This window comes from Bacillus kalamii (assembly GCF_047238185.1).
In the GTDB taxonomy this organism is placed as follows: domain Bacteria; phylum Bacillota; class Bacilli; order Bacillales; family DSM-1321; genus Bacillus_AD.
The window spans coordinates 1036807-1094477 of record NZ_JBDFMI010000001.1; the positions used below are offsets into that span (position 1 = coordinate 1036807).

Here is a 57671-nt window from a genome sequence, read left to right on the forward strand (position 1 = left end):
GCATAATGGAAACAATCATCATGAATATTATCCTTCATAGCGGCAATGCAAGAAGCTTAGCTATGGAAGCAATTAAAGAAGCTAAGGAAGGGAACTTCGAGTTGGCTGAAAAGCACATTGAAGAAGCCACACAAGCCTTAGGCCAGGCGCACCGTTCACAAACGGATTTGATCCAAGGGGAAGCGCGCGGGGAAAAATCCGAAATCAGCATTTTGTTGATTCATGCTCAAGATCATTTAATGACAGCTATGTCTGTAAAAGATCTTGCTGCAGAAATGGTAGAACTATACAAAAGAGTTGCTTAAATGTAAAATTTAAGAAGGCGAAGGGTTCATTCTTCGCCTTTTTTAAATAGAAATTAAAATAGGAGAGTGTGCCATGAGAAAATTGGGGATTTCCATTTATCCGGAGCATAGTACGAGAGAAAAGGACAAAGCGTATATTTCATTAGCGGCCAAATATGGCTTCAAACGTATTTTTACTTGCTTGTTATCCGTTACAGGAGATAAGGAAGAAATCATTGAAGAGTTCACAGACATTATTTCACACGCCAACAAGGAAGGGATGGAAGTCATTTTTGATGTGGCTCCCCATGTATTTCCGGCAATCGGCGCTTCATATGACGACTTAAGCGTTTTCGCTAAAATGGGAGCGGTAGGAATCCGATTGGATGAAGGTTTTGGCGGACAAAAAGAAGCGCTTATGACCCACAATCCGCATGGCCTAAAAATAGAAATCAATATTTCCAGCGGTACGAAATATGTGGAGCAAATCCTCAGCTATGGCCCGAATACGGACAATCTGATCGGCTGCCACAACTTTTATCCTCAGGAATATACAGGTTTATCTTATGCCCATTTCATCGAGACAACTGAGTTATTCAAAAAACACAATATCCGCACTGCTGCATTCGTTTCTTCCAAGGATGCCACATTCGGCCCTTGGCCGGTGAATGACGGATTATGCACGTTGGAGCAGCACCGTAAGCTGCCGATTGTCACACAAGCCAAGCATCTGTTTGCCACAAATCTGATCGATGACGTTTTGATCGGAAATGCATATGCTTCTGAAGAGGAATTAAAGCAATTGAGTTCCATTAACCCGAATAAATTGGCTTTCCGCGTCAAAACGAACAAAGAAACATCCGATTTAGAAAAAATCATTATTGAAAAAGAAGTCCACTTCAACCGGGGGGATGTATCCGATTATCTGATCCGCTCCACTCAAAGCCGGGTCAAATATAAAGCGGAATCCTTCCCTAACCACGATGCAATCGATATCCAAAAGGGAGATGTATTGGTCGGAAACAATGATTTCGGTCAATACAAAGGGGAACTGCAAATCGCCCGCCTTCCGATGAAAAACGACGGCCGCAAAAATATAGTCGGACAGATCGTTGAGGAAGAAGTGTTCCTATTGGATTACATCAAGCCTTGGGATTATTTTGAAATGAAAATAGAAGAATAAAAAAGTACACGGCTCTACTTATGGGCCGTGTTTTTCCATTTTTGATTTTCTCTAAAGCTTCCCGATTCTCAGCAATAAGCATTTGAATCGGCTTTTCCTCGGCAAAATCTGTTATTTTGATATAAGCAGTTTCATTGTTATGTGTTTAAAGATGTGACATGGCTTATACGGTTGCACCTCATAGTGAGAAAGAGAAAGCTCGAATAGCCTTTCCTCTCTTTCTACGCATACCATCTTTGACCTGCGAATAATAGAATCCCATTCTTGGCGTTCAGGTAATTCTTCCTTCAAGTTTTTCCGGTAGCGGACAGCTAACTTTGTAATATCTTCGCCATCTATTTGCACAATTTTATCTCCTGCTGTGAGGCGATTATCTTGTGGCGATTCCGTGACATATAAGCCATTATGATAACGCCTAACAGAAAAACCTACATATGGGCGATATGAGTTTTTAGAAGTAAACCATAATTGTCTCTTCGAAGGCTTGATCACCCATATCATTAGAGATCACATAACGTTCAGGGTGATTCAAATGCTTATTATCTATGTAACCTGCATAATCTCTTCCCGTCATTTTTGGATATCTTTAAAAATGTGCTCTTTCGTAGCCATCGTTTTTCCTCCCTTTTTAAAAATTCATTTGTATTTTCTCCTTCATTTAAGAACCGTTGGTGAAATAAATCATCCCCATTCTCTATTAGACTGCTCGAAGAAAATAAATGGATCGGCTTATCTTGCTATCATGAAGGTGGTTTATAAAAAAGAGTGGTACTTATTATGAATCTATTTCTGCGAAAAAAACAGAAATCCTTCCTCTTTTGGCAGTGCACGCTATTCTATCGTTTTATCGCCAGATACACCAGCGCTTCTTTTAACCGTATATGTAACGGAAAAAAGAAGGCAGGTTAAAGAATAAGGCTGCCATTTTACATGTCTTTTATTGAGAAAGAGTACATAAAAAATCATCTTGACTGAGAGTTGATTCATAATAAAATTATGGAAAAATATGTTAAAATCAAGACAGTGCATCTCTTAATTACTATAGATTAAAGGAGGAAAAATGAAAGTTCACATTTCTTTCATCTTATTTTTTTCATTATGTATATTTTTGATGATTGGCTGCGTGTCTGAAAAAGAAGTGGAACAGGGGATTGATAAAGATAAAACTAAAGCGATTGCACAAAAGGATTCAAATGATATGCCTAGTTTTGTGAAAGCAGCTGCTTTTGTACATATTGATTGGAATAAAAGCGTTACGAAAATCGGCTCGAATGGTGTTAGCGATATTATGGGCAATCCAAACAAAGTGGGCTATATAGGTCCAGATTTAACGGCAGGGAAAACAAATAAGTGGCTATGGCATTTCTGGGGCAAAACAAAAGGAGAGGTAACCGTTGTAGCTTATCATAAAGAAACGGGTACTAAAACATCCATTTTCAAGAACGCTGACATTTCTAACTGGACCATGTCACTCAGCTTCAGTGAGATTAACGGAGCAGATTCAAGCATGGCTTCTAATGTCATGCTGCCAAAAGCAGGTGTATGGGCGTTGCTTGTGTATGTTGATGAAACGTTATTTGATACGCTAATCATTAAAGTAAAAGAAGAGTAAATCCTTTACTGAATAAGAAAATCAAACGAGCTAGGAGATCGTATCCAAGCTCGTTTTTATTATGGATCGATGGTTAATTAAAAGGAATTAAAAAAGATGCAATCTGCCTTTTTCCTATTTGCGCAAGTAAATGGAACACCTTAAGTGTAGAGCGTTTTATGTTCATTCCGCATGTACAAATTTGTACAGCGGCGCTAGTGTATCCCATATTTTCCGGTCTATATCTTTTTCTGATTCACCAATATCAATAATATCGGTATGTTTCAAAATAAAATCGAGTGGCGCCTGCAAAAATTCAGGAAGCGGATATTGTTTTAAGAAAGAAGCCATTTTATCCGGAAAAACATGTCCGTATATTTCCAATGCAACGGAATAATCGCTAATGGCAATTTCTCTGCCATACTGGCTGTGAAATTTCTTCTTTGTTTGAACGGCAATGTCCATTGCTCCGTCATGTTTAAGAATCGTCCTGACAAGCGGGGCATCATTGATAATATGTATGGCATGTTCCGAAAGGAAATATTGGATTCTCTCTCCTTTAATCCTAATTTCTGCCCATGATTCCATGATTATAACCTCCTTTTTCTTATATATACCCGTTATTTTCCCAAAAGAGCTGTTTTGAATAAATAAATTGGGCTTATCCATAATTGGTATTCTTTGTATAAAAATAAATCTTTTGGAAAAGATACATCTATATAGATAGGAGGGTTTGGCTTGAAAATTAAGCAGATTATAGGGATATTGACCATTTTTCTTTTTGCGGGAGGTTTCGTTGCACAGCCTGGTTATGCAGCTAAGAGTGATGTAAAGCTGGCTGAAGAGGCGAAATCGGCTATCTTAATTGAAAGAGATACAGGCGAAATCCTCTATGGAAAAAATGAACACCAGCGCTTGTCGCCTGCTAGCATGACGAAAATAATGACCATGTTACTCATTATGGAAGCAATCGATAAAGGAAAATTAAGCTGGAACGAAAATATCAGAACAAGTGAATACGCTGCTTCAATGGGTGGATCACAAATTTTCCTTGAGCCTGGGGAAGAGATGACGACGAGTCAGATGCTGAAGGGAATCGCTATCGGATCCGGTAATGATGCTTCAGTGGCTATGGCTGAACGGTTGGCAGGTTCAGAGGAAGCGTTTGTCAAAAAGATGAACCAAAAAGTGAAGCAATTAGGATTGAAAGATACGCATTTTGTAAACGCAACAGGATTGCCTGCCAAGAACCACTACAGCTCGGCATATGATATGGCTATGATGGGCAGGGAGCTTCTTAAATACAGTGAGATTACCAAATACACAGGCACCTACGAAGCTTATTTAAGAGAAAAGACAAAGAAGCAGTTTTGGCTGGTGAACACGAACAGATTGGTTAAGTTCTATCCCGGAGTGGACGGCCTGAAAACCGGCTTCACGAATGAAGCTAAATATTGTCTGACTGCAACTGCCAAAAAAGGCGATATGCGGGTTGTGGCAACTGTATTCGGAGCACAAAATCCAAAGTCGAGAAATGCACAAGTGACACAGATGCTTGATTATGCATTCTCCCAATATCAAACGCATCCTTTGTATAAAAAGGATCAGAAATTGAAAGATATTATGATCTCAAAAGGCACTGAGAAGACGGTTTCAGCCGTAACGAGCGAGCCGATTTCAATCCTGACGAAAAAAGGCGAAGACATTAAGAAATATAAAGTGACAGTCAAAACAAAAGAAAAAGTCCCGTCTCCTGTTAAGAAAGGTGATGTAATCGGGACACTGAATATTGTTAAATCAGGTAAAACCATAGTAACTTCACCTATCGTAGCTGCTGAATCGGTAGACCAGGCAAGCTGGTGGCAATTGTTCAAAAAGTCCATGGGTATGTTCACACATGGCGGGAAATAACTCGAATCGTGAAAAAGTTTTGCGAAATGGCACTAGTTTTGTCATGGTGAAGGACTTCCTATCTGCTGTATAGAATTCTTGCTGTACAGAATGAGGAAGGGAGCTGTATTGATAAGTGAGCCTTACAGTGAATATGGAAACAAGAGGAAATGTGCTTTGTATACGATTAGGGGGAGAATTGGACCATCATTATGCCGAGAGCCTGAAGGAAGAAGCCTCTCGTACAATTGAGAAGAACCATATTACTCATATTGTTCTAAACCTGGCAGATTTGACGTTTATGGACAGCTCTGGGCTTGGAGTCATCCTCGGCCGCTATAAACAAATAAAACAGCATAAAGGAGAAATGATCGTCTGTGCGATTTCACCCGCTGTCAAACGGTTATTTGAAATGTCAGGTTTATTTAAAATCATTCAAGAAGAGGCATCCGAAAATGTAGCTTTAGAAAGATTGGGGGTTGCTTGATGATGAAAAACTCAATGACATTACAATTTTCAGCACAAAGCCAAAATGAATCTTTTGCCCGTGTAACAGTTGCTGCCTTCATCGCCCAGCTGGACCCGACCCTGGATGAGTTGACTGAGATTAAAACTGTCATTTCAGAAGCGGTTACAAACAGTATTATCCATGGATATAACAATGATCCGGATGGCATCGTCACGATTGAAGCTGCCATTGAAGACCAAGTGGTGGAAATTACCATCAAGGATGAAGGCGATGGGATCGATGACATCGAAGAAGCTAGGCAGCCATTGTTTACGACTAAGCCTGAAATGGAACGCTCAGGAATGGGATTCACCATTATGGAAAACTTCATGGATGAGCTTGATATTGTGTCCCATAGAGGCGAAGGAACGATTATCCGTTTAAAAAAACATGTGGCAAAGAGCAAGAGCTTTGTGTGAATAAGGAGACATGCGTATGGACGTAGAGGTCAAACACAATAAGAATAGTGCTCAATTGAAGGATAAGGATGTTAAGGACTTAATTAAGCGCAGCCAAGATGGAGATCAAGAGGCTAGAGATTCTATTGTTAGTGGCAACTTACGGCTTGTATGGTCCGTAGTCCAACGTTTTCTGAACAGGGGATACGAACCCGATGATTTATACCAGATCGGCTGTATTGGACTTTTGAAATCGGTCGACAAGTTCGATCTTTCCTTTGATGTCAAATTTTCCACCTATGCTGTACCGATGATCATTGGTGAAATCCAGCGTTTTTTAAGGGATGACGGGACTGTAAAGGTCAGCAGATCCATTAAAGAGCAAGGAAATAAAATCCGGCGTGCCAAGGAAGAACTGTCCAAGGTATATGGCCGTACCCCTACAGTCAATGAGATTGCGGATTATTTGACATTGACACCAGAGGAAGTCGTTTTTGCACAGGAAGCGAGCAGGCAACCGGCATCCATTCATGAAACAGTCTATGAAAACGATGGAGATCCTATAACTCTCCTCGACCAAATTGCCGACCAAAGCGAAAATCAATGGTTCGATAAGATGGCTTTGAAGGACGCGATAGAAGAATTGGAAGAACGGGAAAAACTCATTGTTTATTTGCGTTATTTCAAAGACCAAACGCAATCCGAGGTAGCTGAAAGGCTCAGTATTTCCCAGGTGCAGGTATCGAGGCTGGAGAAGAAAATCCTCCAGCAAATCAAAGTCCGTATGAATGATTAATTCATATGGGCTTTTTTTCGATACATACAAAGTTCGTCATGCTGGATCAATGGCCATTGTCCCTATTAGGGATATATTGGAATGATAAGAATAAAAAAAGCGTTTCCAAATGAAAATAGGTTATTTTTTTCTATAAAACTGATAATTTCCTCTTGCTATTTAACCTAAAAACGAATAATATAAAAAACGTTCGTTAAAAACATTCGTTATTTCTTCGGCTGGAAGATTTGACGACTACTTCGGAGGGTTACACATTGCTAGACAAATTTTTCAGTATTAAACAACATGGATCAACAGTGAAAACAGAGGTTGTAGCAGGGATTACAACGTTCTTCACAATGGTTTATATAATTTTCGTCAATCCCGCTATCCTTTCTTCGGTGGGCGTTCCATTTGATCAAGTGTTTATGGCAACCATCATTGCTGCTGTAACAGGTACCTTGATTATGGGGCTGCTAGCCAAGTATCCGGTAGCTGTAGCGCCAGGAATGGGGTTGAATGCATACTTTGCTACGGTTGTAGCATCGCAAGGTTTAAGCTATCAAACGGTTTTCGGCGCCATTTTTGTGGCTGGTCTTATCTTTATTCTTATGAGTGTCAGCAACTTACGGCAAATGATTCTGGAAGCTATCCCTTCCACTTTGAAATATGGAATAACATCAGGTATCGGATTATTCATTGCTTTTCTGGGCTTCAAACAATCGGGCATCATTGTCGCGAATGAATCCACGATGATTGCGATCGGCGATTTAACTGCACCAGTAACCATTCTGTCCATCGTAGGCTTGTTTGTTACATTGATATTGATGGTACGCCGTGTACAAGGGGCATTATTCATCGGAATGGCCATTACAGCTATTATCGGAGGATTTTGTGGAATGCTCGAATTCACTGGCTTTGTCAGCCTTCCACCTGCTCCTGTCTTCTTTGACCTTGATATTGCAGGCGTGTTTACCAATGGTTTGTATGCTGTCATTTTCGCGTTCTTATTAGTGACGATCTTTGATACAACCGGTACTTTAGTGGCGGTGACAGAACAAGCAGGATTGATGGAAAACGGCAAGATACCGCGTGCGAAGAAAGCTTTCCTGGGTGATTCCCTTGCGACTACAATCGGCTCCATGTTCGGAACGAGCCCATCTACTGCATATGTAGAGTCGACTACTGGCGTTACAGCGGGCGGACGTACAGGTTTGACTTCTGTGGTTGTAGCCGGGCTGTTTATTGTATCGATGTTCTTCTCGCCAATCATCGCCACGATTTCTAATCTACCTGCGATTACAGCGCCGGTACTGATTATTGTCGGCTGCTTCATGATGGAAGGTCTGTCAAAAATCAACTGGCCATCATTCGATGATGCATTTCCGGCATTCGTGACCATTCTTGCGATGCCTCTGACATCAAGCATCTCGACTGGTATTGCCTTTGGCTTTATCACATATCCTATTTTGAAATTGGCTGGCGGCAAAGGGAAACAAGTACATCCAATCATTTATATTTTCGGAGTGCTTTTCCTGATTCAGTTAGTCTTTTTCCCGGCACATTAATATTGTTGCAACCATCCGGCTACATGCTGGATGGTTTTTTAAATCTTATTTGTGTTTGCAAGGGAAATCTCTTTTATTTTCCCCTAACATCCAACGGGAAAATGGGCATTTTCTCTCGGTAGTAGATTGGATAATAGTATAGTGATTTGGATGGCAAAGGAAAATGGGATACAATGATTGGAGGGTAAAGTGGATATAAATGTATATAAAATGAGGGATGAGGATGGATGAACAGGCACAACGCCTTAAGCAGGCAATCCTTTATAAGGAAATCGCCCAAACGTTGAATAAGGGTATGGAGAAACAGGATATTTTACAAAAGGTCCTAGGTAAAGTTCTGGAGATGACAGGCTTCCATTCTGGTTGGATTTTTTTGCGGAATAGGGAAGGCACACTTTCATTATATGCAGACAGGCAGCTTCCTCCTGCCTTGCTGAGTGGAAAAAAGAAGGCAATGTGTTCTCAGGATTGCTATTGCATCGAACGGTTTCATGATGGAAGGCTAAGTAAGGCATTGAATGTCGTAAATTGTAAAAGGCTTGAGCAATCTATTCAAAATAAGGAAGAAACGAATGGATTGACCCATCACGCGTCTGTTGCTTTACGATCAGAGGATGAGTTATTCGGAATTCTGAATATTGCATCGAAAGGCGAGCGGTACTTTCAAAAAGCTGAATTGGAACAGCTTGAAGCAATCGCTTTGCTTATAGGCAATACGTTAAAGAGAATCCAATTGACAGAGGAATGGCGGGAAAGAGCGATTTTTGAGGAACGTTACCGATTATCGGGCGATTTGCATGATTCGGTCAATCAACTTCTGTTTTCTATCAATCTACTTGCAAAAGCCGGCGGGGGCATGGAACGGAGGGAGGATTTAAGAGCTACGCTGGCTGATATACAGGGAATTGCACAAGTGGCTCAAGAAGAAATGAAAGAATTGGTTTGGCATTTGCGTACTCCTATCCTGGAGAGAGGAGTTTTGCCAGCTCTCAAGCATTATGGAAGAACGATTGGTGTGGATGTCACGGGATTCACTAGCGGTGAAAACCAATTAAACAATGATATCCAGAAGACACTGTTCCGAATAGGGCAAGAAGGGATTAATAATGTAAAGAAGCATTCCGGTACACAATCCGTTGATGTAGGGCTATCCATTAAAAATGGGCAGGCAGTCATGAATCTGAGCGATAATGGATGCGGTTTTGATCCGAAGCTGATTAATTATAAGGAATCGATTGGTATAGAGAACATAAAACATCGGGCCAGCCGGCTCAACGGGAAAGCCGAATTTTTTTCACGAGTAGGAGAAGGGACAACCTTGTCTGTCTGGATACCGATGGAAGGAAGTGAATGTCCATGATCACTATTGTGATAGTAGATGACCATCCTATTGTAAGAAAGGGCTTATCTGTGTTTTTACAGAGTATAAGGGATATGGAGGTTATCGGGGAAGCATCCGGTGGAAGAGAGGCAATCGTGATGGCATCGGAACTGAAGCCTGATGTCATTGTCATGGATGTGACCATGTCTGATTTAGATGGAATTGAAGCGACCAAGCAGATAAAAAGCATGCAACCGCAAGTGAAGGTGTTGATTCTTACTAGCTATGGAGAGAAGGATTTTGTCATACCGGCATTGGAGTCGGGGGCGGACGGTTATTTATTGAAGGAAAATGATCCGTCAGCGATTGCGAATGCAGTGAGAGGATTATCGAATGGCGATCAGATGCTCGATACAAAAGTGACCAACCATGTGTTTTCCCTTATGAAAGGAAAACAGATTCCAATAAAAGGAAATGACAATGAAGCCTTGACGAAGCGCGAAAGGGAAGTGCTTGCTGAAATCGCAAAAGGAAAGAACAATAAAGAAATTGCATCAGCTTTATACATAACAGAAAAAACAGTTAAAACGCATGTTTCAAACATATTGGGAAAATTGAATGTGCAGGATCGGACACAAGCAGCCATATATGCTTTGACGAACAAGAAGGATGCTCTTTAACAGACTCTACGACTATTGGAGTAGAAGAGCTAGCGATTATTCCCTCCTTTAGGCTGTGAAAAATCATAGTGCAGCCTGATTTCGAGTGCTGGCGAGGCTTCTATAATAGTAGTCAGGGAGGGAAGAAATATGGAACATACTATTGAGTTGCATGGTACTTCACTGATAGGGATTTGAATGGATTATGGAAAGACAAGCGATTTCTGTTGTTGGCAGGTGCAAATATCGCATCGGCCATCGGTTCTGGCATTACGATGATCAGTATCCCATGGATGCTGATCTCCGAGAAGCAAGGTAATGAAATATATGGTTATGTGATGCTCGCCATTACTGTAATCAGCTTTTTTGTCACACCGATTGTCGGGAAAGTAGTTGACCTGTTTTCCAGGAAGAAGCTGCTCATGTACGGAGAACTTGCCGGGATACTCATTATTGGCTCTTTTGTTGTCATGGGCTGGTTAGGAATCGAATACACGACTTGGCATTATATAGTGATTATCTTTAGTGGAAGCCTATATAATACCCTTTTTTACCCGGCAATTTTTGCTTTTATACAAGAAACCTTTCATAAAGATATGTATAAGTCCCTGAATGGGGCGATGGAAGTCCAAGGACAGTTTTCGAGCATGGTTGCAGGTGCTGTGGGCAGTGTTTTAATAACAGCCTGGCCTTTGGACGCTATTTTGCTGATGGATGCCATTACCTATGGGGTCGCTTTTTGCCTCTTGATAAGTATTCCCTATCAGAAGCGCATAGTTATGGCAAATAGGGAAAGGGCCTCTTTAAAGGAAGGCTTTACTTTTTTGCACAAAACACCGATTTTATTTTTCTTTTTGTTCGCATCCTACATGCCTTTCATCGGTGTAATGGTGACGAACTATCTTTTTCCGATTTATCTTCAGAAGGTGCTGCATGCTGGGGCATGGGCATACGGAATGGAAGGAATGATTTATAGTGTTGGTGCAGTGGCAGCGGGACTATTCATTCCAATCGCAATTAAAAAGTATAGCGAAGAAAAGATAATGGTCATGGGGGTAAGCTGTTCCTTTTTGGCTCTTGCTGCCATTCTGTTTTCAAATCTACCCATTTATTTGTGTCTCATGTTTTTTATTGCGCTAGGGAATGCAGGAACAAGGGTAGCACGAAATACTTACATGATGAAAAAAGTGCCCAACCATATTATGGGCAGAGTAGACAGTGTTTTCCGTTTATACGGGCTGTTGGTCAGAATGATGTTGATTGCTTTGTTCACAAAGCTAGTATCACTAGGAATCATTGTTCTCTGTACAGTAATATTAAGTTGTATGATGCTGGCGGCCTCGATCAGCATGTTGATGCTTTTCGGAAAAATGGAGAAAGGCATTGAGAAGGAGGATTTGCATGCTGCCGTGGATGCCTCTTCATAAAAAATGGCTGACCGAGTATATCGGGTCAGCCATTTTGGGTACCTAATCAAAATTCCCGTTTTTCCATGATCCTAAAAGAAAAGGCCATTGATGCTAAATAGGCAATCAAGCACAAAGAGATCTCAATCAACAGTAACACTGGTGCTGAAGTTGCCTGAATCAGCGTAAGAACCGGTTGAAATACATTTGATTGCATGTGCAGGAAGAAGCTTAGGACAACTAGTATGATGAAGGCACTGTTCACATAACGGATGTTTTTGTAGCCAAAAAGATAATAAACTGGCAATAAGATAGAAAGCATCAAGATAAGCATAGTTATGCTATACATAATGACAGTGGGTGAAATATGGCTGCTTTGCTTGAAAACGGTATATGAAATGGCTGTAATGAAAGTAGCGACCAGCAATGACAGCAGTAAAAACAAGAGTGCAACTACATACTTTGCCATAACGATATTTTTTCTTTTTACCGGAAGTGAAAGGAGCAACAAATCTGACTGATTCATTTCATCATAACCAATACTTCCGAAAACCATTGAATTGACACCTAATAAACAGCAAACCGTAAATGTTGCTTCGATTGATAGCCCTAAATAGAGATAGAGGCAGCTTATTACAATCATGCTTACCAACGTTTGGATAACGGATCGACTTTGTATTTTGAAGTCCTTAGAGATTAGATGGACCATATCTTAGACACCTCGCTTTATTCTTGATGAAAAAATAGATAAGGATAGAAAGAAACTGCCTATATAGAGAAGAAGGCAAACTGTTACAATCAGGATGGTGGACATAGCCATGCCGATTCGATCGAAGAATTCTGCCATAATTGCGAGCTTATCCTTTTTGATGAAAGCGGGGGCCAGGGTTGAAATGATAATGGCAATCATAGTCAGGTATTGGATGCCCCGTCTGCCGAATACAAAAAATAAAGGAAAAGCAGCAGCTAGAATAATCAAAGTCATGGAACCAGTAATGCCCAATCCAAAAAGAAAAGAACCTCCTGTTAATCCGGTTAGATGTATGCCTATCTTATCGAAAAACCAGATGGAAATGGATATCATGGCCCAGTTCGCCACTGTGATGGCAATCACTTCTATGTATCTAGACAGCAGGTATTGCTGTTTTGTGACGGGCAACGACAATACAAAGGGAACAGAGCGTTCTTCTTGTGAACCTAGCAGTTCACCGAAAATAAACATAAAGAAAAGAACAAGCTGGCTGACAATATAGATGGCAACGGGCGCGGCACTGAAGAGCATGGCGCCCAATGCCCAAACGATATCGATAACGGAGATGATCAATATCGTTTTTCGATAAAGATAAAAATCCATTAAGAATAACATTTTCATAGCAAGTCCTCCTTATGTGTATATTTTCCCCTTGGTTGTATAATACATAATGTCCTCTAACGAAGGAGTTTCAAAAATAACTTCGGAACCGAAATAAAAACGGGCTTCCTCAGCTTGATCGGAAAGGCCAACAAAACCATAGGGGTTCTTTTCCAATCCGACAAACAGATTCCGTGCCTCGGCATCCAGCAATTTGTCATCCCCTTTAACCAGAACATAAGCAGATTCAAGCTTGTGTTTTTCATCACTAAAAAGAATTCGCCCATCCTTTATATAGGTAATATAATCTGCGATATTTTCCAAATCAGTCGTAACATGAGTTGAAAATAGAACGGATACGTCCTCTGTAGATACTACTTCCTGAAGGACATGCAGTACATCTCTTCGTATGATTGGATCCAATCCGGCAGTCGGTTCGTCCATAATGATTAATTTAGCGTGATGGCTAAGAGCTAGAGTAATATTTAATTGCATCTTCATTCCCTTTGAAAATGTTTTGATCTTTTGCTTGGTTGGAAGTTTGAAGCGGTTGATATACATGTTGAATGCTTCTTCATCCCATTCATCATAAAAGGGCGCTATAATTTTTTTCATTGTATCAATGTTTAAATGCTCATAAAAATGGCTCTCATCAAATACAAAACCGATTTTTTGCTTCGTTTCTACCGTTTTCTCCAGCACGGAATCTCCATAAACCAAAATGTCGCCGCTATCAGGCTTGATGAGATTGATGATCATTTTTAAGGTAGTGCTTTTTCCGGCGCCGTTAGCACCGATTAATCCCATAATATATCCTTGCGGCAAGGTGAAGCTAATGTCGGTCAAGGAGAATTCCCCCAGTGTTTTCTGCACGTTTTGTATATTTAGCGCTGATGTCATGTTTATTCCTCCTCATATAAAAGGTCTAGCAACTTAACGATTTCATCTCTCGAAAATCCGATTTCTTCTGCAATCGTAATGCTTTTCAGTAACTGGTCTTGCAGATCCTGCAGTTTTTTTTCTCTCAGGAGCTCGGTGTTTTGCTGTGCGATATAGGACCCTTTGCCTGGGACCGTGTTGATATATCCGTCTCTCTCTAATTCCTCGTATGCGCGTTTTGTCGTAATGACACTAATTTGCAAATCCTTGGCCAAATTCCTGATAGATGGGAGCTGTTCTCCTTCAACAAGTGTGCCGTTCATAATTTGTGTCTTGATCTGTGCGGCGATTTGTTCATAGATGGAAAGCCCGACAGTATTTGAAATAATGATTTTCACATAAACACCTCTGTGTATCTTCTGTATATATATGATATATACAGTATGTACGGAACGGATTATTTTGTCAAGCATCCATATGACCCCTAGTGATGATAGCGCTTTAGAAAGGGTTTATTCTTGGTTGATTCTTTTTAAGAATAGTTCCTTTTATTCTAGTATTTGCTCTTATTACAGCTTTTATGGAGGTTGTTGTCGAAATGATAGGAAATTGAAAAGCGTATGCGTCAAAAGTTTGTTAAAATAGATATATAGGGTATACATTTTAACAAGCGCTTCAAGAAGAATACGCTTGAGTACATAAAGTTATATTTTCAAATAAATATAATAAGGAGACTACTATGACGATCGAGAACCATTTAAGTAAAAAAACATATTATGAATCGCTTTTATCGGAACAACCGATAAAAGAACCTGTCGAAGCATTGGGGAAAATGTTCCAACAAGAAAATTCGAAGGATATGGCGGATTTATCGTATATTCGTTTTGCGCAGGGCGAGGTTTATTTTCTTTATCAGGATTATGAAACAGCCGTTTTTAAATGGGATAATATCTCAAATGAATTGGAGCCTTGGGCACAGAAAAATGTTGGAGATGCCTATTTCGAACTAGGCTTGTTCTCGGATGCGATTGAAAGGTATAAATCGATTAAGACAGACCAATTGATTCTGCAAACGGAAATCGCTTTGAAACTGTTTGAAATCTATATAGAAGAAAAAAATCAGGATAAGGCAGTTTACTATATAAAAGAAGCTGTTTCCATCAACCCCGATTATCAGCAAATCACGGAAGTGGCACGTGCCTTTTTTGAACAAAAGAAAGATTGGCCAAATGCCATTGAACTTGCTGTCAATGAAGCGGTGCGGACAGAATCGGCCGCTTGGTTCGATACGTTGCACACATATATAAAAGAAGGATATACCCAAGAAATGTCGCCGGATTATTTCTCCTACGCCTTGCAAGTGCTTTATGGCATTGATGGTAAACGATTCGAGGAAATGGCTGTATCGCTTTGGAACACATATCATGACGGTCCTTTCTATTTACAATGGATTATCAGCTTTGACCAGCTTTTACGCGGGCTGGATGTCAAACAATCAAAGCATTGGAAGCAATTATCTGAGTTATACCAGTCAGCATTCATGGAGTTGGCAGACGGCCGTTTTGAGCTGAAGGACATTCAGGATGTCATCCCTGAGCTGCTGATGAATTGGGCTGCCATTACGAATGAGGCAAAGGCGTTGGCGTCCTATTCAGCACTGCTCGCTTGGAATGAATTCTTCCCGGGCAGTATCCAAACAAGCGATGCTCAGAAAGCAGAAACGAATATATGGGATTGTGAGCAAAACCCCAGCCTTTTGGAAGACAGCTTGAATCTGTTCGATTCACTTGTGCGCTGGGCCAGCAAGAACGATGTGGAAGTAAGTGCTAAACTGCGCTGGTTTGTGGAAGAAATACTCGATTTGGATAAACAGAATATTCTTGTTGCCGGTGTGAATGAAACCGGAAAATCTTCATTTATCAATACGATATTGAAGACGCCTCTTTTTGAGGGTGCAACAAAAAATACGGTTCGCATCAAGGCGGGTATTACTCCGCAAGTGACGTTTGTCTCCGATAAAGATCTGCATTCTGAAATCGACACGCCCGATGTGCTGAATGTTTTGAATCCGGAAGAGGGCACGAAACCTAAATCATTGACAGATGTGGCCATCCCGTCCGATATTTTGGCGGAGAACCATATTGCTCTAATAGACACTCCAGGATTTAGAGGACGAAAAGATGAACAGGAAGTGATTGAATTCTTGCCGCTTGCCGATTGTCTGTTATTTGTGTTGGATGCGGAGGATCCATTTACGGATCAGGAACGCGATATTCTGTTAAAGATGACAGAACAATCGCCGCATCTCCCAGTTGCATTTGTCATCACAAAACTCGATGCCATCTACAATAAAAAAGAAGCTAAGCGCATCGTCGATGAAACATATGCGCGCATTGTGGAATACGTCCCGAATACAGAAGTGATAGCATTTTCTTCCAAATATGATATTGAAGGACAGGATGAAGCGATCCAATCATTATTCCGCAAGGTTTCGTCAACTGACAGCAGGCTGGAAAAGAGAGCAGGCAAAATGCTGCAGGTCATCCGTAAAACGATCACCTTCTTATTGGAAAGCCGTGTAGAGAAGAAAAACAAATATAAGCAGGGTATTGCCTGGAATCAGGATATGGTCAAAAAACTAAATGCATCGATTGCAGAAATCCATGAAATGCAAAGTGATAAAAGTGATAAAATATCTCGGGATTATCATTCGATCAAAGAAGATATGAAGGCAACCATGATAAGGGATATACCAAGAATGCTTAAAGGCTGCTCTTCCTTATTAAGCGAAGACAGTGACTTCAGGAAAGTCCACATTCAGCTGAATAATGAAATGAACATTAAAATCCAGACATATATCGAACAGGATATTTTACCGAAGTTCCACCGTTCATTGGAAGAATGGATTCAGCACTCAAATGCTGAACTCATTTCGGCCAAGCAAAATCTGGATGATATGGCTCAAAGTTTGAATGCTTTGTATGGGGAAAAGAAGGTTTCGTTCCAGTATGATTTCCGCATCCTTGATGACTGGCAGCGCGATATGCACCGGATGACAAGCGGTGTCAGATTAGAGAATGAAAATATTCTACTGCGCCATACTCCGCAGCAATTCATTTTGAAAAGCGCAGGAAAGCTATTCAATGTATTGGCGCAAAATAAAACAATGCTGTATAACCAATACAAGAAATTTATTGAAAGTGAGAGTTATGTTGAAACGACCAATAATATCGTGTCCAAATTCATGCTTGCTTTCGATGTGTTTGAACAAGCCATTGAAAGGGATTTACACCTGTTCTTCCACCCGCCAGTGGAAGCCTTGGAAGACCGTGTGGAAGAAGCCCATGAACAAATCAGTGAAAAAGAAGAATTGTTGGCGATCATGAAAGAAAATCCGGAAGTATACCATGATGCAGTCCGATTATTTGAAGTTCGATTGCGCCAATATGAATGGATGATGAGCGCAGTGGGTAAAATCGCATATACAGCCTGAAATAGCGCTGGAAGAAAGGACTGGAGCTAAAGCTTCCAGTCCTTTTTGCAACAGTAAGCTATTTATTTTACTGGAAATTGTAAAATAACGGCGGGGTACATTCACTATTCGATTCGCATCGTATGCTTCCTATACGTACTTGTGAAAAAACCTATTTTCCAGGAAGTTTTCTGCTATTCTGCTTAAAATCCAAATCCATTAGAATAAGCGATATGCTTAGACTGATGACCGATAAAATCAATGAAATAAGAACATACATAAATTGGGCAATGAGAAAGTATGAAAGAATCATAACCAGCATGGCCCATAATCCTATGATATAATGCTTCTTCGCTTTTCCTGATAGAAATAAATTATTGCAACGAAATCAGGTTTGGCATTAAGATGATCAGTAAAGCGATAAGCCCGTCGAGCGAAAAAAAATCCCTGCTTGCAAAAAGGGAGACCAATGCGACTGGGAACGCTGCCATGTTCAAGGCAATCAGGGCCATAGCCCAAATGATATATTGTATTGGCTTCGACATCAAGCATACTCCTCAATGGTTGTTATTAGTATCATACCGTAAAACGGAGAGGGAAAGATTGATTTTGCTATTATAATATAGAAAGGGTAGGTGCCGATATGAGCGATGAACATATATTATTCGAGAGAGATGGACTAATGGTCAGACATTTGGAAAAAGAGGATATTCCCTATATGGCTAAATGGCTTTCCGATCCTGAACTACTGGAGTTCTATGAAGGAAGAGACAATCCATTTAATGAAGAAAGAATTTTGAAAGTCTTTTATGAAGAAGTAAAAGGGCGAAAAGACAGCTGTCTTATTCTATACGATGGGTTACCTGTCGGTTATTTCCAGTGTTACCCAATAAATAGAGAAGAAAGAGCGGCATATGGATACAGTGGAAGCGATGGCATAATCTATGGGATGGATCAATTCATTGGAGAAGGAGATTACCGGGATCGCGGTATCGGCCAAATGCTTGTAAAGGCCGCCATCGACTTTTTGAAAGAAAAAAAGGGAGCGGTGAAAGTAGTGCTGGATCCACAAATCCGTAACCAAAGAGCTGTCGCCTGTTATTATAAATGCGGGTTTCGGATCGTGAAAGAGCTTCACGGGCATGAATGGCACGAGGGGAAATATGAGGATTGCTATGTAATGGAAGTATAATAGGAAGAGAGCGATGTCATCGCTCTCTTTTTATAGTCTATACTGTTCGATAAACGTCATAAAATCTGTCTGGATCCGATGCTTATGCTTCATATGCGCATAAAAATGTGCCTGTGGCAAATGAATGGCAGTATCAGGTACCTCTAACAACCTGCCTTCTAGCAACTCGCGGCGGACGGTCGAAATGGGCAAAAAGGAGACCCCTAGCCCTTCAGCAATAAAGCGTTTTGTAATATGTATCTGGGAAACCGTCATAAAACGGACACCGGGATAGCGGCTTTTCACATTCCGTTTGATAATCTCCCAATAAACGGGATGGTTGTCCGTAATTAAAATGGAGTTCATCAAAATTTCTTCTTCATCCAAAGGAGGGGCACTTTCTTCATCGAAGCCGTCATGGGGGATAATTAGCCTAATATCGCTGCTGAACAATAATTCGCTATAGAGGCCGGCATGGCCGCTATGTATACAAGATAGCCCCATATCTATTCTGTCATTGAGGACGGCGTCTTCCATTTCCTTCGATTCCAGTACCTGAACAGATACCTCGATATAAGGGTGCGTTGCCATAAACTGTTTTAAAACAAATGGCAGTATGGTATCGGCAAAGACAGGCGATATGGCCAGAGAAAAGGCTGATGTATAGCCCTGGCTGAAAGAATGCAAATCGGTCAATCCTTGCCGATACACATCCAATAATTGCTCAGCATGCGTTATATATCGTTTTCCTTCTTCCGTTAAAGTAACTTTTCTTCCCTCTCTTTTGAACAGGGGGGTGCCTAGTTCTTTCTCCAGGTTATGAATGTGGACAGTAACGGAAGGTTGAGAGATAAATAATAATTCAGCCGTCTTTCGGAAATTTCCGCATTTGGCGGCTGTTAAAAAGGTATGAAGCCAACTAAACTCCATTTATGTTCCCTCCAATAGAACCTACTCATAATGGCAATCCGACATAATAGAATAGTATATTTATAATTGACCGAATTGTCCATTATTTAATCAAAGGAAATGATGTTTGGCTTTCCTGAACAAAATTGGATTTTTAAGGATTTTGTCAAAAAGAACTGTTTTCTTCAATAACTCTTTGAACGTTCATTTTTAATGGCGGAAAAGTAATGCGGTCACCGTTTTTTGTCTGGAATTCCATTTGGAAAAAAAGATGATCATGCATATTTTTCCTATCTTTTGCCCAGAGCAGTTTTTTTCCTGCGATGGTAGGGTTTGTTCCGTTCAACATGGATGCAAGTTGTTTTTTATTGGAACTGTCCACCTCATTCAACATATGGCTTTCGTTCCAAAAGCTGTTATTCTTTTTATTTGGAAATGAGATATAAAGCTTAGTATTTGCCCTTTCCAGTTCTTTTACTGCTTCCCCTTTGTATTGGAAATTCCCTCCGTAGATGATTTGCTTATAAGGTGTAATGGCAATGATGCCATCTTGCACGGACATTAGGCTATTGCTGCCACTGAATGAATAGATTTGCAGCCCATCATCCAATTTGATTTGGTGGAATGTAATGTAAAGGATTAAAAATAGGTTGCCAATGGCTAAAAGGCTAACGATTATATACCACTTTTTCATGAGATCCCTCCTTTACGATCAGGGCATTCAGGTTTGTACATTCTGAATGCCCGTATATCATTATAGTAGAAGAAAATGAATTATATGTAAATAAATGGAGGCAATGATCATATCCCTTTTTAAAAGTTTATATTAATTGATTAATATTATTAAATGATTAGTTGAAATATATTTAATTTTATTAATTTTAAATATTTTGTAAACTGAACAATAAGAAGAAAAGGGGTGTTGAACATGTTTCATCGCGGTTTGAAAGGGATTGTAGCTGCTGAAACGGCCATAAGCTTTATCGATGGAAAAAAAGGGGAACTGATTTATAGGGGATATGACATGCTTACATTGGCTGAGGGTAAGTCGTTTGAAGAAGTAGCTTACTTATTATGGACTTCCCATTTTCCCAACAATCATGAGCTGGCATGGCTAAAAAAAGAATTAATCAATAGTAGGAATCTGCCGGATTATATGGTGAATATGCTTAAAGAGCTTCCAATGGATATGGATGAAATGAGTGTTCTTCGAACTGTCATATCAGCTTCCGGAACCAGTTGGTACGCTTGGAAGCCGAACATTGAGCAAGCGGTCAAGCTAACGGCAATGATACCGGCCATTATTGCTTTCCGCAGCCGTATCTTGGATGGGGTAGAACCTGTTTTGCCAAATGAAGAGTTTGGCCATGTAGAAAACTATTTATTCATGCTTACGGGAAAGGCACCTGATGCCGTACAGGTCAGAGCGTTGGAAATGTATATGATCCTTACAATGGAGCATGGGATGAATGCTTCAACATTTGCAGCAAGGGTGACGGCTTCCACCGAATCAGATTTGGTGTCGGCCATCACATCAGCAATTGGCACCATGAAGGGGCCGTTGCATGGAGGGGCGCCATCCGGAGTCATTGATTTATTGAATGAGATATATGAAAGTGGATCTGCAGAAGCTATTATTTCCGGGAAGCTGGAAAGAGGGGAACGGATCATGGGATTCGGCCACCGTGTTTATAAAACGGTTGACCCAAGGGCCAGAGCCTTAAAGCGGGTACTTACCTCTTACAGCGGTGAGGATGAATGGCTGGATCTTGCAATGGAAACTGAAGAAAAGGCCATAGAGATACTGAAAGAAGCTAAGCCGGGCAGAGAATTATATACAAATGTCGAATTTTATGCGGCAGCCATAATGAAAACACTCTCCATGAAAAGCACCTTATTTACACCTACCTTTTCTGCTGCTCGAATTGTCGGATGGACTGCACACGTATTGGAGCAGTCAGAAGATAATGCCCTCTTCCGGCCGGAAGCAACTTATGTCGGAAAAAAGGTTAAATAAACCTCTGCTTGTCATAAAAGGTAGGTGTCCTACGATTAAGAGCATATATACTGCTCACACAAAAATTATTGAAATAACAGGGCGAATACATTTACTTCCTAATAAAAGTATTACTCGCATTGATAGTACATTTTTAGACGGGGGCCCATCGTACGTTCAGCACAAAGGGAGCTACCTGAAGTTGTTTCCTGCCGCTAGAATCAGTAGGCCTGCATATACACAGCTTCAAGTTCTTGAAACGCTCGGCCAAACCTATTTTTTGGAAAACCCCACAGTTAAACTTCACAACTGTGGGGTTTGTATTGGCTTAGCAAGTAGATCAATTTGGACTCCACCAATTACCGGAGACAATAATCATACATAATATACGTATACTGTTATCGAAATAGGCATTTTCAGAAGTCGGCGATTGGACAGTATAATCCCATAAAGCATTCAGCCACGATTGATTTCCGGATTGGAGCATCGCACTTACTGCAAATGGGGCGGTGAATGCAATGCTGTTATAGTTTTCCAGTGGTTGCCCATTTAGCTCATAGCCGGCCATGATTTTGCTTGGATTGTTGCTGGCTTTCTGTTTGATCCATGTATTGAGTTTATTTAATTGATTATTGGCGGAAGTATTTCCATTTATAATAAAATCCATCGAGATTCTCCAAGGTACTCTTGAGGAGTTCCAGCTATATTTGCCGTCGTTTTCTGATTCAAGGTAATAAGGGGCTGCAGGCTGGTATTTTCCATTCTTTTTGATATTGAAATCTGGCAATAAACCAGTATTCGGACTGTAGGCCTGGTATACGGAGTTGATGATATTGGATGTTTTATCTTTGACTTTTTGCCAATTGGAATCTCCTGATACATTTCGGAACACATTTAAATGTTCAAGCATGAAGTCAGATGAACGAGTTCCTGTTCCATATTTAGTATCAGTGTCGCTTGCCCAATCACCCAGCTTCAATATCCATTCAGAGTGGTGCACTTCTTTTGACATAATGGCTTTCATCACTTTTTTAGCTTCATTCAAATAATGGATGCCAGTACTGCTGCCCCATTGTTTATCCGCCAGGAGTAAGGCATAGGCAATATCCATGTCACCGTCTGTTGCCGCATCATCTCCTCCGTCAGGATTGGTAATGATATTTCCGGAAGAGTTCTTTACTTGCTGCCAAGCCATCAAAGACGGATCGATAGAGCTGGGATGATCTTTATAGAAGCGATATAATCCATCAAAATAGGTCTTTGCATCTGAATCATAGCCAGCCATTAATGCTGTTGTTAGCATACCGTAGCCATGCCCTTCAGAACTGGAAACGGCGTTGGCTGGTTCTGAATAATTTTCGAGGTTGTAATATACATAGTAACGGTCAGGCTTATTAGGGTCTTTTTTTAAATAGCGGTTTTTCCATTCTCCATATAAACGTTTCACTTCTTGATCCATTTTGGATTGGGTCACATGGTTTGGTTTAATTGTACCTGCAAAGTATTTGGTATGCTGAGGGAAAGGCTTATTGGCGGCAGTAGCCTGTGGAGAAATGGTTTCATTTGTTCCTTCTGCGTTGCTAGTTGTGATTTGCATTGCTTCACTGCTTTCAAAAGGAATTAAACTGACTAAAAGCAGTGAAAACAGTAAGGATAATACAGTCTTTCTTTTCTTCATCGACATTTCATCACTCCGATTCATTTGATAGCAATCATGTAAGGATGTTTGTGCACAAACAAAAAGAACAGCCTAATTCAAAAGGAGTCCTTAATAAAATACATGTAAGCGAAGTCTGTTTTATGACAATAATTATCAATTATTGTTGTGCTTGCCATTCAAATAAAAAAAGGCTCCTGATCGCTGAAGTGTTTGCTTCGCTTGCGATTGTAGGAGCCTTTTCCTTTTCGGTTTTTTACGATTCTGGTTGAAGCATCGAATGACCATGTCCTTCTGCTGTTTGTCATTTCTCCAATTGTTTTTGCTTTTTTCTTTTTCATCGGTGATTACCTACCTTCATAAAAGTTTTACACATATAGTATACGTGAAAGTAGAACAAATCCATACAGCTATTTTATTTTTATTTACTTAATTTTACAAATTTTGTGTTAGTATGGAGAATATACCGTATCAGAGGAGTTTAGATATATAAATACATATAAAAAGGTGGAAAATGATATGGAACGGATCGATTATTCACCGATTGACCTCATTATTCAAAAAAGGCTCCATTATTTAAAATTCATCCTTTTGTTTATCTTTTTCCTTTTATTTATCGGACTATGCTTAGCTTTTATGTAAATACGAAGTCAAATGGTGATGTGAATGAAGCAATTGAAAAGTAATTTTGATTCCTATTTATTGTTTTTTATCCTGTTAATTATGATCTTTAGCTGTTTTAGTCTATACAGCGCACAAAAATATTCGCAATTCCCAATACCGTATATGGAAAAGCAGCTTCAATGGTTTGCGATTGGTTTTATGATTATGGCGATCATTTTTTATTTCGATATGAAAGCTATCCAGAACCTTTCCCCCTACCTTTATGCATTTGGCATCGTTTTGTTGCTGTTCGTGTTATTTGGACCTGCCAAGCTGACACCGGAAATCAATGGGGCAAAATCATGGATTTCCTTGCCGGGCATCTCCATTCAGCCTTCTGAATTCATGAAGATATTCCTAATTCTAATGCTGTCCAATAGTGTATATAAACATCGGAAGAAATATGACATTGGAGACGTCAAAAAAGATGTGCTGTTAATATGGAAAATAGGGTTGATCTCCTTTTTACCGTTGATACTGACATTACTGCAAAATGATTTTGGCACCACTTTGGTTATGTTTGTAATTGTCATGGCAATCCTGTTTGTCTCGGGTATCCACAAGATGCTCATATGGGGTGTAATCGGATTCCTTTTGCTAGTCATTGCTGGTTTAGTGGTGACATATATCATCAATCCGGTATTATTGCTCCACCTTTTGGATGATTATCAGTTAAACAGGATCTATTCTTGGCTGGATCCCTTCCAATTCAGCCAAGGAATCGGATATCAGCTGTCGCAGTCCATAATGGCGATTGGATCCGGTTTATCATCTGGAAAGGGATTCAATCAAACGAGTGTGTTTATCCCGGAAGCCCATACGGATTTTATTTTTGCGATTGTCGGGGAAGAATATGGGTTTATCGGGGGAACGGTTCTCATCCTAGTGTATTTCCTGATCATTTATCGTATCGTCAGAATCGGGATGATGTCCACATCCTTTGAGTCCTATATTTGTGCAGGTATTTCTGCATATATTACCTTCCACATTTTCCAAAACATCGGGATGGTAAGCGGACTTTTGCCTATTACGGGAATTCCGCTTCCTCTCATGAGCTATGGAGGAAGTTCAGTCATGAGTACGATGCTTGGCCTTAGTATCGTGTTGAATATTTCGCTGAAAAGGAAAAAATATATGTTCTCTGATTAAAGTAAGAGCATCGGAATCGATGTTCTTTTTTTATGTGTGCCTTCAATGTACCTCTACGACAAACGTATAGGAGACTTCACCATTGGCCCATTTGGCGATGGCCTCATAAATATAATGTCCTTTATCCAGTGGAACGGTTATTTGGTGATAATCCTCCAATAGTAAATGATTTTGCGTAGAATTCCATAAATACACCTCGATTTCAGGGTCTTGTTCAATCGTAATCTCCAATGTATGGCCAGGCTCCATTAAAATTGGTGTGCTGGTTTTTGCTAGTTGGATCGGTGAGGCAGCATCGGTTGTTATGGTTTTATTTTGTGTAGTCCATGTATAATTTCCTCTTGCCATTTCATACTGATTGTTGCCTGCAGTAACAATCGCTGATATAGAGGGAGGAATATCGTTTTGATGAAAAATAAAATGGGGCAAGGATGATGGAGTTTTTTCATAATTATTCTTCATTTTTTCATGGGAACAGCCCGACAACAAACAGAATAAAAGCATAATGGCAAATGACTTCATAAGTCCTTTCAAAGGCACTCCTCCTTTATGGGATTTGACGTGAAAGACGTTGAAGAAGTTTCAAAATGCCGAAGTGAAGAAGAATTTGGTTGGTAAATGATGGTGTTGGCCTAATCCCGGTATGTACTTGAAATCCATAAACATACTAGAAAGAGAGGGTTATTTTAGGAACGGGGTGATGAGATGAATAGCATCCTCTATATCCGAATGAGACAGCGAGTCCAGGTAGCAGGGAAGAGAAAGATTTATATCCGCGATATCGCAAAATGCATCGGTCCCGAAAAGCTCGTCAATCAAATGAATGAGCTGCTCATCTACGAAATATCCAAACAGGACCGCAATATCATTGTCATTGATCTGATCATGCTGATCGATACGGTCCTTCAGTCCATTGGACATGTTGAACTGCAGGCAGTAGGCCCGAATCAGACTATTATTGAAGTGAAGCCAAAGCAGAAAAAAGGGCAACCCCTTATTTTTCTCTTGGTCTGGTCCCTATTATTCGTAGGAGCTGGAATGACGATTATGAATTTCCATGAAGATGTCAGTATGAGGCCAGTCCATCAAAAAATCTATACGATAATGACAGGCAAGGAGTCGGCCAAACCATTGATTCTTCAGATTCCTTACAGTGTAGGATTGGGTCTTGGCATGGTGCTATTCTTTAATCATTTTTTCAAAAAGCGCTTCAATGAAGAGCCAAGCCCATTGGAAGTCGAGATGTTCAATTACCAGCAGGATCTGGACCATTATGTCATGGTGAATGAAAACAAAGAAAGCATGGTCGATTTAGATGATCGTGCAGACGATTAGCCTTATTTTTATCGGTTTTGCCGGAGGGCTGGCGGTAGGAGCCGGCTTTGTCGCATTTTTAACTGTGCTTGGGGTGATTCCTAGAATCACCCAGCTGACAAAAACTGAACGGAATATCCATCATTATGAAGCTGCAGCGATAGTGGGAGTCGTAATCGGCGGCTGGCTAAGCCTGAATGATTACCAATTTCATACGCCTGTTATAGTCCTTTCAATCATTGGCCTTTTGAGCGGAATATTTAATGGTATGCTGGCTGCAGCTCTGACAGAGGTTTTGAATGTACTTCCGTTACTTGCCAAGCGCATTGGCATACAAGAACAGATTATCTATTTATTAATGGCAATTGTAATTGGGAAAATATGTGGATCGTTATTCCAATGGATTTATTTTGTCGATCAGTAAAACAGGAAAGGATCAGCGCCCATGGATCTAAAGCGTAAAGTGATATTGGTGACAGATGGAGATGAATATGCGGCAAGGTCTGTCCAATTGGCTGCCAAGGCTGTGGGCGGACGCTGTATATCGGTGTCACAGGGCAATCCGTCTGTCATTACAGGGCCTAAATTGGTCAGGTTAATCAAAAAAGCTGCTTCCGATCCCGTCTTGGTTATGGTGGATGACAGCGGATTTGTCGGAAAGGGTTCTGGAGAAAAAGTCATGATGTTTGTAGCGACACATCCTGATATCGATATATTGGGCATCATTGCCGTTGCCTCCAAAACAAGGCATCGCGAATGGACGAAGGTGGATGTCTGTATTGACCGTGACGGTCAATTGACTCCCTATGGCGTCGATAAATTCGGAGTGCCTGAGATGGATATCGGTCTCATAACTGGGGACACTGTATACAGTATCGATTCCCTGAATGTGCCAATTGTCGTCGGTATCGGTGATATCGGAAAAATGGCCATGAAGGATCATTACAGTATAGGCTCGCCGATTACCAAGCTTGCCGTTGAACTCATTCTCGAAAGGAGTGGATTTTATGACGACCAAAAGTGAAGAAAAAGTCCCGATTCCAAAAAAGCTGAAACAGACTGAAGCATTCATGAAGGAAAAAGTCGGTCTTGGCGTCAGTTTTGACTTGGGCGTCAGGAAATTCCAAGTCTTAAAGAAAGATTTAAATCTTTATTATATCAATGGACTGTGCGATACAGAATTTGTCATAGAGCTATTGAAGGAACTAGTGGAGCTGAATGAGCATCAAAAATTGAATACCCACATTTTTGAACTGATCGAAAACCGGTTGGTTAACCAATCTGTAACGGTCATCAAGACGTTGGATGAATTGGTAGACCAAGTTCTTACTGGTTTAGTTGTATTTGTGATGGAAGGGGAGGACCATGCACTAGTCGTCGATGTCAGAAACTATCCTGGCAGGACACCGAGTGAACCAGATACGGAAAAAGTAGTCAGGGGTTCCCGTGATGGGTATGTGGAGAATATCATCATCAATACAGCCTTGACCAGAAGGCGCATACATGATGAACGTCTCAGGTTTGAAATCATCAAAGTAGGAGAGCGATCAAAAACGGATGTAGCAATCGGATATTTAAAAGATGTGGCAAATCCGAATTTGATTGAGACTGTCCGAAAAAAAATACAGGATATTAAAATCGATGGATTGACGATGGCTGATAAAACAGTAGAAGAATTTATGGTGCGGCAAGGATATAATCCTTACCCTCTTGTCCGGTATACAGAAAGGGCAGACGTCGGAGCCACACATCTCCTGGAGGGACATGTTCTTGTATACGTGGATACGTCGCCGAGTGTCATTATTACACCTACTACGTATTTCCACCATGTGCAGCATGCTGAAGAATTCAGGCAATCACCTGCAGTAGGCACATTTGTCAGATGGATCCGGTTTATTGGCATTTTTATATCCATCTTTCTTTTGCCGCTCTGGTATTTATTCATTTTGGAACCATCTATGCTGCCGGAACGAATTGCCTTTATCGGCCCTAATGAACAAACGAATATGCCGATCCTTGTGCAAATCTTGATTGCCGATATTGGGGTGGAAATATTGAGGCTTGCTGCTATACATACGCCTACCCCGCTTTCGACAGCAATGGGTTTGGTAGCTGCTGTCATTATCGGCCAAATTGCGATTGATGTCGGCATGTTTGTTGGGGAGGTCATTCTATATGTAGCAGCAGCAACAATGGGAACATTCGCTACACCTAGTCTGGAGTTAAGTGTCGCCAATAAATTAGCCCGGCTGTTCTTGCTGGGATGCGTCGCCATTTTCAAGGCGCCGGGCTTTGTGGTAGGCACAACCATTTATATCTTATTTTTAGTAGGCATCCGTGCTTTTCGGACACCGTATTTATGGCCGCTCATCCCGTTTAATTTTGCGGCATTCCTACAGATTTTAGTAAGAAAATCCATACCGGGATCAAAAATCCGCCCGAGTATAGTCCATCCGAGAAATCGCTACAAACAACCAAAAAATTCTTGATCTTCACTTGAAGTTCAAGGTGTATTGTGATAATTTAAAAATGATTCAGACTTTGTCGGACTGCAGTGTGAATACAGTGGAATTTCACGGTTCATTTCTATGGGTACATAGTCGAAATAGAGGTTGATGAGATTCCGGGCATTTGGATGAATGTCCGGAATCTCTGCATTAAGACCAAGTATGTCATTATAGGAGAAGGGATGAGGGCAATGCATTTGTACGGAACCAGCACAGTGAACAATCAGGGCCATCTTGAAATTGGCGGGAAAGATACGGTTGAACTCGCTCAAACATATGGAACGCCATTATATGTGTATGATGTTGCGTTAATCAGAGAGAGAGCAAAAGGGTTTAAAGATACATTTGCCCATTTAGGCGTTTCAGCGCAAGTTGCATATGCCAGTAAAGCATTCTCATCAATCGCAATGATCCAATTGGCCGAAGAGGAAGGGTTATCTTTGGACGTAGTATCAGCCGGTGAGCTGTACACGGCCATAATGGCCGGATTCCCAAAAGAAAAAATCCATTTCCATGGAAATAATAAGAGCAAAGATGAATTGGAAATGGCAGTAACCGAGGAAATCGGCTGTGTAGTGGTGGACAATGAGTATGAGTTAGAGCTCCTTGAATCAATATGTCTCAAGCATGGCAAAAAAATGCCGATTCTTTTACGTGTGGCTCCAGGAGTAGAAGCGCATACCCATGATTATATTGTAACAGGGCAGGAAGATTCGAAATTCGGATTCCATTTACATAGCGGCCAGGCCGAGAAAGCGATGCGATTCGCTGAAAAGAGTGAATATTTGGATATTTTAGGCTTGCATTGCCATATCGGTTCGCAAATTTTTGAAACAGCCGGATTTTTGCTTGCCGCAGACAAATTATTGGAGGTATTGAAAACCTGGTATCAAACATATGGTTTTCACGCTAAAGTACTTAATCTGGGGGGAGGCTTTGGCATACGTTATACAGAGGAGGACAAACCTTTGCCTCCGGCTCAATATGTAGAAAAAATTGTGGTTGAAGTGAAAAAGCTATCGAATGAGTTCGGTTTGGAAGTACCGGAAATATGGATCGAACCTGGCCGTTCGCTGGTCGGCGATGCAGGGACCACTCTTTATTCAATTGGTTCAACTAAAGAAATCCCGAACATCCGCAAATACGTAGCGGTTGATGGAGGCATGTGCGATAATATCCGCCCAGCACTTTACCATGCCAAATATGATGCTGTTTTAGCGAATAGAGCCAATGACGCCAATGAAGAAACCGTATCAATTGCAGGAAAATGCTGTGAGAGCGGAGATATGCTCATCTGGGATATTCCTCTCCCGAAGGTTATGAACGATGATGTATTGGCCGTCTTCTGTACGGGGGCTTATGGGTATTCTATGGCGAATAATTATAACCGCATTGCTCGGCCGCCTGTCGTTTTTGTGGAGAATGGAGAAGACCAGCTTGTTGTAAAAAGGGAAACCATCCATGACATTGTCAGACTGGATGTGCCTTTGCGTGAACCTGCCATTAAGTAAAATGTTTATCAAAAAGAAAAGCCCCCGGAAACATTTCCGGGGGCTTTATCGGTTAACTGAAGAAAGACTTAATCGCATCGATCAAGCTTGAAAAGAAATCCTTTAATTTATCAAGGAAGCTTTGACCTTCATCGGAGCTTAAGTAATTTTTCAATTTATCTTTTGCATTATTCAATTGATCGCCGACTTTATCCCAGTTGATATTCAAGTCTTTCAATTTATTGAATAAATCTACTAAACTTTGCAACTGTTTATCTGTTAAATCGACACCGACATCTTTAGCGGACTGTTGAATGACATCTTTCGTTTCCTCTTCATTTTGGGGAGGATTTTTTGAGATGTTCTCTTTGATCTTTGTCATCAAGGCAGATGCTTCATCTTTACCGATCTGGTCGCCCAATTTTGCTGTTGTCACCATTTCCTGGTTTGCTGCCTGTTTGACATCCTCAGGGATTTTTTTATCTGAAGAGATTTCATAGGCCTTCATGATCCCTGTCAAAGCGGCTGTGCCCGAAACATCGAATGGGGCCGTTACATAAATCTCGGCGTCCTTTACTCCTGCAGTCGCCAAGGCGTTGATGTACATTTCATCTGAAACCCAGTTGATGTGGTTGGTTTTCACCACAAGCCCTGAATTTTTATTTCCCATTGTAATCTTACTTGAAGAAATGGCGCGTGTGCCTATTAATCGTTTCGAGATATAGCTTCCTAAGTATTCATGTTCCTCTGCATTTGATACTGTAACGGTATCGACATCAGAGCTTACGCCCATTTCATTTAATAGTTGTTGTTTTTGTTGGGGTGTCAAATTTTCTCCTAGTGTTACAATGACATCTCCGGCCTGCGTATCGGCAAAAGCTTGTAAAGGCATGATCATTAAGCTGCATGCAATCAATGCAAGCATAATTTTTCTACTGATGTGTTTCATATTTTAACCTCCTTAAGGTTATTGACGTAATACGTAAGAAAAAGGATTCAATTTTTCTCGAAATATGACAAAAATATAGGCATTCTGGGAATAAGCACTTATATAGCATAAAGAAACCAATCTTAGAAATCAATATGGCTCAAGTCGTATTCGTTTCACTCAATGGAAGGTGAAACCGGTGCAAGCAACTGGATCCCCCTATATGAATAAATAGCAGTGCTGTGGTTATATTTGGTAAAATGGGTTATATCTTATTTTTTATAGGAGGATCTATGAAAAGAAAAAACGGTTACTTATTTCTGCTGCTGGCTCTATTCTGTATAATATGGGGATGCATCTATTGGGTCTTCATAGCCTGATTTTGATACAAAGGAACTAATTATAGGATGTCAGCTTTTTAAGTTTTGCTAGGGCAAATGTGTCATTCTTACTGGATGCGAATGTTAGTTCGATTAGAGAAGTTGATAGAACGATCGATTTCTTGTAAAATAGGATGTATATTATATGGTTGGTTTAAATAAAAATGTTCTTCAATACAAAGAGGTAAGAATATGCTAATACGTTATAAAAAGAATGTCGAAAAGATTGCGATGGGTTTATTATCTTTTATGCCCGGCGAAAAAGACGTTAAGACTTTGCAGGCGGCCATCAAGCAATATGAAACTCAGGATAACTGGAATTTGCTTCTGTGGAAGGAAGAAGAAGATATTGTCGGTTTAATCGGCCTTGTCATCGATGATGATGGCACAGCTACGATCCAGCATTTAACCGTAAACCCTTCTTTCAGATATCAAGGAATCGGCCGAAAGATGTACGAGGAAGTCAAATCTTTATATGCCGATAAGAGCGTTCAGGCTAATAGTGTTATTGCACCGTTCCTGGATAAATGCCGTAAAGCTGATGACAAGCAATAAGTAGAATGCCATTGAATTACATTTCATTCGAATACAAAGAAAAGGACAAGCCCTTTCATTCGCTTGTCCTTTTCTTTGTATATGCGCCCTTTTTGCCATGCCGATAGAGATGTTTATTCATAATTTGCTCGGAAACCGGGCAGTTATTATCCCATTCGATCCCTTGCTGCCCGCAGAGTTGCCGGCACTCATCCAAAAGAGCTGTATCAACAATGGGAAGATTGTATGGCCTGTATGGAAGGCCATCGTTTAGACGGCTTTGTTCAGATAATATCCTTTTTTCCAACAAGGCGAAATCCAATCCGATGGAATGGACTATATTCCCATCAACACTATGCAAATTGGAAAATGCCTTATCCAGCATCTTAGAAGCACCGAGGAGATTACCCCGGCGGAAGTGGTAGGAGGCGACAGCCAATTGGATCAGAACGACCCATATGGATTCCCGTTTGCCGCCCGGCTCCTGTTCTTTCCAATAATCCTCTAAAAGCTCGTGGCATTCGAAGTAATCCCTTTTTGCATGGAATTCAATTAAAAATAGGACGTACGGCTCCGGATAGTTCATGTAATCACTCCCTACCCAATTGTAGCAATTCAGGAGGTAATCCGCCATAATGGGAAGCTCTATGTAAAAAAACCCGGGCTAAAGCCGGGCACCTTTTCTAGCAGCAGTAAGCCGCACCAACAATCACTAACAAAATGAATAGTGTTACAATCAATGCAAACCCATTATTGTAACCACCGCCGCAACTACTTTCACCCATTGCAATGACCTCCTTAAAGGTTTACTTCAATGTCAGCATATGACACAATAATGGAATGGGTATAGGCTTGCGCCTAAAACATGCAAGTTTAATTGCTTCTAATATGCCGCCTGCTTGTCCAAAATGGGAAATGTTAAATATTACGCAGCCGGCGGAAACGAAAATATATAGGATTACCTTCGGTTTTCCTCTATAATATGGGTAAAGCTGTAATTATAAAATGATGGTGAACATACATGATATATAACGTAAAGATAGATGCTTTCGAAGGTCCTTTGGACTTGTTGCTGCATTTGATACATACATTGGAAATAGATATATATGATATTCCTGTCGCGGAGATCACGGAGCAATACTTAATGTACATCCATACGATGAAGGAATTGGAATTGGACGTTGCCTCTGAATATTTAGTGATGGCTGCGACACTTTTGGCTATTAAGAGTAAGATGCTCCTGCCAAAATATGAAGATGATATGGAAGAAGAAACGGATTTTGAATATGAGGAAGACCCTCGGGATGAACTGGTGGAAAGGCTGCTCGAGTACAAAAAGTACAAACAAGCGGCGGAAGAATTGCATACTCTTGAACAAGAAAGAAGCCTTATGTTTTCAAAGCCGCCTACAGATCTAACGCATTTAATGAAGGAATTGGGCCCTCAGAAGATAGATCTGAATATTACCTTATATGATATGCTGGGTGCATACCATAAGCTTCTCAGAAGGAAAAAACTGCAAAAGCCACTTCATACGAAAGTGACCAGACAAGAAATTTCGATTGAAAAAAGGATGGACGAGATCCGCAGGGAAATTAAATCGCTGTCTGGAAGAGTAAGCTTCAATTCGCTGTTTCCCTTCTATAATAAAGAGCATATTGTCATTACATTCCTGGCGATATTGGAATTGCTTAAACGGAATGAAATATATGCCGAGCAGGAGAACAACTTTGCCGATTTATTTATAGCTAACAAGGAAGGTGCATGAAGCAGTGAATATCAATAAAATGCAAGGCATACTGGAGGCGCTTCTGTTCGCGGCAGGCGACGAAGGAATCAGCCTGCAGCAAATGACAGAGGTACTAGAAACTACCGCTTTGCAAGCGACAGAACTACTGGAGAATCTTAGGGATGACTATAAAAAGCGGGCCAGAGGATTAACGATCATCGAAGTTGGCGGTGTATTCCAAATGGTTACCAAAAAAGAGCATGCGGACCATCTTAAAAAGTTAGTCGAATCGTCGAATAATGCATCCCTTTCTCAGGCGGCACTGGAAACGTTGGCAATTGTAGCCTATAAACAGCCGATTACGCGCGTGGAAATCGAACAAATTAGAGGAGTGAAGACAGACCGCTCCCTACAGACATTGACCGCCAAGGCACTGATTAAGGAGACTGGCCGCGCAGAAGGGCCTGGACGGCCAATTTTATATGGGACGACCAAAGAATTCCTTGATTGTTTTGGTTTGAAAACCTTGAAGGAACTGCCTCCTTTGGAAGAGGTTTCGGAAGACAGCCTTGAACAGGATGAAGCGGATTTGTTTTTCGGCTTGCCGAATTGAATGGATATGGAAAGAACGAATAATTGATATGACAGTACATTCTGAATTGTGTTACTATTAGAATGAATTACCAGTGATTGTCATATGCGTTTATTCGTTTTTTTTATAAGGACGAATACGACAGGTCAAAGCGTATGACATGTCCGTTTCCTTGCCAGGAATTATTCTTCCTCTGGAACTGGGCGGATGGATAGGTTGTTTTGCTGTTCAAAGAGTATGATAGTGATGGGGGAATGCATGTGTGGATTAAGCAATGCAGGGGATATGAGTTAGTCAAAGCCAAGCAAACATCCCCTGAAGAATTCTTTAATGCGTCTGAGGTCGTTTTTCAAACCGGCAGCAAAGAAAGAACCTTGCATGTAACATATCTTCGCTACTTTGAAGAGAATTTTGGCCAATTTGTCCCCTATTCAAGCAACCCGTTGTTTCGAATCGGAAAGAGGGATATATTTTTCAGGGATATTGTTGCACTGCTTTGCTTGCTGAAAAATAGTGAACGCCAAACTAGAAAAAGGATGTATATCTTTTCGGAAGCAGAATTGATGGAATATTGCGCCAAAGTGGATTACGAGGAAATCGAGCATATGATGCGCTGCATTGAGACAGAACGGACCTACCAACTGGGAGTTTACTAGATCCAGGAGGAAAGGAAACAAATTTAGGAGGATGACCAAACGTGGGAAATAGTATGGTACAGTTACAGCTTGAAGAAGTGAAGAGTTTTTTGGGGGAAAGCGTGGAAAGGATCGGCAGCTATTTAAATAATACGACCATTCATATGCTTCTTGAGGAACAAAGCGGCGATGAAGCCTATTATACGAGTTTACTGGCTACGGTAAGAAGGCTAGCCGTTTATTGTGAAGAAGGGTTTGACGCGTGCAAAATTGTTTTAAGCAACAGTCCCTTCCACAAAGGAGCCGCTGAGAAAACACTGTATAAAGTATTCCATCAGTGTATTGAAGAATTCTTCTCTCCAAAAAATGATGCATGGTTTGAAGACAGCCGTTCTGCATACACAGGAAAAAATTCCATTAAGTATCATCATCCAGTACCAGCTTCCTTTTCTTCACTCATTAAGGATTTAGAAGGCAGTTTCCAGAATATCCGCGAGGAACTGGAGTATTATGAGACGGACTACCGTACCAAAATGCTCCAATCAAAATAATGCAGCTTACTAGAATTTTTAGGGGCAGTGGACCTGATCGGATGGTCCGCTGCTTTTTGTGTTGATGGGTTTGCCAACCAATATGTCCAGTGACTCTGCTATCGCTCCCTGTAACTGCTTCAATACGCTCGTTTCCATAAGCTGCATGGCTTACCCAGATGTATAAAGAAATGAAACCATCTATTTGAAACTTTGAACAATTATGGCACTTCTTAATGTTGGTCAATAGCAGAGGGATGCGTTCTTTTTATCAGTGGCGGTTTGATTTCTAAAAATCAATGAATAAGCAGGACGCTAGGAAATCAAGGCTGCATGGGAGTTAGGGGAATGAGACAGGTACCTTTTACATAGTAGTGAAGAGGGAGGCGATGAAATGGCAGTATTCACTGATTATGTCAAACAGGTACAGACGTGGCTGCAGGATGTCAAAAGGTATTTAACAGAGCGGAGCATAGCGGGCGGTATTGTTGAAGGGCAGTTGGCATCCATTGAAAAGGCATTAGAGAAAGAGTTTACGACCGAAGAAGAAATAGTCGGGCTTCAAAATGAGGTAAAGAGGATAGAAGAGCTGATCAGGGAAGAAATAGATGACTATGAATCGAGGCAGTTAAGCGTTCCAATCGGCCAGCATACAGTGCCGCCGTTGCCATATCCATATAACGCATTGGAACCCTATATATCCGAAGAAATTATGAGGCTTCACCATGATAAGCATCATCAGGCATATGTCGATGGCTTAAACAAGGCTGAAAATATGATGAGAAAAGCAAGAGAGAGCGGCGATTTTTCTTTGCTGAAGCATTGGGAATCTGAAGCAGCTTTCAATGGGTCAGGACATTATTTACATTGTATTTTTTGGGAAAATATGAGCCCTAATGGCGGCGGAGAACCTCATGGGCCATTGCTCCATCAGCTTGTAAAGGATTTCGGCAGCTATAGTGCCTTTAAAAAACAGTTTTCAGAAGCTGCTAAACAAGTGACGGGAGTCGGATGGGCCATCCTCGTCTGGTCACCGAGATCGCGCCGGCTTGAAATTTTGCAGACACAGCTGCATATGATTTTGACTCAATGGGACACCATTCCATTATTGGTGCTTGATGTATGGGAACATGCTTATTACCTGCAATACAAGAATAAGAAAGGAGATTATGTAGACCGGTTCTGGAATATTGTCAATTGGCCGGGAGTGGCTGACAGGTTCCAAAAGGCGCAAAAGCTCCAATGGCCTCCTTTTTAATAAAAGACTGCTAGTACATTTCATGATTTTTCAGTAAAGAGGGATTCCGGTTCGAACGGTTATCCCTTTTTTGTTGGCTGTATGATTCCGTCTTGGCCTTGTTATTTGTCATAACACTTGTCCAGCCGCATACACTTGTACAAAACGAAAAAAAGGATGAGGTACTTCATGGCTGTGAAGAAATGGGTCTTTATTTTATTTGCTGTTTTGCTGCTTTCCTCGATGCTGGTTCCCCTGAGCCATGCTAGTGCAGCCAAATCCAAGCCAACCGCCGTCTCTGTGTCTGCAGTGAACGCGGTCTTGATGGAGCAAAAAAGCGGAAGGGTCTTATTTGAAAAGAAAGCGCATGAAAGAAAACGAATTGCCAGTATAACAAAAATCATGACTGCTATCCTCGCCATCGAATCTGGCAAAATGAATGATTCGGTGAAGGTAAGTGAGGCTGCTTCGAGAGCGGAAGGTTCATCCCTTTATTTGAAGCCCGGCCAAAAAATGAAGCTTGAAGATTTAGTGTACGGGCTCATGCTGCGATCCGGAAATGATGCAGCGACTGCCATTGCGGAATATATCGGTGGCAGCATAGAAGGCTTCGCTGTTTTGATGAATCAAAAAGCGGAGGAGCTGGGTATGGAGGACTCTTCTTTCTCCAATCCGCACGGGCTTGATAATACGGAGAAGCATTATTCTTCTGCGTACGACATGGCATTATTGACAAGGTATGCGATGGCGAACCCTTCCTATGCCAAGATTGCTTCAACCAAAAACCACCGTGCACCCAATCCGAACGAGGCATGGGACTATTCCTGGAAAAATAAGAACAAGCTGCTGACTATGTACAGGTATTCCACCGGGGGGAAAACAGGCTTCACTAAGCTTGCCAGAAGAACCTTAGTCTCAACGGCGAATAAGGATGGGATGGATCTCATTGCTGTGACATTGAATGACGGAGATGATTGGAAGGACCATATGAATTTATTTGATTATGGTTTTAAGCATTATACACTGACCAGGATGGTGTCAAAAGGCTATATTAAAGGGATCTCTTCCGCGTATTATAAAAAAAAGGTCGTTTATAAGCAGCCATTTTATTATCCATTAACGGCAGACGAGCAAGAAAGGACCTCCATTGACATTAAATTGCTGAAGCCAAGGAAGGATTGGTCAAAGGAAGGGCAAATGCCTTCGATAGTTGGAAAAGCAACATTGGAATTAAATGGAGAGCCGATCGGTACAAGGAATATTTTTTACCGGGGGTTGGAGCGCCACAAGAAAACAAGTTTTCTTGAAGAATGGGGCAAAACATTTCTGATGATTTTGGACTTGAAGCGGAATGGTTAATTATATTTGGGGAGCCATGTTCATCATCGGCTATGTTTTTGCTTTGATTAACGGAAAAATGGAAGATGTCAATACGGCATTATTCAAAGCGGCGGGAGATGCTGTCACGATTTCACTGGGGTTGATGAGTGTTCTGGTTTTTTGGCTGGGTTTAATGAAAATTGCGGAGGATTCAGGGTTATTGAATAAACTTGCCTCTTTCTTTAAGCCGATTATCTGCAAATTATTTCCGGATGTTCCGCCGGATCACCCAGCGCTTGGCTATATTTTATCAAATATGATGGCGAATACGTTCGGTCTCGGCAATGCGGCAACACCGCTTGGCATTAAGGCAATGGAGCAGCTTAAGGCACTTAATGGAGGGAAAGATGAAGCAAGCCGTTCGATGATTACGTTCCTGGCGATCAATACATCTAGCATAACCCTTATACCGACTACCGTTATTGCACTGCGTATGACCCACCATAGCTCCAATCCGACCGATATAGTCATTACGACCTTGCTCGCCACTACTGTGAGTATGATAGGCGGGATATTGATCGACCGTTATTTTTATATTAGAAGAAGCAGGAAAGGGAGGAGGAAATAAAGATGGATTCTTTAATGCTGCTTTCCACATTTATCCTTCCATTGTTGATTGGCGGAATCCTTCTCTATGGTACGTATAAAAAAGTGCCGACCTATGAAAGTTTCGTAGAGGGCGGGAAAGAAGGGATCACTATCTCTTTTTCAATTATTCCTTATTTGGTTGGGATGCTGGCCGCCATATCTGTTTTTAGGGCTTCAGGGGCAATGGATGCGCTGGTTGGTTTGTTTAAGCCCTTGTTCTCAATAATAGGGATTCCTTCAGAAATTGTGCCGCTTGCCTTAATCAGGCCCATATCAGGCAACGCTGCCTTGGGGCTGACTAGCGACTTGATGGCAGCTTTCGGCCCTGACTCTTTAATCGGTAGATTAGCTTCAACCATACAAGGCAGTACAGATACAACCTTTTATGTGCTGACCGTCTATTTCGGAGCAGTCGGCATCAGGAAAATGGGTGATGCAGTCAAAGTAGGCCTGTTAGCTGATTTAGTCGGATTAATCGCAGCAATAACGGCGGTTATTTTTATATTTGGATATTAATAGAAAAGGTTGGGCGGGATTTCTGACAAGAGCTCCTGTCCCATCTTTTTTTTATGCTTGTATAGTAACACTATCCTATGTTAGCTTGATAAAAGCAGTAATTGTCTATATTTGCGAAAAGCTGAAAGATTGTTTTTGCTTTTCGGCAGGAATATGACATAATTGTATATCGCTTGTTTATTTGTGAAACAAGCAGTAATATGTAAGAGGTGAGAAATTATGGAAAGATTGCAAAAAATTATAGCACACTCCGGCGTCGCGTCACGTCGTAAAGCCGAAGAGTTGATTTTAGATGGGAAAGTGAAAGTTAACGGACAAGTGGTCACCACTTTGGGAACAAAGGTCGGCCCCAATGATAAAGTGGAGGTTAATGGTGTGCCTCTTGAAAGCGAAGTCCCTGTCTATTTCATTCTGAATAAGCCGCGTGGGGTTATTTCAGCTGTGCAGGATGATAAGAAGAGAAAAGTAGTGACTGATTTCTTCCCGCTGATCGAGGAACGGATTTATCCTGTCGGACGCCTTGATTACGATACATCAGGCCTGCTTATTATGACAAACGACGGTGAATTCGCCAATTTACTGATGCACCCCAAAAACGAAGTGGACAAAGTATATGTAGCAAAAGTGAAAGGCATCCCAATGAGGGAACAACTGAAGAAGTTGATTTATGGGGTTAAATTGGAGGATGGGATGACAGCGCCCGCTAAGGTCAAAGTCATTTCAACAGACAAAAAGAAAAATACGTCCATCATCCAGATTACCATCCATGAAGGCCGTAATCGCCAGGTCCGCAGAATGTTTGATGCAATCGGGCATCCGGTTATGAAATTGAAAAGGGAGCAATATGGATTCCTGACTCTGAAAGGGCTTCGTCCGGGAGATGCCAGGGAGCTTACACCTCATGAAGTCAAGCAATTGAGAGTGATGGCTACCTCCAATGGAAAATAATAGATAAATTTCACACAACTTTCATTTTTGTAAACATTATACAGATGTTGTTAAATGCTATAATGGCGGTAAAGTGCATGCTGGGGGAGATAAACATGGATAAGAAAAAACGGCGTCTTGCGGTCAGGACAGTTATACTTGCCGTTTTATTGATTGCACTTGCTTACACACTATATGCGAATTTCAACAAAGATAAAGCTGGAGAGGTAAGCAAAGGGGATATGGCTCCAAACTTTGTATTAAAGGATTTGGAAGGTAAATCGTATAAATTGTCAGATTTCAAAGGCCAAGGCGTTTTTTTGAATTTCTGGGCAACTTGGTGCAAGCCTTGCGAAGAGGAAATGCCGGCCATGAATGTGTTGAATGCCCAGTACAAAGAGCAGGGGGTGCAGGTACTCACCGTAAATGTGGGGGAGTCTGATGTATCGGTCAAAAACTTCAGAGACCGATTCGGGCTGCAATTCCCTATATTAAAGGATCAGGATGATGCGGTCCAGCAAATTTACGGTGTATATAATTTGCCTGCCACCTATCTGATCAATAAAGATGGAAAGGTTGTCGATGTGAAGACGGGAGGCATCCTTCCTGATCATATGAAGGAGCTTTTTGAGAAGATAAAGCCATAACATTGGGGTGTTTTAGACATGAATGATGTGAAATGTGAATGCGGTCATGTGAATCCACATGGTACGATCCTTTGTGAATCCTGCGGGAGAGTCCTGGACGAGAAACAAAAAGAAACAGAAGTTGTGGATATGCGCTACGAGGGCACAGCGAGGAGATCCCAAACATATAAAAAAACAATCGTCGATAAGATATGGAACTTTTTTTCCTCGGTGAAGGTAGGTGTTTGGCTCATCGTGGTCACCTTGATCGCTTCGGCATTGGGAACTGTTTTTCCTCAAAAAATGTACATACCGCCGAATACGGATCCGAGTGTTTTTTATAAAGAAGAATATGGGTTCCTAGGGAATCTTTATTACAAGCTCGGTTTTCATGAACTGTATGGTTCCTGGTGGTACCTTATCCTGATTGCATCGATTGGCATTTCACTTGTCATATGCAGTCTGGATCGATTCATTCCTTTACATAGAGCATTAAAAACACAGCGGACCGACCGGAATGAAGGTTTCCTTAAAAGGCAGAGGCTTTTTTCTTCCACTGAATTGGAAGGGGAGGAGGCTGATTTCAAGGCAGTTACCGATCGTCTGAAGCAAGCGAAATATAAAGTGAAAGAGGTCAATGGCAGCATCCTTGCTGAAAAAAACCGTTTTTCACGCTGGGGCCCATATGTAAACCATATCGGCTTAATCATCTTTCTGGTGGGGGGGATGCTCAGGTTTGTCCCGGGCATGTATCTCGATAAATCGATATGGCTGAGGGAAGGGGAAACAAAGCAAATCCCCGGCACAAAAGGGCAATACTTCCTCGAAAATAAAAAATTCATCATGGAAATCTACGATAAAAACAAAGAAAAAGAGGTTTTCTCGAAAGCAATCGACCGTGGAGGAATGGTTGCGAAAAACTTTCAGACCGATGCTATTCTATATGAAAGGCAACCGGGTGAAATCGTCGGAGAAGCTCCGAAACTGAAACAAGTCAAAGAGAAAAACATCAGGGTCAATGAACCTCTGAAGATAGGCAATCTGGCTATCTATCAAGTGAATTATAAACTGAATGAGTTGAACAAGATGTACTTGGATTTGACTAAAAAATCGGACAATGCCTCATACGGGCAGATTCAGGTCGATCTGAATAATCCAAAAGAGAAGTACGATTTAGGCAAGGGCTATTCCGTAGAGTTGATTGAATATTTCCCTGATTTCATCATGGGGGATGACGGAAAGCCAACTACACAATCAAGAGTGCCAAACAACCCTGCTTTTGTCTTCAAAATGTACACCCCAGATAAACCGAAGGGCGAAGTGAGCTTCGTCGCCATCAAGAAAACCATCGAAGGATCTGCCGATAATGAATACAAAATGGCTTTTGCAGGCGTCGATACCAAAAATGTAACCGCTTTGACGGTCCGGAAGGATTTGACGATTCCGTTCCTCATCATCGGTGGATTTATTTTTATGGTAGGTGTCATCCAAGGAGCCTATTGGCATCACCGAAGAATATGGATACAGAAAAAAGATGGCAAATTGTTGATTGCAGCGCATACGAACAAAAATTGGCATGGCTTGAAAAGGGATATATCCAAAACAATCGATGGTTTCGGATGGAATGAGCCGGAAGATCGCCTTCAAAAGAGTGAATCTTCAAAATAGGGGGAATACAGAATGGCGGAACTGAGCGGTAATCTTTTATTTATTGCATTTTTATTATATTTGGTCGCGACCTTATTTTTCGGGGGAGCCATTAAGGATAAACGCAAGCAAGTCTCCGACAAAATGAATAATTGGTCGAAGATCGGAATTCTATTGACAATCCTTGGCTTTTTATCGCAGCTTGGGTATTTCGTCACCCGTTGGATCGTTTCCGGGCATGCACCGGTCAGCAATCTGTTTGAATTTACTACGTTCTTCGGTATGATGCTGGTTGGGGCTTTTATCATCATCTTTTTTATTTACCGGGTAAACGCACTGGGCTTAATCACGCTGCCTATCGCTATATTGATCATCGCATATGCAGCCATGTTCCCAAGGGACATAACACCGCTTGTGCCATCACTGCAGAGCTATTGGCTACAAGTACATGTATCGACCGCAGCTGCAGGGCAGGCGATCCTTGCTATTTCTTTCGCCGCCGGTTTATTGTATTTGATTAAACATATTGACCAATCCAGAAAAAGCAAAAAAACATTTTGGCTTGAGGCAGTTGTCTTTTCATTAGTCATTGCAGTAGGGTTTATCATCATTTCGTCTGTTTTTGCTATCGATGGTTATAAGGCGGACTTCAATTATGTCGATAAGAAGGGTGAGGATGCGGTTGCCCATTATACGTTGCCCCCGCTTGTTTCTCCACATGAAGGGGTTTTGACGACCAAAGATGTGATGGAGCCGTGGATTGAGCTGCCATCCATCTTGAACGCTAAGAAGGTCAATACAGTGTTGTGGTCATTCGGAGTAGGCATAGTGCTTTATATTTTGTTAAGGCTTATCTTCCGCAAACGGATCGGAGCTGTACTCCAGCCTTTGGTACGCAATATTAATCTTGATTTGGTGGATGAGGTCGGCTACCGTTCCGTCCTGATCGGCTTTCCCGTTTTTACATTAGGTGCGTTGATCTTTGCAATGATTTGGGCACAGATTGCCTGGACACGTTTCTGGGGCTGGGATCCGAAAGAGGTGTGGGCGCTCATCACATGGCTTTTCTATGCTGCGTTCCTGCATCTTCGTTTATCCAAAGGATGGCATGGAGAGAAATCCGCATGGCTTGCAGTAATCGGGTTTGCTATCATCATGTTTAATTTGATTTTCGTCAATTTGGTCATTGCCGGATTGCATTCTTATGCTTAATGGAAAAACCAGGTCCTGATTAAAGGAACCTGGTTTTTCTATTGTTACTTTACGATTTTTTTATACCCTGCATAGGTGGCCAGGAAGTAGCCGCCGTATACGAGGATAAGTACAGCTGCTGTAATGAGTGAAGGGACTAACACACTTATTTTTCCAAAGAGCATCACTGCTGCATTGACAACTTTAATGCCGAAAAATGAATGTACGATCGCTAACGAAAGCGGCATCAGAAAGTAGATGGCAATTTGCTTGAAGATAGATCGGTTAATCGTTCTATCCGGTACTCCAATCTTCTTCAACATCAAATATCGTTCTGCATTATCGCTTGCCTCAGATAATTGCTGGAGGGCAAGGACAGCTGCACATGCAATTAGGAAAATGGTCCCTAAATAGATGCCAAGAAAGACAAAGATGGTTGAATTTCCTACAGCGCTGTCGTATGCCGCGGTTTTAGTAATCCCATAAATCGGATATCCCCTTTTTTGCATGTCAGGTCCCCAGCTCAACCCATCGAATGTACCCATAATCTTTTTATCATGCTCTTCTATGCGCTGGTCATAGTTTACATTCCAAATGGATTGATAGGCAGTCATGCCAGCTACTGCGTCATCAGGCAATACAATAGCAAGCGAATCGGTCGGTGTATAATTATTGGTATATGAAAATGTGTCGGCCTGTTTGTTGATGATGTTGAATGGCTTACCATTGATGGTCAGGCTTTTTTGTTCATCGACAAGTTTGTCGACTGTTTTATGGAAATTCTCCATATTATAAAACAGCCATACTGAGTCATTTGGAATATTGACTGGTTTTTTGCCCTGCAGTTTTGCCAGTTGCTAATAATCGGATTGCTTAATGGCGATTAAAGGCATGGATGTTACGCCTTTCGTCAATTGGCCGGCCAGTTTATCCTGGTACTTTTCCAATAATGGAATTTGGTTAATACCTGTATTATACGTATTGAAACTGTATTGTTTGCCATACGCTGCAGTATCTACCTTGTACTGCGTCAATATTTCCTTAATGTCTTTTGCGGCTGCCTCTTCTGTTGGAGAAATCGTAAAGACAGATGCCGAATACGGGGTAGAGACATCAAGCCCCTTTTCCATCGAAGTCTTAATGCTGAATCCTGTCGATAAGACACCGATTGTGAAAAAGAGCATGATGCAAATGACGGACATAGATAAAAAGGTAGTGTTCACCTTTGAGTTTATCTGGCGCAGTATGAACATATTGATATTACTGTAATACATTTTTTTGTTGCGTTTAATCAGATTTAAAGCAAATCCGGATAATGACATAAAAAACAGGAATGTCCCCGCCACACCAAGCAGGACACAAACTAAAACCGTATTTCCTCCTGAAAACAGTCCATTCTTCATAATTTGCTGGTAAGAAGTAGCCAAAAGAGCGAGCGATAGAATGAATAATAAGACAGATACCCATGTTTTCCGTACCTTCAAGCTCTCATTTTTTCTTGAAGCGGTCAAAAGGTCTATTAGCTTATATCTTGTGATCGTTATGGTATTGAACAGCATGACCATTACATAAATAATGCCGAAGTAGAGAATGGTTTTCCCGAGTGCTTCTTTTGAAATAGCGAATTGATACTTTGTCACATCAACTTCAAACATCTTAGCGGTCAGAAAGGATAATCCTTGTGAAGCAATTATTCCTGCGCCAAGGCCGGCAGCTAATGACAGAATGCCCACAAATACTGTTTCGCTTACCAGGATGCGGGAAATTTTATATTTTCCCATCCCCAGTGTCATATAAAGCCCTAATTCTTTTTTTCTCCGTTTTACCAAGAAATTATTTGCATATAAAATGAGAAATCCGAGGACGACTGACACAAATACGGATACATACGATAAAAGCAGCATTAAGCTGTCCACTGTTTGGGTCTTATTTTCCGAGAGATCTGCCATGGCCTTTTGGGCAGAGATGGAATTGAAACTGTAGAAAATACAGACTGCAAATGTCAATGTCAAAAAATAGATCAAGTAGTCAGAGATGCTTCTTTTTACATTTCGGAATGCCAGTTTAAAATACATGATTGGATTCACCTCCAAGTTCGCTGACGGCTTGAATGATCATTTGAAAGAATTCTTTTCTTGTTCTGTTTCCGCGCACTAATTCCGTGTAGATCGTGCCGTCTTTAATGAAAAGGATCCTATGTGCATAACTTGCCGTGAACGCATCGTGAGTGACCATTAGGATGGTTGCGTTCAATTCTTTATTCAGCTTCTCGAAGGAATCAAGCAATAGAGTGGATGATTTGCTATCCAGAGCTCCTGTAGGCTCATCCGCTAATATGATGGAGGGATCCGTCACTATTGCACGGACAGAGGCTACTCTTTGTTTTTGCCCTCCTGACATTTCATAAGGGAACTTATGAAGCACTTCGGATATTCCTAAAGTCTCTGCTGTTTTTTTTACCAATTGGTCAATTTCTTCTGATTTTCTGCCTTGTATGGTTAAAGCAATCGCGATATTTTCATAAGCTGTCAATGTGTCGAGAAGGTTGAAATCCTGGAAGATGAAACCCAATTCATCCCTGCGGAATTTCTCAAGTTTCCCTGCTTTCAGCCTGGTGATATCCTGGCCCTTTATGAGGATGCTTCCTGCTGTGACCGTATCGATCGTAGAAATACAATTCAGCAGCGTTGTCTTTCCGCTTCCCGATGGTCCCATGATCCCGACAAATTCTCCTTCCTCCACAGTGAAGCTAATGTTGTCAATCGCCTTGGAAACCATTCCTATTTTGCCGTATCTTTTCTCGATATGGTCCACCGTTAAGACTGTACCCATCACAATCAATCTCCTTTGAATTTGATAATTGAATTGTACGTCTATTCGGCGAAATCAAATATCGATTGATGTTTCAATTGCCTTACAAGGTTGTAAGGATTTAGCTATAATCCAAAAAAGTATGTGTGAATTATGTGTAAATTTCAAAAATAATAGTAATAGTAACTGAATTATTAAAAAAAACATTTAAGTTCTATTATATTGGGTAGGTAAAAAGTATTGGTTCTTAGGGACGCGTTTGAAAATTGTTTGTAAGCTTTTATATGCTTCCCATTCGATTAATGAAAGAGAGGGGGTCAAAAATAGGTATGTTTATAAAGAAAAGGAATAATGCGAAAGGTTCTTCTCGGACATCAATTAAAAAGGTATTGAATATCACATGTATTTTTTTTGTACTATTTATATTGGCTGGCTGTAGCATGTTACAAAAAAATAGTGAGTCTTCTGAGAATAAAGAGATTAAAAAGAAACCTGAGCAATCTATTGGAACCTATAAAGGAAATAAAAGTAAAGCTGTTTCAATGGTGTATACGACTAAGCCAGTATTATCCCTTACATTTAATGGTATGGGAGATTCGGATACGATGGAACAAGTACTTGACTTATTGGATCAGAGTGGACTTAAGGCCACCTTCTTTTTACCAGGGATGCGTGTTGCCGAGGAGCCGGAAATTGCTCTTGAAATAAAGAAAAGGGGACATGAAATCGAGAACAATACTCTAAATGGTCAGGATATGAGTAAGTATAGTTATGAAGATATATACAAAGAGATTCACTTAGCGAATAAAGTCATAGAAGAAAAAGTAGGAGTCAAACCAAAATATGTCCGGACTGTTGAAGGTGATTATAATGAGAAGATTCAGCTGGCAACTGCTCATAATGGCCAAAAAGCAGTTATAGGGAATAGCTTATTTCTTCATAACTGGCGAGATGAAACTGTTCTAGAAAAACAACACTTCATAAGGAAATATATGAATAGAGGCGGCATTATTACACTTGATACAGAAGAGAATAAAGATTTGTTGGCTAGTTTATCTTTGATTATTAAAGCGGCGAAGGATGTAGGTTACGAATTTATACCTGTGGATAATTTAATGGCGATTGGAAATGAAAGAAAGCCATTGCAGCAAATTCCAGGTTATGATGCCGCTAAGGTCAATTTGAATTACAAAAATGTTCAATACACTTTAAATACTCATATGAATACTAGTCAAAAAGTAGTAGCTCTATCTTTTGATGACTGGGGAACAGATTATACAATAACGAAGATCTTAAATATATTAGAGAAGTATAATGTGAAAGCTTCATTTTTTCTCAGAGCTGATGGAGTTGAAAAAAATCCTAATTTGGCCAGAGCTATTTATGAGGGTGGTCATGATGTAGGAAACCATACATATAGCCATCCTATATTTACTAAAAGCACACCTCTTCAGATTCAAGAAGATATTGTAAAAGCACACCGTGTGATTACAGAAGCAATTCAGGCAAAACCAACAATGCTTCTTAGACCGCCTACCGGGGCTGTTACGGATAAGGAAGCAAAGATCATCGCAGCAACAGGGTATACATCCATTTCAAACTATGATGTTACACCTACAGATTTTGATAGAAAGAAAAGCGCTGTTCAAATTGTCAATTCTATAATGGAACAGACAAGAAACGGAAGCGTAATCCTTCTTCATACTCTTGATGATACAAATACGATTGAAGCATTGCCGATGGCAATCGAACAGTTGCGTCAAAACGGTTATCGGTTTGTTAAAATGACTGATGTTATTAAGGTGCCATAACAGATAAGGAGTCGATCAGAATGACAAAAGAGATTTATCAACAGATTTTAGACCAGAACATACCTCTGGCGGTCATCGGCCTAGGATATGTCGGTTTACCTATTGCAGTGAGTTTTTCTAAGAAAGTAAAGGTAATAGGGTTTGATATTGATAGAAATAAAATTGAAGACTTGAGAAATGGCATTGATATTTCGGGAGAGGTCAATGATGAAGAAATACAAAATTGCTCAGTTGTATTCACATCGGATCCCAATGATTTGAAAGAAGCTAAATTCTATGTAATAGCTGTTCCGACACCTGTAATGGAAGGCAATGTACCAGATCTTACATATGTCGTAAAAGCAAGCGAGTTGGTAGCTAAACAAATGCCGCATGGTTCGACAATCGTTTATGAATCAACCGTTTATCCCGGTGTGACTGAAGAAGTGTGTGTACCAATCCTTGAAAAATATTCAGGATTACAATCTGATAAGGATTTTTACTACGGATATTCTCCTGAACGAATTAATCCTGGTGATCAAGTAAATACGTTAGAGAATATTGTTAAGGTTGTTTCTGGTAATAATGAAGAAGCGCTTGATTTGATTGCAAACGTTTATTCACTTGTCATTAGGGCGGGAGTTTTTAAAGCGCAAAGTATTCAAGTAGCAGAAGCTGCAAAGGTTGTAGAAAATGCACAAAGGGATATTAATATCGCATTTTTAAATGAAGTTTCAATGATGTTTCACCAAATGGGAATCGATACCCAAGAAGTGTTAAATGCAGCAGGAACAAAATGGAATTTCATTCCTTTTAAACCAGGTTTAGTTGGAGGGCACTGCATCGGGATTGATCCATACTATTTGACCTATAGGGCTGAAGAGAATGGATATAGTTCTAAAATCATTATGGCCGGCCGTCAAATAAACAATGGAATGGGTGCTTATATTTCACAACATATCATTAAACAGATGGTTCGGCTAAAAATGGACAGTACAAATTTGAAAGTAGGGATTCTGGGAATAACATTTAAAGAAGATTGCCCTGATATTCGAAATACGAAAGTAAAAGATATCATTGATGAATTAAAAGCATATAATATACATCCATTGGTAATGGATCCATTAGCTGATCAAGAATATGTACAAAAAGAATATGATATAGATTTATGCGAAATGGAAGATATGAAGAATATGAATATTATAGTAATTGCTGTTCCGCATCAGCTATTCAGAGAAATGGATATAGCTGACTTTGAAAGAATGTTTGATAGAACGCAGCCAAAACTATTGATTGATATAAAAGGGGCATACAATAAAGAAGAGTTTCAAGAGAATGGTTATTATTACTGGCGACTTTAATCAAGGGATTGGAGGAAGCTCACGGTGATAAAAAAGAAGGAAAATAAGGAAAATAAGAAAAAGAAGAAAAATAAAGAAATACTTAGCAATCCACGTCCAGATAGAAGAATTTTATCGAGTGTTCCCGACCCGGAACACGTAAGGAACCTCAAGGATCGAAGAGGAATTAAGTATCAATCAGCAAATGACTTTCATAATGGGACAGACCCAAATGATGCGTATCAAGTGCGAATGAATAGTATGCGTTACGAAGTCGATTTTCCAGTAAAACTTACGATAGGCACTAAACGAAAAAAAAGTCTGCAAGGCAGGGCAGTTGATATTTCATCTACTGGAGTGTTAATTGAATTTAGCCAAAATAGTAATGAAATTGATATTGGTGATAAGGTTAAATTAGAATTTGACATACCTTCTGGCAGTATGCCTGAAGGATTCGATTCAAAAGTAAAAACAGGGGCTTTTACAATAAGAGTGTATACGGAACGAGATGGAAACAATGAAAAGTATATGCTGGCATTCGAGTTTGTGAAACCTTTAACAGAGTATTTTCAAAAGAAACGTTGGGGTTATTCCGTTTATACTGCCAGCGCGTTCTTATTCATTGTCGTTTTGTTGGTTATGTTGATGAGGGCAGAAAGTATTATCTATTTTAAATACAATTGGTTACTGTATCTGTATAGCTTAATCGCAGCTGCCTTTTTATTAACGCGTTATATGTTTGGTGCTTTGTTCAGAGATGTACCAATCAATCCTGATTATACTCCAGGGGTAAGTATCATTATTCCTTGTTTCAACGAAAAAGAATGGATCAGCAGAACGATTATAAGTTGCTTAAATCAAGATTATCCAGTTGATAAATTAGAAGTGATTATTGTTGATGACTGTTCTACGGACGGTTCTCAGGAAGAGATTAAAAAAACGGTTGATTTAATCCATAAAGAGGCTGGTAGATATTTAACGAAAGAACGGTTAAAGATGATTCTCTTGCCAGAAAATGGAGGGAAACGTATTGCTCTGGTGGAAGGGGTCAAAATGGCTAAATTTGATTTAGTCACCTTCGTGGATAGCGATAGCTTTTTGGATTCAATGGCTATCAAAAATTTGGTTCAACCTTTTCAGGATCCCAAGATGGGTGGAGTGGCTGGTAGAACTGATGTGGAAAACAAGTATACCAATGCATTGACAAAACTTCAAACGGTTCGGTATTATATCGCGTTTCGAATTATGAAAGCGGCCGAATCGTACTTTGATAGCGTTACTTGTCTTTCAGGGCCATTATCATGCTATCGGAAAAATTTAATTATTGAAAATGAAGAAGCTTGGCTAAATCAAACGTTTCTTGGACATTCAGCAACGTTTGGGGATGACAGAAGTATGACTAATTATATTTTGAAAGAGCATAGGACTGGCTATCAGGACACGGCAATTTGTTCAACGATTGTACCATCCGATACACATGTTTTTCTCAAACAACAAATGAGATGGAAACGTTCATGGTTAAGGGAATCATTGAGGGCAGGAAGTTTTATTTGGAGAAAAGAACCTTTTATGGCCCTGTTTTTCTATATAGGACTCATCGTCCCAATCGCTGCCCCTGTTATTGTTTTATATAATTTAGTTTATGTGCCTATTTTTTATCACGTATTTCCGAAAACCTTCTTGATGGGTTTACTATTAATGGCACTATTAATGAGTTTGGCTCACTTATTCTTTAAGAAAAGCAAATTGTGGGTATTTGGATTTGTTTTCTGTATTTTTTACGAATTTGTGCTTCTATGGCAGATGCCTGTCGCTTGGGTTACGTTTTGGAAGTCAACATGGGGTACAAGGGAAACGCCTCAGGATATTGAAGCGAAAAATAAAAAAGCTGATAAAAATGCAAAAAATAAAAAAGGATTGTCGATTTAACGTAACATCTTTGATTTCTTATAGAGAGGAAGCTATATAATGGCAAGACAACATATAGATGATGCTCTCGATTATCGCCGGAAGGATAGGATGAAAAAAACGAAGGTGATACTGCAGATAATCATTTTGATTATTATTGGGTATCTATTATTCCAAGCTTTGTTTCATCCTAATAAGTATAAGGAACCAAATAAAAATAATTGGCATAACGAGAATGGCTTCATTGCTTTATCTTATTTTGGAGTAGATCGTACGGGTTCACCGAAGTTAATCGCTAAGAAACAGCTTGAGAAACAGTTGGAAGCCTTACATGATCAAGGATATCAGACTATTTCTCAATCGGATATTCTTGATTTTTATCATAAGGGGAAGCCTTTGCCTGCTAAAGCGCTGTTCTTATCTTTTGAGGATGGACGCAATGATTCAAGTCTCTACGCTTACCCTTTGCTTGAAAAGTTCAATTATAAAGCCACCTTTCTCTCCTATGCCAACAAAATGGGAGTAAAGGACAATAAATTTGTACAAGCAAAAGAAATGCTTAGGATGAAGAAGACAGGCTATTGGGAATTGGGGACTAATGGCTACCGTCTATCATATATAAATGTGTTCGATAAGGATGGCTATTTTTTAGGTGAAAAGACAGAGGAGGAAATATCCAATAAAACTAAAATTGGTCACTATAATCATTATTTAATGGATTTTATCCGAGATGAGAATATGATTCCAACTGAAAATAGAAAAGAAATGGAACATAGAATTCGTAAAGATTATTCAGCAATGAGAAACGTTTATAAAGATTCTTTAGGTTCCGTACCGGGACTTTATATGATTATGCATGCAAACGCTTTGAATAACGGCATGAACCGTTTAGTTGAAGATGTCAATAATGAAGAAATTAAGTCTACATTTAATATGAATTTCAATCGGGAAGGGAATATGTTGAATGACAGAAAAGGGGTTTTATACGATTTAACGAGAGTACAGCCTCAACCTTATTGGTATACAAATCATCTGTTGATGAAGATAAAAAAAGACACTAAGCAAAGAGTCCAGTTTATTAATGGCGATCCCAATAAAGCGAAGAAGTGGGATGAATTAAAAGGAGCTGCCGAGTTTGAAAATAGCAAAATTGCTTTGACGTCAACTCCTGGAAGTGAAGGACTCCTTTTACTGAAAAAGAAGGAAGACCTCAAAAATTTTCAACTGAACGTCGATTTAATAGGCAATGTTGTTGGAAAACAGTCTATTTATATGCGCTATGATAGAAAAAAGAATTCATTCCTTCGTGTAACGCTAAATAATAATGTCATTGAAATTGATCAAAAAATGCAAGGCAAGAAGGTGGAACGTTTATATACTAATAAATTACCCGTAATTAAATGGGAGGATAAGGACCTTGCCCTAGAAAAAGCAACCACGTATACTCGCGAACAATCAGTAGCTGGAGTACGGAGGGAGGAAGAGGATTATCCTCTAAATATACAAAAAAAGAGAAATCTGAAGATTGATATCGAAAATCAAAAAGTAACCATAAAAGTTGATGGCGATACACTTTCCAAAACAGTGAAATTGGATTCCTCCTTATCAAAGGGTGGAGTGGCTCTTGGATCTGAAGCCCATGAAAAAAGTGAAGAAGATAATATATATGACGGGGTTTTTGATAATTTAATCATTCAGGCACATAAAAACGGAAACGAGTATGAAGTATTCAACAGTAAGCCATCGGGAGTGGAAAAATTCATTAGTAAGATAACAGAATGGTATAATCGTTCCATTGATTGGGCAATTGATACGTTCTAACCTGCTATAAAGGGGAAGAGAGCCAATAGTCATGAATAAATCGAAAAAGCGCAATAGCTATATCATTGCAATCACCATCCTGCTCGTTCTGGTCATATTTTTTGTATTCTGGCTTATTATGCAAAAAGATGTTAGTAGAGGTAAAGGAAACACTGAAATTTCTGCATGGTTGGTCGACTGGCAATGGAAAGCAGGACTTAAAGATTTTCTTGAAGTTCCTAATACCTTTACGAGTATTCAACTATTTGCAGGGTATTTCGATGAATCGGATCGCCTCATGTTCACAAGGGAGTTTGATGAGGCAATGCCAGAAATCATCCAAAGTACCGTTGATTCAAAGCTGCAAGCAGTCTATATGACGGTGGTAAATGATCGTTTTGAGAATGATGGGGCAGTTATACAGAAAGATCCCCATTTAATTAGCCGATTAGTAGCATCTAAAGACACAAGGAAACAGCATATTGACGAAATTGTTTCAGCTGCTGAAGAATATGGATTCGACGGAGTGGAAATTGATTATGAAAATATAGAAAAAGCCGACTGGAACAATGTTTGCCTTTTTTATCATGAACTATATGATGTCTTGAAGGAACAGGGAAAGATGTTGAGAATTGTCTTAGAATCCAAGGCGCCTATTGAAACATTATCACTTCCGGAAGGTCCCACTTATTCAATGATGGCGTATAATCTTTATGGAGCCCACAGCGGTCCAGGTCCAAAGGCGGATAAAGATTTCTTAATCAAATTGGCAAATAAAATGAATCAGCTCCCAGGAAAGCCAATTATCGCCTTATCGGTTGGAGGGTTTGACTGGAATAAGGATGATGAATCAGTGAGCGCTGTTACCGAAAAAGAAGCTATTGAAAGGGCAAAAAACAGCACTGCAAAGCCAAAAAGGGATCCGGATAGCGGAAGCTTATATTTTGATTATAAGGATAATCGAGGTTCTTCCCATACAATTTGGTATGCCGATCACAAAACGGTAAGCAAGTGGATAAAGATTGTAGAACAAGAGGGGATTGAAGGTATCACTATTTGGAGGCTTGGCGGCATAAGTAAAGGAACATTGCATTCTCTAGACAAGCATTAAAGACAATCTAGAGCATTTATCGTTACCCTTTTTTTCCCTAACATAAGTACATTTAATCCGTCCATACTATACAAGAGGCCGCACTCAAACATCTTATGGAGGTATCTAAATGTCCAATCATAAAAAAACAAAAAATGATAATGGGAACAAACAAAAAGGGAAATCCCAACCGAAGCATAAAACGTCCAGCTCGGCAAATGGGCAAAACGGATACCATTAAGGCTGAAAACCCCTCTGCAATTTGTGCAGAGGGGTTTAAGTATATGCCGTTATAGGAAATCCTTAAATTCATCCGTCTTTTTTGTCAATATTTTTGCGGCTTCATCAATTTCTTTAAATTCCATGATCGCCTTATCACTCAGCGCTTTTGCACCTACGACACCTTCTTTGGAAATGCGGGTGGAACTACTTACATGATCGACTTCTGTTGTAATGTGGTCCACCAACGATTTTATTTCCTGGATGGCATTCTGCACCCGGTCTGATAATTTACGGATTTCATCGGCCACCACATTGAAACCTCTTCCATGGACACCTGCCCTAGCCGCCTCGATTGCTGCATTGATGGCGAGGATATTCGTTTGCTTGGAAATATCCGTTATCGATTTTACGAATGCATGAATATCATGTGCCTGTTTATTCAAGTGCTCCAATCCAGACAGGTTTTTCTCTGATTGCCCGACCAATTGATCAGCAGCTTGGCTAATCGCCTGTAAGCTATCCATGCCTTCTGCTGCACGGCTTTGAAGTTGGGAAGACATGTCAAGCAATTGATTAGTGACATCTGACAGGTGCTGCTCCCGTGCAGTGATATCGGTCGCCACCTTCACAACTCCCAGCATGTTTCCTGCTTTGTCCAATACGGGAGTATAGGTCGCTTCCAGCCACACGGTGCCACCATGTTTATTGATGCGGTCCACCTTCTGTTGAATCGGCTTGCCGTTCAAGAGTGTTCTCCAGAATTCTTTATAGTCCGGACTATTGTAAAAATCGGGTCTGCAAAATTGTTTGTGCTGCATGTTCGGCAGTTCTTCGACACGGTAGTGCATGGTACGGGCAAAGTTTTCATTCGCCCAGAGTACATTTCCTTCCGTATCAAATTCAATCATGGCCAATGTACGGTTAATGGCGGCCAGTACTTCATCTTTATGTATGTACTGCTTGGTTTCTTCCGGTGCTGTCATTTTTTTCTTCCCTCATTTTTCTCTTGAATTGGCGAGTTCCCGCCGATATAGAATGGTCGAACGTGACACTGCTGATTGATAAAATTATAATATATAAACTACTTTTATTAAAATAATAATTCCGACAATATGCGGATATTTTGAATAATTTTTAAATCATAGTTGACAACTAGGAATACTGGATAATATAGTAATGTATAAGTTTGAAATATCTGGCTGATCGGTAAACCGAAGGCTCCAGATCAGGGATGAAGCAGTGTGCTTAAGCTGCTGTACCCTTGGTCCGGAGCCTTTTCTTTTTTACCTCACAGCTTATAACCAATTAATCAGAAGATAGGGGGAAGAAAATGAAGAAATGGAGATTGGCATGTGTGCTCGTTCTTTTGGCGGGTGGGTTATCAGCCTGCGGTACATCGGGTAGCGTGGGCGGGAAACAATCCACAGAGGATCATTCTTCCAATAAATCGGTTAGGCTGCTGAATGTTTCATATGATCCGACACGTGAGTTGTATCAGGAATACAATGAAGCATTCGCGAAGCACTGGAAAAAAGAAAAAGGGCAAGAGGTAGAGGTGCAGCAGTCACACGGCGGTTCGGGCAAACAGGGGCGTGCAGTAATAGATGGCTTGCAGGCAGATCTTGTCACATTGGCGCTGGCATATGATATCGATGAAATAGCTGATAAAGGCCTGCTTGATAAAAACTGGGAAGAAAAGCTGCCGGACCATTCAACCCCTTACACATCAACCATCGTTTTTTTGGTTAAGAAAGGAAACCCTAAGCATATTAAGGATTGGGATGATCTAATCAGAAAAGATGTATCGGTTGTTACTCCCAATCCGAAAACATCGGGAGGCGCCCGTTGGAATTATCTGGCTGCCTGGTCATATGCAGAGAATCAATATGGAGATGATAAATCGAAGATACAAACATTTATGAAGAAGCTTTATGGAAATGTAGCCGTCCTTGATTCCGGTGCCAGGGGAGCTACAACAACTTTTGTGGAAAGGGGAATTGGAGATGTTCTGATCGCCTGGGAAAATGAGGCCTTCTTGTCCATCAATGAGCTTGGCAAGGACCAATTTCAAATCATTGCACCTTCGATCAGCATTTTGGCAGAGCCCCCTGTTGCTGTGGTCGATCAAGTGGCCCGTAAGAAAGGAACAGAAAAAGTGGCGGAAGCTTATTTGGATTATTTATACAGTGATGATGGACAGGAGATTGCAGCCAAACATTATTACCGCCCCCGTAACAAAGACATTTTGAAGAAATATAAAGACATCTTTCCAGAAATAAAGCTTGTGACAATCAATGATCCATTCGGAGGCTGGTCAAAGGCTCAAAAAACACATTTTGATGATGGCGGCACGTTCGATCAAATTTATAAGAAATAAGGAAACCACTGCCGTTCCAAACGTGGGGACCGCTTGGAAAGTAGGAATGCCAGTATGAAAAATGTATGGAAAACAAGCCGGAGGCGTTCTGTATTGCCGGGCTTTGGTTTGACTATGGGATTCACCGTCCTTTATACCGCCGTCATTGTATTAATCCCCTTATCCATGGTATTCATTCAGTCCACATCTCTTGGCTGGCATGGATTTTGGGAAACCATCAGCGGCCAACGTGCTGTAGCTTCTTATGGGTTAAGCTTTTGCACAGCATTCGCTGCTGCTTTTGTAAATGGGGTATTTGGCGTGTTGATCGCTTGGGTGTTGACGAGATATGATTTTCCGGGGAAACGGGTGATGGATGCCCTTGTTGATTTGCCTTTTGCACTGCCGACTGCAGTAGCAGGAATTGTCTTGGCCACCTTGTATGCAGAAAATGGTTGGATCGGTCAATTCTTTTCCTTCAGAATCGCTTTCACACCGCTTGGCATAATAGTCGCGCTCATCTTTATCGGACTGCCGTTTGTTGTCCGCACTGTGCAGCCTGTACTTGAAAATATCGATAAGGAAGTGGAAGAGGTGTCTGCACTGCTGGGTGCGACGCGTTTACGGACTTTCTATAAAGTGATGTTGCCTGAGTTGCTTCCAGCTGTAATGACTGGTTTTGCTTTATCATTTGCACGTTCTTTGGGGGAATATGGATCTGTTGTTTTCATTTCCGGCAATATGCCATTTAAGACAGAAATCACACCTTTGAT

The 57671-nt window shown here is 40.6% G+C and carries 60 protein-coding genes (1 of these 60 running past the window's edge); 41 read left to right on the top strand and 19 right to left on the bottom strand.

Annotation, left to right across the window (positions count from 1 at the left end; all coding sequences use genetic code 11):
* Positions 1–5 precede the first annotated feature (5 nt).
* Both ABC357_RS05235 and ABC357_RS05240 read left to right on the top strand, forming a co-directional pair.
* The gene (locus ABC357_RS05235; RefSeq protein ID WP_412886489.1) at positions 6–305 is read left to right on the top strand and encodes a PTS lactose/cellobiose transporter subunit IIA; all 300 of its coding nucleotides are present in this window, start codon (positions 6–8) and stop codon (positions 303–305) included.
* A 73-nt stretch (positions 306–378) separates the two neighbouring features.
* Positions 379–1467, top strand: a complete 1089-nt coding sequence (locus tag ABC357_RS05240) for a DUF871 domain-containing protein (protein ID WP_412886490.1) — start codon at positions 379–381, stop codon at positions 1465–1467.
* A 111-nt stretch (positions 1468–1578) separates the two neighbouring features.
* On the opposite strand, the gene ABC357_RS05245 is transcribed toward ABC357_RS05240, so the two are convergent.
* Positions 1579–1968: a PDZ domain-containing protein gene (locus ABC357_RS05245; RefSeq protein WP_412886491.1), complete on the bottom strand. Its 390-nt coding sequence runs from the start codon at positions 1966–1968 to the stop codon at positions 1579–1581.
* Positions 1969–2527: 559 nt separating this feature from the next.
* On the opposite strand from ABC357_RS05245, the gene ABC357_RS05250 reads away from it, so the two are divergent.
* Positions 2528–3079 carry a DUF4871 domain-containing protein gene (locus ABC357_RS05250; protein WP_412886492.1) on the top strand — a complete coding sequence of 184 codons (552 nt, stop codon included), beginning with the start codon at positions 2528–2530 and terminating at the stop codon, positions 3077–3079.
* A gap of 162 nt (positions 3080–3241) precedes the next feature.
* Here ABC357_RS05250 and ABC357_RS05255 read toward each other — a convergent pair whose 3' ends face one another.
* Positions 3242–3646: a hypothetical protein gene (locus ABC357_RS05255; protein ID WP_412886493.1), complete on the bottom strand. Its 405-nt coding sequence runs from the start codon at positions 3644–3646 to the stop codon at positions 3242–3244.
* A gap of 156 nt (positions 3647–3802) precedes the next feature.
* On the opposite strand from ABC357_RS05255, the gene ABC357_RS05260 reads away from it, so the two are divergent.
* From ABC357_RS05260 to ABC357_RS05295, 8 genes are all read left to right on the top strand, one after another.
* Positions 3803–4969, top strand: a complete 1167-nt coding sequence (locus ABC357_RS05260; protein ID WP_412888581.1) for a D-alanyl-D-alanine carboxypeptidase family protein — start codon at positions 3803–3805, stop codon at positions 4967–4969.
* 115 nt (positions 4970–5084) lie between these two features.
* Entirely contained in the window at positions 5085–5435 is a 351-nt protein-coding gene (gene spoIIAA / locus ABC357_RS05265) for an anti-sigma F factor antagonist (RefSeq protein ID WP_412886494.1), read from the top strand.
* Positions 5436–5437: 2 nt separating this feature from the next.
* The gene (gene spoIIAB / locus ABC357_RS05270) at positions 5438–5875 is read left to right on the top strand and encodes an anti-sigma F factor (RefSeq protein ID WP_412888582.1); all 438 of its coding nucleotides are present in this window, start codon (positions 5438–5440) and stop codon (positions 5873–5875) included.
* Positions 5876–5891: 16 nt separating this feature from the next.
* The gene (sigF, locus tag ABC357_RS05275) at positions 5892–6650 is read left to right on the top strand and encodes an RNA polymerase sporulation sigma factor SigF (protein WP_412886495.1); all 759 of its coding nucleotides are present in this window, start codon (positions 5892–5894) and stop codon (positions 6648–6650) included.
* A gap of 254 nt (positions 6651–6904) precedes the next feature.
* The gene (locus ABC357_RS05280) at positions 6905–8197 is read left to right on the top strand and encodes an NCS2 family permease (protein ID WP_412886496.1); all 1293 of its coding nucleotides are present in this window, start codon (positions 6905–6907) and stop codon (positions 8195–8197) included.
* A gap of 223 nt (positions 8198–8420) precedes the next feature.
* Entirely contained in the window at positions 8421–9557 is a 1137-nt protein-coding gene (locus ABC357_RS05285; RefSeq protein WP_412886497.1) for a GAF domain-containing sensor histidine kinase, read from the top strand.
* Complete coding sequence (locus ABC357_RS05290) at positions 9554–10198, top strand: response regulator (RefSeq protein WP_412888583.1); 645 nt, start codon at positions 9554–9556, stop codon at positions 10196–10198. The genes ABC357_RS05285 and ABC357_RS05290 overlap by 4 nt, the downstream gene beginning before the upstream one ends.
* 173 nt (positions 10199–10371) lie before the next feature.
* Positions 10372–11604: an MFS transporter gene (locus tag ABC357_RS05295; RefSeq protein ID WP_412886498.1), complete on the top strand. Its 1233-nt coding sequence runs from the start codon at positions 10372–10374 to the stop codon at positions 11602–11604.
* 46 nt (positions 11605–11650) lie between these two features.
* Here ABC357_RS05295 and ABC357_RS05300 read toward each other — a convergent pair whose 3' ends face one another.
* Genes ABC357_RS05300 through ABC357_RS05315 form a run of 4 tightly spaced genes read right to left on the bottom strand, consistent with a single transcriptional unit; the run spans position 11651 to position 14211 of the window.
* Entirely contained in the window at positions 11651–12292 is a 642-nt protein-coding gene (locus tag ABC357_RS05300; RefSeq protein ID WP_412886499.1) for an ABC-2 transporter permease, read from the bottom strand.
* A 3-nt stretch (positions 12293–12295) separates the two neighbouring features.
* On the bottom strand, positions 12296–12955 hold the full coding sequence (locus tag ABC357_RS05305; protein ID WP_412886500.1) for an ABC-2 transporter permease: 660 nt from the start codon (positions 12953–12955) through the stop codon (positions 12296–12298).
* Positions 12956–12967: 12 nt separating this feature from the next.
* The gene (locus ABC357_RS05310; RefSeq protein ID WP_412886501.1) at positions 12968–13834 is read right to left on the bottom strand and encodes an ATP-binding cassette domain-containing protein; all 867 of its coding nucleotides are present in this window, start codon (positions 13832–13834) and stop codon (positions 12968–12970) included.
* A 2-nt stretch (positions 13835–13836) separates the two neighbouring features.
* Positions 13837–14211: a GntR family transcriptional regulator gene (locus ABC357_RS05315; RefSeq protein WP_412888584.1), complete on the bottom strand. Its 375-nt coding sequence runs from the start codon at positions 14209–14211 to the stop codon at positions 13837–13839.
* Positions 14212–14552: 341 nt separating this feature from the next.
* Between ABC357_RS05315 and ABC357_RS05320 the strand changes: the two genes are divergently transcribed.
* The gene (locus ABC357_RS05320) at positions 14553–17306 is read left to right on the top strand and encodes a dynamin family protein (protein WP_412886502.1); all 2754 of its coding nucleotides are present in this window, start codon (positions 14553–14555) and stop codon (positions 17304–17306) included.
* A gap of 353 nt (positions 17307–17659) precedes the next feature.
* Here the strand turns inward: ABC357_RS05320 and ABC357_RS05325 are convergent, their stop codons facing one another.
* Positions 17660–17830, bottom strand: coding sequence for a hypothetical protein (locus tag ABC357_RS05325; RefSeq protein WP_412886503.1), 171 nt, complete (start codon positions 17828–17830; stop codon positions 17660–17662).
* A 98-nt stretch (positions 17831–17928) separates the two neighbouring features.
* On the opposite strand from ABC357_RS05325, the gene ABC357_RS05330 reads away from it, so the two are divergent.
* Positions 17929–18477, top strand: a complete 549-nt coding sequence (locus ABC357_RS05330; protein WP_412886504.1) for a GNAT family N-acetyltransferase — start codon at positions 17929–17931, stop codon at positions 18475–18477.
* A gap of 30 nt (positions 18478–18507) precedes the next feature.
* On the opposite strand, the gene ABC357_RS05335 is transcribed toward ABC357_RS05330, so the two are convergent.
* The gene (locus ABC357_RS05335; protein WP_412886505.1) at positions 18508–19386 is read right to left on the bottom strand and encodes a LysR family transcriptional regulator; all 879 of its coding nucleotides are present in this window, start codon (positions 19384–19386) and stop codon (positions 18508–18510) included.
* 145 nt (positions 19387–19531) lie between these two features.
* Entirely contained in the window at positions 19532–20059 is a 528-nt protein-coding gene (locus ABC357_RS05340; protein ID WP_412886506.1) for a hypothetical protein, read from the bottom strand.
* A gap of 234 nt (positions 20060–20293) precedes the next feature.
* Here ABC357_RS05340 and ABC357_RS05345 point away from each other — a divergent pair, with 234 nt between their 5' ends.
* On the top strand, positions 20294–21382 hold the full coding sequence (locus ABC357_RS05345; RefSeq protein WP_412886507.1) for a citrate synthase/methylcitrate synthase: 1089 nt from the start codon (positions 20294–20296) through the stop codon (positions 21380–21382).
* A gap of 319 nt (positions 21383–21701) precedes the next feature.
* Here the strand turns inward: ABC357_RS05345 and ABC357_RS05350 are convergent, their stop codons facing one another.
* Complete coding sequence (locus tag ABC357_RS05350; RefSeq protein ID WP_412886508.1) at positions 21702–23045, bottom strand: family 8 glycosyl hydrolase; 1344 nt, start codon at positions 23043–23045, stop codon at positions 21702–21704.
* A gap of 152 nt (positions 23046–23197) precedes the next feature.
* The gene (arfA, locus tag ABC357_RS05355) at positions 23198–23359 is read right to left on the bottom strand and encodes an alternative ribosome rescue factor ArfA (protein WP_412886509.1); all 162 of its coding nucleotides are present in this window, start codon (positions 23357–23359) and stop codon (positions 23198–23200) included.
* A 178-nt stretch (positions 23360–23537) separates the two neighbouring features.
* Between arfA and ABC357_RS05360 the strand changes: the two genes are divergently transcribed.
* Together ABC357_RS05360 and ABC357_RS05365 are read left to right on the top strand one after the other, a co-directional pair.
* Complete coding sequence (locus tag ABC357_RS05360; RefSeq protein WP_412886510.1) at positions 23538–23660, top strand: hypothetical protein; 123 nt, start codon at positions 23538–23540, stop codon at positions 23658–23660.
* Between the two features lie 24 nt (positions 23661–23684).
* Positions 23685–24830: an FtsW/RodA/SpoVE family cell cycle protein gene (locus tag ABC357_RS05365; protein WP_412886511.1), complete on the top strand. Its 1146-nt coding sequence runs from the start codon at positions 23685–23687 to the stop codon at positions 24828–24830.
* Positions 24831–24872: 42 nt separating this feature from the next.
* Here the strand turns inward: ABC357_RS05365 and ABC357_RS05370 are convergent, their stop codons facing one another.
* A complete protein-coding gene (locus tag ABC357_RS05370; protein WP_412886512.1) occupies positions 24873–25364 on the bottom strand; it encodes a hypothetical protein in 492 nt (163 codons plus the stop codon).
* 171 nt (positions 25365–25535) lie between these two features.
* On the opposite strand from ABC357_RS05370, the gene ABC357_RS05375 reads away from it, so the two are divergent.
* The 5 genes from ABC357_RS05375 (at position 25536) to lysA (ending at position 30162) form a co-directional block, all read left to right on the top strand.
* A complete protein-coding gene (locus ABC357_RS05375) occupies positions 25536–26165 on the top strand; it encodes a stage V sporulation protein AA (RefSeq protein ID WP_412886513.1) in 630 nt (209 codons plus the stop codon).
* Positions 26146–26568, top strand: a complete 423-nt coding sequence (locus tag ABC357_RS05380; protein ID WP_412886514.1) for a stage V sporulation protein AB — start codon at positions 26146–26148, stop codon at positions 26566–26568. Before ABC357_RS05375 ends, ABC357_RS05380 begins: the two co-directional genes overlap by 20 nt.
* Positions 26569–26589: 21 nt before the next feature.
* Positions 26590–27168 (top strand): stage V sporulation protein SpoVABEA, encoded by a 579-nt coding sequence (gene spoVAEA / locus ABC357_RS05385; RefSeq protein WP_412886515.1) that lies wholly within the window; start codon positions 26590–26592, stop codon positions 27166–27168.
* Positions 27152–28633, top strand: a complete 1482-nt coding sequence (locus tag ABC357_RS05390) for a spore germination protein (protein ID WP_412886516.1) — start codon at positions 27152–27154, stop codon at positions 28631–28633. Before spoVAEA ends, ABC357_RS05390 begins: the two co-directional genes overlap by 17 nt.
* Positions 28634–28842: 209 nt before the next feature.
* Positions 28843–30162, top strand: a complete 1320-nt coding sequence (gene lysA, locus ABC357_RS05395; RefSeq protein WP_412888585.1) for a diaminopimelate decarboxylase — start codon at positions 28843–28845, stop codon at positions 30160–30162.
* A gap of 52 nt (positions 30163–30214) precedes the next feature.
* Here the strand turns inward: lysA and ABC357_RS05400 are convergent, their stop codons facing one another.
* Positions 30215–31090, bottom strand: coding sequence for a DUF1002 domain-containing protein (locus ABC357_RS05400; protein WP_412886517.1), 876 nt, complete (start codon positions 31088–31090; stop codon positions 30215–30217).
* Between the two features lie 551 nt (positions 31091–31641).
* Here ABC357_RS05400 and ABC357_RS05405 point away from each other — a divergent pair.
* Positions 31642–32004, top strand: coding sequence for a GNAT family N-acetyltransferase (locus tag ABC357_RS05405; RefSeq protein WP_412886518.1), 363 nt, complete (start codon positions 31642–31644; stop codon positions 32002–32004).
* A 55-nt stretch (positions 32005–32059) separates the two neighbouring features.
* On the opposite strand, the gene ABC357_RS05410 is transcribed toward ABC357_RS05405, so the two are convergent.
* Positions 32060–32569, bottom strand: a complete 510-nt coding sequence (locus tag ABC357_RS05410) for a DUF309 domain-containing protein (protein WP_412886519.1) — start codon at positions 32567–32569, stop codon at positions 32060–32062.
* Between the two features lie 97 nt (positions 32570–32666).
* Positions 32667–32768 (bottom strand): YjcZ family sporulation protein, encoded by a 102-nt coding sequence (locus ABC357_RS05415; RefSeq protein WP_412886520.1) that lies wholly within the window; start codon positions 32766–32768, stop codon positions 32667–32669.
* Between the two features lie 236 nt (positions 32769–33004).
* Here ABC357_RS05415 and ABC357_RS05420 point away from each other — a divergent pair, with 236 nt between their 5' ends.
* From ABC357_RS05420 to ccsB, 12 genes are all read left to right on the top strand, one after another.
* Positions 33005–33751 carry a segregation/condensation protein A gene (locus ABC357_RS05420; RefSeq protein WP_412886521.1) on the top strand — a complete coding sequence of 249 codons (747 nt, stop codon included), beginning with the start codon at positions 33005–33007 and terminating at the stop codon, positions 33749–33751.
* A gap of 4 nt (positions 33752–33755) precedes the next feature.
* Positions 33756–34325 (top strand): SMC-Scp complex subunit ScpB, encoded by a 570-nt coding sequence (gene scpB / locus ABC357_RS05425; RefSeq protein ID WP_412886522.1) that lies wholly within the window; start codon positions 33756–33758, stop codon positions 34323–34325.
* A gap of 239 nt (positions 34326–34564) precedes the next feature.
* A complete protein-coding gene (locus ABC357_RS05430) occupies positions 34565–34960 on the top strand; it encodes a hypothetical protein (RefSeq protein ID WP_412886523.1) in 396 nt (131 codons plus the stop codon).
* A gap of 41 nt (positions 34961–35001) precedes the next feature.
* Positions 35002–35490, top strand: a complete 489-nt coding sequence (locus ABC357_RS05435) for a YpuI family protein (RefSeq protein ID WP_412886524.1) — start codon at positions 35002–35004, stop codon at positions 35488–35490.
* A 373-nt stretch (positions 35491–35863) separates the two neighbouring features.
* Positions 35864–36727 carry a superoxide dismutase gene (locus ABC357_RS05440; RefSeq protein ID WP_412886525.1) on the top strand — a complete coding sequence of 288 codons (864 nt, stop codon included), beginning with the start codon at positions 35864–35866 and terminating at the stop codon, positions 36725–36727.
* 168 nt (positions 36728–36895) lie between these two features.
* Positions 36896–38065, top strand: a complete 1170-nt coding sequence (locus ABC357_RS05445) for a D-alanyl-D-alanine carboxypeptidase family protein (RefSeq protein ID WP_412886526.1) — start codon at positions 36896–36898, stop codon at positions 38063–38065.
* Entirely contained in the window at positions 38058–38654 is a 597-nt protein-coding gene (locus ABC357_RS05450; RefSeq protein ID WP_412886527.1) for a nucleoside recognition domain-containing protein, read from the top strand. The genes ABC357_RS05445 and ABC357_RS05450 overlap by 8 nt, the downstream gene beginning before the upstream one ends.
* A 2-nt stretch (positions 38655–38656) precedes the next feature.
* Entirely contained in the window at positions 38657–39190 is a 534-nt protein-coding gene (locus ABC357_RS05455; RefSeq protein ID WP_412886528.1) for a spore maturation protein, read from the top strand.
* Positions 39191–39409: 219 nt separating this feature from the next.
* A complete protein-coding gene (locus ABC357_RS05460) occupies positions 39410–40138 on the top strand; it encodes a pseudouridine synthase (RefSeq protein WP_412886529.1) in 729 nt (242 codons plus the stop codon).
* A 95-nt stretch (positions 40139–40233) separates the two neighbouring features.
* The gene (resA, locus tag ABC357_RS05465) at positions 40234–40764 is read left to right on the top strand and encodes a thiol-disulfide oxidoreductase ResA (protein WP_412886530.1); all 531 of its coding nucleotides are present in this window, start codon (positions 40234–40236) and stop codon (positions 40762–40764) included.
* Positions 40765–40782: 18 nt separating this feature from the next.
* Entirely contained in the window at positions 40783–42411 is a 1629-nt protein-coding gene (gene resB / locus ABC357_RS05470) for a cytochrome c biogenesis protein ResB (protein ID WP_412886531.1), read from the top strand.
* Between the two features lie 12 nt (positions 42412–42423).
* Positions 42424–43602, top strand: a complete 1179-nt coding sequence (gene ccsB, locus ABC357_RS05475) for a c-type cytochrome biogenesis protein CcsB (protein ID WP_412886532.1) — start codon at positions 42424–42426, stop codon at positions 43600–43602.
* Positions 43603–43646: 44 nt separating this feature from the next.
* On the opposite strand, the gene ABC357_RS05480 is transcribed toward ccsB, so the two are convergent.
* The 3 genes from ABC357_RS05480 to ABC357_RS05490 form a co-directional block, all read right to left on the bottom strand.
* Positions 43647–44369, bottom strand: a complete 723-nt coding sequence (locus tag ABC357_RS05480) for an ABC transporter permease (protein ID WP_412886533.1) — start codon at positions 44367–44369, stop codon at positions 43647–43649.
* 69 nt (positions 44370–44438) lie between these two features.
* Positions 44439–45656, bottom strand: a complete 1218-nt coding sequence (locus ABC357_RS05485; protein WP_412886534.1) for an FtsX-like permease family protein — start codon at positions 45654–45656, stop codon at positions 44439–44441.
* The gene (locus ABC357_RS05490; RefSeq protein WP_412886535.1) at positions 45646–46413 is read right to left on the bottom strand and encodes an ABC transporter ATP-binding protein; all 768 of its coding nucleotides are present in this window, start codon (positions 46411–46413) and stop codon (positions 45646–45648) included. The genes ABC357_RS05485 and ABC357_RS05490 overlap by 11 nt, the downstream gene beginning before the upstream one ends.
* 308 nt (positions 46414–46721) lie before the next feature.
* Here ABC357_RS05490 and ABC357_RS05495 point away from each other — a divergent pair, with 308 nt between their 5' ends.
* Genes ABC357_RS05495 through ABC357_RS05515 form a run of 5 tightly spaced genes read left to right on the top strand, consistent with a single transcriptional unit; the run spans position 46722 to position 54341 of the window.
* Positions 46722–48203, top strand: a complete 1482-nt coding sequence (locus ABC357_RS05495; protein WP_412886536.1) for a polysaccharide deacetylase family protein — start codon at positions 46722–46724, stop codon at positions 48201–48203.
* A 20-nt stretch (positions 48204–48223) separates the two neighbouring features.
* Complete coding sequence (locus ABC357_RS05500; RefSeq protein ID WP_412886537.1) at positions 48224–49543, top strand: nucleotide sugar dehydrogenase; 1320 nt, start codon at positions 48224–48226, stop codon at positions 49541–49543.
* A 24-nt stretch (positions 49544–49567) separates the two neighbouring features.
* Entirely contained in the window at positions 49568–51451 is a 1884-nt protein-coding gene (locus ABC357_RS05505; protein WP_412886538.1) for a glycosyltransferase, read from the top strand.
* A gap of 39 nt (positions 51452–51490) precedes the next feature.
* Positions 51491–53251 carry a polysaccharide deacetylase family protein gene (locus ABC357_RS05510; protein WP_412886539.1) on the top strand — a complete coding sequence of 587 codons (1761 nt, stop codon included), beginning with the start codon at positions 51491–51493 and terminating at the stop codon, positions 53249–53251.
* A gap of 31 nt (positions 53252–53282) precedes the next feature.
* A complete protein-coding gene (locus ABC357_RS05515) occupies positions 53283–54341 on the top strand; it encodes a glycosyl hydrolase family 18 protein (RefSeq protein ID WP_412886540.1) in 1059 nt (352 codons plus the stop codon).
* 269 nt (positions 54342–54610) lie between these two features.
* On the opposite strand, the gene ABC357_RS05520 is transcribed toward ABC357_RS05515, so the two are convergent.
* A complete protein-coding gene (locus tag ABC357_RS05520; RefSeq protein ID WP_412886541.1) occupies positions 54611–55525 on the bottom strand; it encodes a methyl-accepting chemotaxis protein in 915 nt (304 codons plus the stop codon).
* 347 nt (positions 55526–55872) lie between these two features.
* Here ABC357_RS05520 and ABC357_RS05525 point away from each other — a divergent pair, with 347 nt between their 5' ends.
* Positions 55873–56919 carry a sulfate ABC transporter substrate-binding protein gene (locus ABC357_RS05525; RefSeq protein WP_412886542.1) on the top strand — a complete coding sequence of 349 codons (1047 nt, stop codon included), beginning with the start codon at positions 55873–55875 and terminating at the stop codon, positions 56917–56919.
* 54 nt (positions 56920–56973) lie between these two features.
* Positions 56974–57671, top strand: the 5' portion of a protein-coding gene (gene cysT / locus ABC357_RS05530; protein ID WP_412886543.1) for a sulfate ABC transporter permease subunit CysT. It continues 136 nt past the right edge of the window; 698 of the gene's 834 nt are visible here — the first part of the coding sequence; it begins with the start codon at positions 56974–56976; its stop codon lies beyond the right edge, outside the window.

Bases quoted from the DNA above. Each gene is read 5' to 3' on its own strand.
- ABC357_RS05350 (WP_412886508.1), bottom strand. From the start codon at position 23,045: ATGTCGATGAAGAAAAGAAAGACTGTATTATCCTTACTGTTTTCACTG.
- ABC357_RS05235 (WP_412886489.1), top strand. From the start codon at position 6: ATGGAAACAATCATCATGAATATTATCCTTCATAGCGGCAATGCAAGA.
- ABC357_RS05405 (WP_412886518.1), top strand. From the start codon at position 31,642: ATGCTAATACGTTATAAAAAGAATGTCGAAAAGATTGCGATGGGTTTA.
- ABC357_RS05310 (WP_412886501.1), bottom strand. From the start codon at position 13,834: ATGACATCAGCGCTAAATATACAAAACGTGCAGAAAACACTGGGGGAA.
- ABC357_RS05495 (WP_412886536.1), top strand. From the start codon at position 46,722: ATGTTTATAAAGAAAAGGAATAATGCGAAAGGTTCTTCTCGGACATCA.
- arfA (WP_412886509.1), bottom strand. From the start codon at position 23,359: ATGAAAAAGAAAAAAGCAAAAACAATTGGAGAAATGACAAACAGCAGA.
- ABC357_RS05390 (WP_412886516.1), top strand. From the start codon at position 27,152: ATGACGACCAAAAGTGAAGAAAAAGTCCCGATTCCAAAAAAGCTGAAA.
- ABC357_RS05485 (WP_412886534.1), bottom strand. From the start codon at position 45,656: ATGTATTTTAAACTGGCATTCCGAAATGTAAAAAGAAGCATCTCTGAC.
- ABC357_RS05490 (WP_412886535.1), bottom strand. From the start codon at position 46,413: ATGGGTACAGTCTTAACGGTGGACCATATCGAGAAAAGATACGGCAAA.
- ABC357_RS05340 (WP_412886506.1), bottom strand. From the start codon at position 20,059: ATGAAAAAGTGGTATATAATCGTTAGCCTTTTAGCCATTGGCAACCTA.
- resB (WP_412886531.1), top strand. From the start codon at position 40,783: ATGAATGATGTGAAATGTGAATGCGGTCATGTGAATCCACATGGTACG.
- ABC357_RS05380 (WP_412886514.1), top strand. From the start codon at position 26,146: ATGATCGTGCAGACGATTAGCCTTATTTTTATCGGTTTTGCCGGAGGG.
- lysA (WP_412888585.1), top strand. From the start codon at position 28,843: ATGCATTTGTACGGAACCAGCACAGTGAACAATCAGGGCCATCTTGAA.
- ABC357_RS05245 (WP_412886491.1), bottom strand. From the start codon at position 1,968: ATGATATGGGTGATCAAGCCTTCGAAGAGACAATTATGGTTTACTTCT.
- ABC357_RS05480 (WP_412886533.1), bottom strand. From the start codon at position 44,369: ATGGAGAATTTCCATAAAACAGTCGACAAACTTGTCGATGAACAAAAA.
- ABC357_RS05410 (WP_412886519.1), bottom strand. From the start codon at position 32,569: ATGAACTATCCGGAGCCGTACGTCCTATTTTTAATTGAATTCCATGCA.
- spoVAEA (WP_412886515.1), top strand. From the start codon at position 26,590: ATGGATCTAAAGCGTAAAGTGATATTGGTGACAGATGGAGATGAATAT.
- ABC357_RS05255 (WP_412886493.1), bottom strand. From the start codon at position 3,646: ATGGAATCATGGGCAGAAATTAGGATTAAAGGAGAGAGAATCCAATAT.
- ABC357_RS05250 (WP_412886492.1), top strand. From the start codon at position 2,528: ATGAAAGTTCACATTTCTTTCATCTTATTTTTTTCATTATGTATATTT.
- ABC357_RS05325 (WP_412886503.1), bottom strand. From the start codon at position 17,830: ATGTCGAAGCCAATACAATATATCATTTGGGCTATGGCCCTGATTGCC.
- sigF (WP_412886495.1), top strand. From the start codon at position 5,892: ATGGACGTAGAGGTCAAACACAATAAGAATAGTGCTCAATTGAAGGAT.
- ABC357_RS05455 (WP_412886528.1), top strand. From the start codon at position 38,657: ATGGATTCTTTAATGCTGCTTTCCACATTTATCCTTCCATTGTTGATT.
- ABC357_RS05515 (WP_412886540.1), top strand. From the start codon at position 53,283: ATGAATAAATCGAAAAAGCGCAATAGCTATATCATTGCAATCACCATC.
- ABC357_RS05400 (WP_412886517.1), bottom strand. From the start codon at position 31,090: ATGAAACACATCAGTAGAAAAATTATGCTTGCATTGATTGCATGCAGC.
- ABC357_RS05240 (WP_412886490.1), top strand. From the start codon at position 379: ATGAGAAAATTGGGGATTTCCATTTATCCGGAGCATAGTACGAGAGAA.
- ABC357_RS05330 (WP_412886504.1), top strand. From the start codon at position 17,929: ATGAGCGATGAACATATATTATTCGAGAGAGATGGACTAATGGTCAGA.
- ABC357_RS05375 (WP_412886513.1), top strand. From the start codon at position 25,536: ATGAATAGCATCCTCTATATCCGAATGAGACAGCGAGTCCAGGTAGCA.
- spoIIAB (WP_412888582.1), top strand. From the start codon at position 5,438: ATGAAAAACTCAATGACATTACAATTTTCAGCACAAAGCCAAAATGAA.
- ABC357_RS05300 (WP_412886499.1), bottom strand. From the start codon at position 12,292: ATGGTCCATCTAATCTCTAAGGACTTCAAAATACAAAGTCGATCCGTT.
- ABC357_RS05305 (WP_412886500.1), bottom strand. From the start codon at position 12,955: ATGAAAATGTTATTCTTAATGGATTTTTATCTTTATCGAAAAACGATA.
- ccsB (WP_412886532.1), top strand. From the start codon at position 42,424: ATGGCGGAACTGAGCGGTAATCTTTTATTTATTGCATTTTTATTATAT.
- ABC357_RS05460 (WP_412886529.1), top strand. From the start codon at position 39,410: ATGGAAAGATTGCAAAAAATTATAGCACACTCCGGCGTCGCGTCACGT.
- ABC357_RS05510 (WP_412886539.1), top strand. From the start codon at position 51,491: ATGGCAAGACAACATATAGATGATGCTCTCGATTATCGCCGGAAGGAT.
- ABC357_RS05415 (WP_412886520.1), bottom strand. From the start codon at position 32,768: ATGGGTGAAAGTAGTTGCGGCGGTGGTTACAATAATGGGTTTGCATTG.
- ABC357_RS05365 (WP_412886511.1), top strand. From the start codon at position 23,685: ATGAAGCAATTGAAAAGTAATTTTGATTCCTATTTATTGTTTTTTATC.
- ABC357_RS05285 (WP_412886497.1), top strand. From the start codon at position 8,421: ATGGATGAACAGGCACAACGCCTTAAGCAGGCAATCCTTTATAAGGAA.
- ABC357_RS05320 (WP_412886502.1), top strand. From the start codon at position 14,553: ATGACGATCGAGAACCATTTAAGTAAAAAAACATATTATGAATCGCTT.
- ABC357_RS05500 (WP_412886537.1), top strand. From the start codon at position 48,224: ATGACAAAAGAGATTTATCAACAGATTTTAGACCAGAACATACCTCTG.
- ABC357_RS05360 (WP_412886510.1), top strand. From the start codon at position 23,538: ATGGAACGGATCGATTATTCACCGATTGACCTCATTATTCAAAAAAGG.
- ABC357_RS05420 (WP_412886521.1), top strand. From the start codon at position 33,005: ATGATATATAACGTAAAGATAGATGCTTTCGAAGGTCCTTTGGACTTG.
- ABC357_RS05290 (WP_412888583.1), top strand. From the start codon at position 9,554: ATGATCACTATTGTGATAGTAGATGACCATCCTATTGTAAGAAAGGGC.
- ABC357_RS05445 (WP_412886526.1), top strand. From the start codon at position 36,896: ATGGCTGTGAAGAAATGGGTCTTTATTTTATTTGCTGTTTTGCTGCTT.
- ABC357_RS05440 (WP_412886525.1), top strand. From the start codon at position 35,864: ATGGCAGTATTCACTGATTATGTCAAACAGGTACAGACGTGGCTGCAG.
- resA (WP_412886530.1), top strand. From the start codon at position 40,234: ATGGATAAGAAAAAACGGCGTCTTGCGGTCAGGACAGTTATACTTGCC.
- ABC357_RS05525 (WP_412886542.1), top strand. From the start codon at position 55,873: ATGAAGAAATGGAGATTGGCATGTGTGCTCGTTCTTTTGGCGGGTGGG.
- ABC357_RS05335 (WP_412886505.1), bottom strand. From the start codon at position 19,386: ATGGAGTTTAGTTGGCTTCATACCTTTTTAACAGCCGCCAAATGCGGA.
- ABC357_RS05450 (WP_412886527.1), top strand. From the start codon at position 38,058: ATGGTTAATTATATTTGGGGAGCCATGTTCATCATCGGCTATGTTTTT.
- ABC357_RS05345 (WP_412886507.1), top strand. From the start codon at position 20,294: ATGTTTCATCGCGGTTTGAAAGGGATTGTAGCTGCTGAAACGGCCATA.
- ABC357_RS05520 (WP_412886541.1), bottom strand. From the start codon at position 55,525: ATGACAGCACCGGAAGAAACCAAGCAGTACATACATAAAGATGAAGTA.